55 protein-coding genes (2 of these 55 cut by a window edge) are annotated in these 57,671 nt (G+C 33.6%); 26 read left to right on the forward strand and 29 right to left on the reverse strand.

Annotation, left to right across the window (positions count from 1 at the left end):
- A protein-coding gene (gene alaS / locus EHC72_RS07975) for an alanine--tRNA ligase (protein WP_131537153.1) crosses the window boundary here: on the reverse strand, positions 1-1,014 show its 5' portion. Its footprint begins 1,602 nt before the window's first position; 1,014 of the gene's 2,616 nt are visible here — the first part of the coding sequence; it begins with the start codon at positions 1,012-1,014; its stop codon lies off the left edge, out of view.
- 116 nt (positions 1,015-1,130) lie between these two features.
- On the opposite strand from alaS, the gene EHC72_RS07980 reads away from it, so the two are divergent.
- From EHC72_RS07980 to EHC72_RS08010, 7 genes are all read left to right on the forward strand, one after another.
- Positions 1,131-1,466, forward strand: a complete 336-nt coding sequence (locus EHC72_RS07980; RefSeq protein WP_131537154.1) for a MerR family transcriptional regulator — start codon at positions 1,131-1,133, stop codon at positions 1,464-1,466.
- 95 nt (positions 1,467-1,561) lie between these two features.
- A complete protein-coding gene (locus tag EHC72_RS07985) occupies positions 1,562-2,362 on the forward strand; it encodes a PorV/PorQ family protein (RefSeq protein WP_131537155.1) in 801 nt (266 codons plus the stop codon).
- Positions 2,352-4,385: a helix-hairpin-helix domain-containing protein gene (locus EHC72_RS07990; protein WP_131537156.1), complete on the forward strand. Its 2,034-nt coding sequence runs from the start codon at positions 2,352-2,354 to the stop codon at positions 4,383-4,385. Before EHC72_RS07985 ends, EHC72_RS07990 begins: the two co-directional genes overlap by 11 nt.
- Positions 4,386-4,388: 3 nt before the next feature.
- Complete coding sequence (locus tag EHC72_RS07995; protein WP_131537157.1) at positions 4,389-6,476, forward strand: ComEC/Rec2 family competence protein; 2,088 nt, start codon at positions 4,389-4,391, stop codon at positions 6,474-6,476.
- Positions 6,477-6,514: 38 nt separating this feature from the next.
- Positions 6,515-7,291 carry an enoyl-CoA hydratase/isomerase family protein gene (locus EHC72_RS08000; RefSeq protein WP_131537158.1) on the forward strand — a complete coding sequence of 259 codons (777 nt, stop codon included), beginning with the start codon at positions 6,515-6,517 and terminating at the stop codon, positions 7,289-7,291.
- Positions 7,292-7,317: 26 nt separating this feature from the next.
- Complete coding sequence (locus tag EHC72_RS08005; protein WP_131537159.1) at positions 7,318-7,968, forward strand: hypothetical protein; 651 nt, start codon at positions 7,318-7,320, stop codon at positions 7,966-7,968.
- Between the two features lie 94 nt (positions 7,969-8,062).
- Positions 8,063-10,231: a S9 family peptidase gene (locus EHC72_RS08010; RefSeq protein ID WP_131537160.1), complete on the forward strand. Its 2,169-nt coding sequence runs from the start codon at positions 8,063-8,065 to the stop codon at positions 10,229-10,231.
- Positions 10,232-10,296: 65 nt separating this feature from the next.
- Here the strand turns inward: EHC72_RS08010 and EHC72_RS08015 are convergent, their stop codons facing one another.
- Together EHC72_RS08015 and EHC72_RS08020 are read right to left on the reverse strand one after the other, a co-directional pair.
- A complete protein-coding gene (locus EHC72_RS08015; protein ID WP_131537161.1) occupies positions 10,297-11,001 on the reverse strand; it encodes a DUF3307 domain-containing protein in 705 nt (234 codons plus the stop codon).
- The gene (locus EHC72_RS08020; protein WP_131537162.1) at positions 11,001-11,612 is read right to left on the reverse strand and encodes a SatD family protein; all 612 of its coding nucleotides are present in this window, start codon (positions 11,610-11,612) and stop codon (positions 11,001-11,003) included. Before EHC72_RS08020 ends, EHC72_RS08015 begins: the two co-directional genes overlap by 1 nt.
- A 153-nt stretch (positions 11,613-11,765) precedes the next feature.
- Between EHC72_RS08020 and EHC72_RS08025 the strand changes: the two genes are divergently transcribed.
- Both EHC72_RS08025 and EHC72_RS08030 read left to right on the forward strand, forming a co-directional pair.
- Entirely contained in the window at positions 11,766-12,794 is a 1,029-nt protein-coding gene (locus EHC72_RS08025) for a ligase-associated DNA damage response exonuclease (RefSeq protein ID WP_131537163.1), read from the forward strand.
- A gap of 3 nt (positions 12,795-12,797) precedes the next feature.
- Positions 12,798-14,393 (forward strand): ATP-dependent DNA ligase, encoded by a 1,596-nt coding sequence (locus tag EHC72_RS08030; RefSeq protein ID WP_131537164.1) that lies wholly within the window; start codon positions 12,798-12,800, stop codon positions 14,391-14,393.
- On the opposite strand, the gene EHC72_RS08035 is transcribed toward EHC72_RS08030, so the two are convergent.
- Positions 14,390-15,103 (reverse strand): outer membrane beta-barrel protein, encoded by a 714-nt coding sequence (locus tag EHC72_RS08035; RefSeq protein WP_131537165.1) that lies wholly within the window; start codon positions 15,101-15,103, stop codon positions 14,390-14,392. The genes EHC72_RS08030 and EHC72_RS08035 overlap by 4 nt on opposite strands.
- Before the next feature lie 142 nt (positions 15,104-15,245).
- Here EHC72_RS08035 and EHC72_RS08040 point away from each other — a divergent pair, with 142 nt between their 5' ends.
- Positions 15,246-17,723, forward strand: a complete 2,478-nt coding sequence (locus EHC72_RS08040) for a ligase-associated DNA damage response DEXH box helicase (RefSeq protein ID WP_131537166.1) — start codon at positions 15,246-15,248, stop codon at positions 17,721-17,723.
- A gap of 6 nt (positions 17,724-17,729) precedes the next feature.
- Positions 17,730-18,368, forward strand: coding sequence for a ligase-associated DNA damage response endonuclease PdeM (gene pdeM, locus EHC72_RS08045; protein WP_131537167.1), 639 nt, complete (start codon positions 17,730-17,732; stop codon positions 18,366-18,368).
- Between the two features lies 1 nt (position 18,369).
- On the opposite strand, the gene trxA is transcribed toward pdeM, so the two are convergent.
- The 5 genes from trxA to EHC72_RS08070 form a co-directional block, all read right to left on the reverse strand.
- Positions 18,370-18,666: a thioredoxin gene (gene trxA / locus EHC72_RS08050; RefSeq protein WP_131537168.1), complete on the reverse strand. Its 297-nt coding sequence runs from the start codon at positions 18,664-18,666 to the stop codon at positions 18,370-18,372.
- Between the two features lie 38 nt (positions 18,667-18,704).
- The gene (locus tag EHC72_RS08055) at positions 18,705-19,253 is read right to left on the reverse strand and encodes a hypothetical protein (protein ID WP_317126342.1); all 549 of its coding nucleotides are present in this window, start codon (positions 19,251-19,253) and stop codon (positions 18,705-18,707) included.
- 134 nt (positions 19,254-19,387) lie between these two features.
- Positions 19,388-20,737 (reverse strand): dihydrolipoamide acetyltransferase family protein, encoded by a 1,350-nt coding sequence (locus tag EHC72_RS08060; protein WP_131537170.1) that lies wholly within the window; start codon positions 20,735-20,737, stop codon positions 19,388-19,390.
- 61 nt (positions 20,738-20,798) lie between these two features.
- Positions 20,799-22,040: a competence/damage-inducible protein A gene (locus EHC72_RS08065; RefSeq protein WP_131537171.1), complete on the reverse strand. Its 1,242-nt coding sequence runs from the start codon at positions 22,038-22,040 to the stop codon at positions 20,799-20,801.
- Between the two features lie 4 nt (positions 22,041-22,044).
- Positions 22,045-24,699, reverse strand: a complete 2,655-nt coding sequence (locus EHC72_RS08070; protein ID WP_131537172.1) for a putative LPS assembly protein LptD — start codon at positions 24,697-24,699, stop codon at positions 22,045-22,047.
- 74 nt (positions 24,700-24,773) lie between these two features.
- On the opposite strand from EHC72_RS08070, the gene EHC72_RS08075 reads away from it, so the two are divergent.
- From EHC72_RS08075 to EHC72_RS08085, 3 genes are all read left to right on the forward strand, one after another.
- Positions 24,774-25,637: an N-acetylmuramoyl-L-alanine amidase family protein gene (locus EHC72_RS08075; protein ID WP_131537260.1), complete on the forward strand. Its 864-nt coding sequence runs from the start codon at positions 24,774-24,776 to the stop codon at positions 25,635-25,637.
- A gap of 26 nt (positions 25,638-25,663) precedes the next feature.
- Entirely contained in the window at positions 25,664-26,443 is a 780-nt protein-coding gene (locus tag EHC72_RS08080) for an N-acetylmuramoyl-L-alanine amidase family protein (RefSeq protein ID WP_131537173.1), read from the forward strand.
- 195 nt (positions 26,444-26,638) lie between these two features.
- Positions 26,639-27,592, forward strand: a complete 954-nt coding sequence (locus EHC72_RS08085) for an MlaD family protein (RefSeq protein WP_131537174.1) — start codon at positions 26,639-26,641, stop codon at positions 27,590-27,592.
- A 75-nt stretch (positions 27,593-27,667) separates the two neighbouring features.
- Here the strand turns inward: EHC72_RS08085 and EHC72_RS08090 are convergent, their stop codons facing one another.
- From EHC72_RS08090 to EHC72_RS08110, 5 genes are all read right to left on the reverse strand, one after another.
- On the reverse strand, positions 27,668-28,573 hold the full coding sequence (locus tag EHC72_RS08090; RefSeq protein ID WP_131537175.1) for a ribonuclease Z: 906 nt from the start codon (positions 28,571-28,573) through the stop codon (positions 27,668-27,670).
- A gap of 71 nt (positions 28,574-28,644) precedes the next feature.
- Positions 28,645-29,022, reverse strand: coding sequence for an STAS domain-containing protein (locus EHC72_RS08095; protein WP_131537176.1), 378 nt, complete (start codon positions 29,020-29,022; stop codon positions 28,645-28,647).
- A 43-nt stretch (positions 29,023-29,065) separates the two neighbouring features.
- A complete protein-coding gene (locus tag EHC72_RS08100; protein WP_131537177.1) occupies positions 29,066-30,010 on the reverse strand; it encodes a phosphoribosylaminoimidazolesuccinocarboxamide synthase in 945 nt (314 codons plus the stop codon).
- Between the two features lie 80 nt (positions 30,011-30,090).
- Positions 30,091-30,882: a hypothetical protein gene (locus EHC72_RS08105; protein WP_131537178.1), complete on the reverse strand. Its 792-nt coding sequence runs from the start codon at positions 30,880-30,882 to the stop codon at positions 30,091-30,093.
- Positions 30,883-31,842, reverse strand: coding sequence for a PhoH family protein (locus EHC72_RS08110; protein ID WP_131537179.1), 960 nt, complete (start codon positions 31,840-31,842; stop codon positions 30,883-30,885).
- Positions 31,843-31,945: 103 nt separating this feature from the next.
- On the opposite strand from EHC72_RS08110, the gene EHC72_RS08115 reads away from it, so the two are divergent.
- The 3 genes from EHC72_RS08115 (at position 31,946) to EHC72_RS22650 (ending at position 33,493) form a co-directional block, all read left to right on the forward strand.
- On the forward strand, positions 31,946-32,725 hold the full coding sequence (locus EHC72_RS08115) for an SAM hydrolase/SAM-dependent halogenase family protein (RefSeq protein ID WP_131537180.1): 780 nt from the start codon (positions 31,946-31,948) through the stop codon (positions 32,723-32,725).
- A gap of 119 nt (positions 32,726-32,844) precedes the next feature.
- Positions 32,845-33,366, forward strand: coding sequence for a hypothetical protein (locus EHC72_RS08120; protein ID WP_131537181.1), 522 nt, complete (start codon positions 32,845-32,847; stop codon positions 33,364-33,366).
- Positions 33,347-33,493, forward strand: coding sequence for a hypothetical protein (locus EHC72_RS22650; protein ID WP_165585788.1), 147 nt, complete (start codon positions 33,347-33,349; stop codon positions 33,491-33,493). Before EHC72_RS08120 ends, EHC72_RS22650 begins: the two co-directional genes overlap by 20 nt.
- A 50-nt stretch (positions 33,494-33,543) precedes the next feature.
- Here EHC72_RS22650 and EHC72_RS08125 read toward each other — a convergent pair whose 3' ends face one another.
- The 5 genes from EHC72_RS08125 to EHC72_RS08145 form a co-directional block, all read right to left on the reverse strand.
- Positions 33,544-34,494 carry a D-2-hydroxyacid dehydrogenase gene (locus EHC72_RS08125; RefSeq protein WP_170311719.1) on the reverse strand — a complete coding sequence of 317 codons (951 nt, stop codon included), beginning with the start codon at positions 34,492-34,494 and terminating at the stop codon, positions 33,544-33,546.
- 77 nt (positions 34,495-34,571) lie between these two features.
- Positions 34,572-35,645, reverse strand: coding sequence for a 3-phosphoserine/phosphohydroxythreonine transaminase (serC, locus tag EHC72_RS08130; protein WP_131537182.1), 1,074 nt, complete (start codon positions 35,643-35,645; stop codon positions 34,572-34,574).
- 153 nt (positions 35,646-35,798) lie between these two features.
- Positions 35,799-38,225: a TonB-dependent receptor gene (locus tag EHC72_RS08135; RefSeq protein ID WP_131537183.1), complete on the reverse strand. Its 2,427-nt coding sequence runs from the start codon at positions 38,223-38,225 to the stop codon at positions 35,799-35,801.
- 157 nt (positions 38,226-38,382) lie between these two features.
- Complete coding sequence (gene rpe, locus EHC72_RS08140) at positions 38,383-39,054, reverse strand: ribulose-phosphate 3-epimerase (RefSeq protein WP_131537184.1); 672 nt, start codon at positions 39,052-39,054, stop codon at positions 38,383-38,385.
- 64 nt (positions 39,055-39,118) lie between these two features.
- On the reverse strand, positions 39,119-39,709 hold the full coding sequence (locus EHC72_RS08145) for a hypothetical protein (protein WP_131537185.1): 591 nt from the start codon (positions 39,707-39,709) through the stop codon (positions 39,119-39,121).
- A gap of 73 nt (positions 39,710-39,782) precedes the next feature.
- Between EHC72_RS08145 and EHC72_RS08150 the strand changes: the two genes are divergently transcribed.
- Positions 39,783-40,478 (forward strand): toxin-antitoxin system YwqK family antitoxin, encoded by a 696-nt coding sequence (locus tag EHC72_RS08150; protein ID WP_165585789.1) that lies wholly within the window; start codon positions 39,783-39,785, stop codon positions 40,476-40,478.
- Between the two features lie 130 nt (positions 40,479-40,608).
- Here the strand turns inward: EHC72_RS08150 and pnp are convergent, their stop codons facing one another.
- The 4 genes from pnp to EHC72_RS08170 all read right to left on the reverse strand — a co-directional run bounded on the left by pnp (position 40,609) and on the right by EHC72_RS08170 (position 44,035).
- Positions 40,609-42,744: a polyribonucleotide nucleotidyltransferase gene (gene pnp / locus EHC72_RS08155; RefSeq protein ID WP_131537187.1), complete on the reverse strand. Its 2,136-nt coding sequence runs from the start codon at positions 42,742-42,744 to the stop codon at positions 40,609-40,611.
- A gap of 177 nt (positions 42,745-42,921) precedes the next feature.
- The gene (rpsO, locus tag EHC72_RS08160) at positions 42,922-43,206 is read right to left on the reverse strand and encodes a 30S ribosomal protein S15 (protein ID WP_131537188.1); all 285 of its coding nucleotides are present in this window, start codon (positions 43,204-43,206) and stop codon (positions 42,922-42,924) included.
- A gap of 143 nt (positions 43,207-43,349) precedes the next feature.
- Entirely contained in the window at positions 43,350-43,826 is a 477-nt protein-coding gene (locus EHC72_RS08165) for a hypothetical protein (protein ID WP_131537189.1), read from the reverse strand.
- 2 nt (positions 43,827-43,828) lie between these two features.
- A complete protein-coding gene (locus EHC72_RS08170) occupies positions 43,829-44,035 on the reverse strand; it encodes a hypothetical protein (RefSeq protein ID WP_131537190.1) in 207 nt (68 codons plus the stop codon).
- A gap of 107 nt (positions 44,036-44,142) precedes the next feature.
- Between EHC72_RS08170 and EHC72_RS08175 the strand changes: the two genes are divergently transcribed.
- Both EHC72_RS08175 and EHC72_RS08180 read left to right on the forward strand, forming a co-directional pair.
- A complete protein-coding gene (locus tag EHC72_RS08175; RefSeq protein WP_131537191.1) occupies positions 44,143-44,562 on the forward strand; it encodes an acyl-CoA thioesterase in 420 nt (139 codons plus the stop codon).
- Between the two features lie 233 nt (positions 44,563-44,795).
- Positions 44,796-46,220: an MATE family efflux transporter gene (locus EHC72_RS08180; protein WP_131537192.1), complete on the forward strand. Its 1,425-nt coding sequence runs from the start codon at positions 44,796-44,798 to the stop codon at positions 46,218-46,220.
- A gap of 92 nt (positions 46,221-46,312) precedes the next feature.
- On the opposite strand, the gene EHC72_RS08185 is transcribed toward EHC72_RS08180, so the two are convergent.
- Complete coding sequence (locus tag EHC72_RS08185; protein WP_131537193.1) at positions 46,313-46,516, reverse strand: hypothetical protein; 204 nt, start codon at positions 46,514-46,516, stop codon at positions 46,313-46,315.
- Positions 46,517-46,830: 314 nt separating this feature from the next.
- Between EHC72_RS08185 and lepA the strand changes: the two genes are divergently transcribed.
- From lepA to EHC72_RS08205, 4 genes are all read left to right on the forward strand, one after another.
- Positions 46,831-48,618, forward strand: a complete 1,788-nt coding sequence (gene lepA / locus EHC72_RS08190) for a translation elongation factor 4 (protein WP_131537194.1) — start codon at positions 46,831-46,833, stop codon at positions 48,616-48,618.
- A gap of 88 nt (positions 48,619-48,706) precedes the next feature.
- Positions 48,707-49,588, forward strand: coding sequence for a bifunctional 5,10-methylenetetrahydrofolate dehydrogenase/5,10-methenyltetrahydrofolate cyclohydrolase (locus tag EHC72_RS08195; protein ID WP_131537195.1), 882 nt, complete (start codon positions 48,707-48,709; stop codon positions 49,586-49,588).
- A 103-nt stretch (positions 49,589-49,691) separates the two neighbouring features.
- Positions 49,692-49,940, forward strand: coding sequence for a DUF6364 family protein (locus tag EHC72_RS08200; RefSeq protein ID WP_131537196.1), 249 nt, complete (start codon positions 49,692-49,694; stop codon positions 49,938-49,940).
- A gap of 3 nt (positions 49,941-49,943) precedes the next feature.
- Positions 49,944-50,366: a PIN domain-containing protein gene (locus tag EHC72_RS08205; RefSeq protein WP_131537197.1), complete on the forward strand. Its 423-nt coding sequence runs from the start codon at positions 49,944-49,946 to the stop codon at positions 50,364-50,366.
- Here EHC72_RS08205 and EHC72_RS08210 read toward each other — a convergent pair.
- Complete coding sequence (locus EHC72_RS08210) at positions 50,363-50,698, reverse strand: Rieske (2Fe-2S) protein (protein ID WP_131537198.1); 336 nt, start codon at positions 50,696-50,698, stop codon at positions 50,363-50,365. The genes EHC72_RS08205 and EHC72_RS08210 overlap by 4 nt on opposite strands.
- Before the next feature lie 107 nt (positions 50,699-50,805).
- On the opposite strand from EHC72_RS08210, the gene EHC72_RS08215 reads away from it, so the two are divergent.
- Both EHC72_RS08215 and EHC72_RS08220 read left to right on the forward strand, forming a co-directional pair.
- Positions 50,806-51,429, forward strand: a complete 624-nt coding sequence (locus EHC72_RS08215; protein ID WP_131537199.1) for a 7-carboxy-7-deazaguanine synthase QueE — start codon at positions 50,806-50,808, stop codon at positions 51,427-51,429.
- Between the two features lie 38 nt (positions 51,430-51,467).
- Entirely contained in the window at positions 51,468-53,348 is a 1,881-nt protein-coding gene (locus EHC72_RS08220) for an OmpA family protein (protein ID WP_131537200.1), read from the forward strand.
- A 3-nt stretch (positions 53,349-53,351) separates the two neighbouring features.
- Here the strand turns inward: EHC72_RS08220 and EHC72_RS08225 are convergent, their stop codons facing one another.
- The 4 genes from EHC72_RS08225 to recQ form a co-directional block, all read right to left on the reverse strand.
- Positions 53,352-54,017, reverse strand: coding sequence for a hypothetical protein (locus EHC72_RS08225; RefSeq protein ID WP_131537201.1), 666 nt, complete (start codon positions 54,015-54,017; stop codon positions 53,352-53,354).
- 16 nt (positions 54,018-54,033) lie between these two features.
- Positions 54,034-54,753, reverse strand: a complete 720-nt coding sequence (locus EHC72_RS08230) for a YqjF family protein (RefSeq protein WP_131537202.1) — start codon at positions 54,751-54,753, stop codon at positions 54,034-54,036.
- The gene (gene kdsA, locus EHC72_RS08235) at positions 54,753-55,565 is read right to left on the reverse strand and encodes a 3-deoxy-8-phosphooctulonate synthase (protein WP_131537203.1); all 813 of its coding nucleotides are present in this window, start codon (positions 55,563-55,565) and stop codon (positions 54,753-54,755) included. Before kdsA ends, EHC72_RS08230 begins: the two co-directional genes overlap by 1 nt.
- Positions 55,566-55,637: 72 nt before the next feature.
- Positions 55,638-57,671, reverse strand: the 3' portion of a protein-coding gene (gene recQ, locus EHC72_RS08240; RefSeq protein WP_131537262.1) for a DNA helicase RecQ. 156 nt of this gene lie beyond the right edge of the window; 2,034 of the gene's 2,190 nt are visible here — the last part of the coding sequence; its start codon lies off the right edge, out of view; it ends in the stop codon at positions 55,638-55,640.

The following is a 57,671-nucleotide window of genomic DNA, read 5'->3' on the forward strand; positions in this document are numbered from 1 at the left end:
CACCAATTGATTTAAAAACGGTTCTTTAAAGTTAAGGAAAGTATAAGCGTAACGTACCGCACGGCGTAAAATTCTGCGGATAACATAACCAGCTTTATTATTTGAAGGCAATTGTCCATCGGCAATCACGAAAGAAATTGCCCTAATATGATCAGCCATTACACGCATTGCGATGTCAGTTTTTTCTTCTACACCATATTTAATGCCCGATTTTTGAGAAATAAACTGAATTAATGGTTGAAAAACATCTGTATCATAATTGGAAGTTTTTTCTTGTAAAACACGTACCAAACGTTCAAAACCCATTCCAGTATCCACATGTTTTGCAGGCAAACTTTGCAACGAACCATCCTTTAAACGGTTAAACTGCATAAATACATTATTCCAAATTTCAATAACTTGAGGATGATCTGCATTTACTAATGTTGCACCATCCACAGCAGATTTTTCTTCATCTGTACGGCAATCAACATGAATTTCAGAACAAGGACCGCATGGACCAGTATCACCCATTTCCCAAAAATTATCTTTTTTATTTCCAGGTAAAATATGGCTTTCATCAACATATTGTTTCCAAAGATCGTATGCTTCCTGATCTTTTTCTAACCCTTCTTTTTCATCTCCTTCAAAATAAGTTACATATAATTTATCCTTCGGTATTTTGTAAACTTCGGTTAATAATTCCCAGCTCCATGCAATGGCTTCTTTTTTAAAGTAATCGCCAAAGCTCCAGTTGCCCAGCATTTCAAACATGGTGTGGTGGTAAGTATCAATTCCTACCTCTTCCAAATCGTTATGCTTGCCAGAAACACGTAAACAGCGTTGAGTATCCACAACACGTTTATATTTTATCGGAGCTTCTCCTAAGAAAAGATCCTTAAACTGGTTCATACCCGCATTGGTAAACATTAAAGTAGGGTCATTTTTAACCACAATTGGCGCGGATGAAACAATATGGTGTTGCTTTTGTTCAAAAAAACTAAGGAATGCTTGTCTGATCTCTTTTGCTGTCATTACATATAATATTGAGCCAACAAAATTAAAATTTTATTGCGTTAATCAGGAAAAATCAAGCTACATTTGAATACTTTAATTAATCGATATAAATCACTCATAATCAATCACAAGTTATGCCGTATAAAGAAAGAGACATTAATAAAATGTATTATACTATGGGCGAAGTGACTGAAATGTTTAATGTAAACGCGTCACAAATCCGTTTTTACGAAAAAGAATTTGATATTCTTCAGCCTAAAAAAAACAAAAAAGGTAACCGTCTGTTCACACCTGAAGACATTGAAAACCTTAAAATAATTTTTAATCTTGTTGATGAAAAAGGTTTTACTTTAAAAGGTGCAAAAGACTATCTAAAGAATAACAAGGGTGATGTTAAAGAGAATCAAAAAATTATTGATTCATTAGAAAAGCTTAAAGGATTTCTTGTAAATCTATCTCAAGAACTATAAAGTAATATTTATTATACAAAAACTAAATATTTTACTTACATTTAGAGTCTAAACAAATCACTCTATATTCTTCTCGTCCCGGTTAACGCCTGCTCATGAAAATATATAGTTTTTTGTTGATACTTTTATCAACTAGTTCTCTTTTTGCACAAAATAATCTAGGTCCTCGGCTAACAGCCATGGGCAATAATGGAGCTTCTACAACGGATATATGGTCTTTACAGGCTAATCCAGCCGGCATAACTGGTATAGTTTCCCCAACGATTTCATTAAATTACATTAAACATCTTTTTAGTAATGACGTTTCTACGCAAGCGTTAGCGGTTGTAATTCCTTTAAAGAAAAATTTTGTAGGCTTAAGTTTTCAACGCTATGGCTTTTCTGCGTACAGTGAAATGAAAATTGGCTTCGCATATGCAAAGAAATTTCATAATAACTTAGCCATAGCTTTAAACATCAATTACTTTCAATTAAAAATTATTAATTATGGGGCTTCCAATGGGTTCTCTGTAGATATTGGTTTACTTTATCATCTTAATGAGCAACTCACATTAGGCGCTTTTGTTAGCAACCCCTCTAGGCAAAAATACGGTAGTAAAGAAATTGAGGCAAAAATTCCTTCTAATTTAAATATAGGAGCTACTTATAAAACGTCTGATAAACTTTTAATTGCTTCTACCATCACTAAAATTTTAAAAGAGCCAATTGATGTAAAAGTTGGTCTAGATTATAAAATCCTAAATATTTTAAGCTTACGGGCAGGTTTAAGCATTAAACCATTTAAGCAATATGCTGGATTTGGAATTAGCTACAAAAAAATGTTAATAGATATGGCTACAGCTTACGATCCAAATCTTGGTTACGCACCTCAAATCGCTATTGGCTATGCATTTTAAAAAATTAATACTTGCTCCACTCCTGTTATGTTTCAGCTTTTCATATGCGCAAACAACGGAGCAATCTACTATAATTCATGATATTATAGAAAGTGTTGCTGAAAATTTACCAGATGATTATGATCTTTCAGAACTGACAGAAGTTTTATCTCGGCTGAGTAAGCACCCAATAAATCTGAATAAAACTAATCCTGAAGAGTTAAAAGCTTTCGTATTTCTATCTCCATTACAAATCAGTAATTTTTTCGTTTATTTTAAGGAAAATGGAAACCTTGTTGATGTTTTGGAACTGCAGGCGATAGATGGATTTGATATTAAAACTGTTCAAAATATACTTCCATTTGTAACACTAGTTGGAAATGGTGAATATGAAAAACTGAGTTTTAACAACATGGTTAAACTAGGTGAGAATGACTTAATAACAAGATTTGGCACGACATTAGAAAAACAAAAGGGCTTTACTGATTTACCTGGAAATAGGTATCTAGGATCCCCAGAAAAGCTCCAATTTCGTTATCGATATAATTATAGTACTATCGCTTCTGCAGCAATTACACTGGAAAAGGATGCCGGCGAAAAAACTATTGGTAAACCTGTTGATTTTTTATCTGGAGGCATTGCGTTATTTAAACTTGGAAGGATCAAAAAAGTTGTTTTAGGAGATTATGCGCTACAATTTGGGCAAGGATTAACTTTATGGTCTGGATTTGCTTTTGGAAAGGGACCTGATGTAACAAGTGTGGCGAAGAAGGATTTAGGTTTAAGACCTTACACATCAACCAATGAATATTCTTTTTTTAGAGGTATCTCTGCTACAATTAATGTTTATAAAAACATTGACATTACACCTTTTGTATCTTTTAGAAAATTAGATGCCAGTCAGGATTTTGACTTAGATGGAAACTTAGTTCAATCTACCATAAATCAAACAGGTTTGCATAGAACATCAACGGAAATTGCAAACAAAAATAGTTTGAGCCAGCAAATATATGGTGCAGTTGCTCAATACAATAAGAATGAGTTGAGCATTGGTTTAATTGCTTATCAAAGTAAATACAGCAATAACTTTACTACCCAAAATGCAGTTTATGATCGTTTCAGTTTTACAGGTAACTTGTTAACCAACTTGGGTTTACATTATAATTATACATATAAAAATTTTTACTTCTTTGGTGAGGCAGCTAAAAGTTTAAATAGTGGTTTAGCCTGTATTAATGGGGCTTTATTTAGCTTATCCGCTACAGTTTCTGCAGCTGTGGTGTATCGTAATTATTCTCCAAATTATCATAACTTTTTTAATCAACCTATGGCTGAAGCTGGCGAAACAAACAATGAAAAGGGAGTTTACGCAGGCCTTAATATTATACCAAACAAACGATGGTCTTTTTCATTTTATGGAGATTATTTTCAGTTTCCGTGGTTAAAATACAGAGTTGATGCACCATCAAAAGGATATGAAATATTAGCACAGGCAATTTATACACCAACTAAAACGCTGAAGGTACTTGCTAGATATAAAACGGAGAATAAACAGCAAAATACAGATTTAGATGCGCCAATTAACTTTTTGGATGATGTTAAAAAAGAAGGTTATCGCTTGGAGTTTAATTGGCGATTGAATAAAAAAATTAGTCTTCAGCATCATGTTGAGGTTTCACAATATAAAAAAGGTGATGCTCACAGTGAATTTGGTTACCTAATTTATCAGGATGTTAGTTATGCGCCTACATTCTCAAAACTATCTGGCAATGTTAGAATTGCCTATTTCAATACTATAAGTTATAACAGCAGAATTTATGCTTATGAAGATGATGTACTGTACAGTTTTGCATTTGGAATGTACAGTGGCAAAGGCTACCGAACCTATTTAAACGTTAAATATAACCTAGGTAAAAGAACTAATTTATGGTTTAGATATGCACTGTTTTATTATAAAGATGTAAAAACTATAGGTTCTTATTTAGATGAAATTGAAGGCAATAAGAAATCCGATATAAAAATTCAAATGCGTTATCAGTTTTAAGTTATGTTTAAAGCTGAATATATTTTTGTAAGAATTTTATTTCCATTTCTATTAGGTATTGCTTTGTTCTATTTTATTCCATCTATAGAATTATTAAATACACTTGAAATTCTCGGTATGTTATTTTTTAGCATTCTACTAATTAACAACCTCGCATATAAAAAATTAAATCTCTATAAACTTAAAGGCATTACTGGGCTTTTCTTCTTTGTTTTTTTCTTCATTTTCGGAGGAGCAATTTGCTTATTAAATAATAAAAGCATAAGAAAAAACTATTTTGCGATTAGAGAATATAAATCTTTAAAGGTTCGGGTAGATGATGAGCCTAATTTAACTAATGATATTTTACGTTTTAAAGCTGTTGTTTTATCTGGTTACCAAAACCGTGAACAAATAAAGCTTACAGGAGAATTGGTTGTTGCTTTAAAGTTAGATAGCCTTAATCCTATTAAATTGAAATATGGCGATGAATTTATAGTTGCAACAAAATATGTAGAAGTTGAGCCATCTTATAACCCTGGAGAATTTAATTACAAAGCATGGCTGGCAGCTCAAAATATTTATCATCAAACCTTCGTAAACCAAAACCAGTTAATTAAAACAGGTAAAAACTCAGGAAATACGATCATTAAAATTGCACTAGATTTAAGAGAAAAGCAAATATCAAAGTATAGGAAATTAATTAAAAACGATGAAGCATTTGCAGTTGCTTCAACATTGATTTTGGGTTACAGAGCCGATTTAAGTAAAGAAACTTTAGCCGCATATTCCAAAACAGGAACAATCCATGCACTATCTGTTTCTGGCGCTCATGTTGCTATTATTTATATTGTGTTGGAATTTCTGCTGGGATATTTGGATCGAAAGAAAACGCTGAAAAGCATTAAATTTATTTTAATCTGTACGCTAATTTGGGCTTATGCGCTGATTACTGGTTTATCACCATCAGTTGTTCGTTCAGCTATTATGATTACAATTTTCATAACGGCAAAAACGTATTCAAGAGATAAAAACAGCTATAATATTTTAGCCTTTGCTGCATTTTGCCAACTAATTTATAATCCATTCTTAGTTTGGGATGTAGGCTTTCAGCTTTCCTATTTAGCAGTTTTTGGATTAATATATCTCCAACCAAAAATTTATGGTTTATTTTTTATTAAAAATAAATGGGTAGATAAATTATGGAATTTCACCGCTTTGTCTTTGTCGGCACAACTGGTTACTTTTCCTTTAAGTATTTATTATTTCCACCAATTTCCTGTTTATTTTCTCCTTGGAAATTTATTTATTACGCTTCCACTCGTTTTAATGATGTATTTAGGCATCTTAATATTAATACCGGGTTTCAGCTTTCTTGCTATCATATTTGAATGGCTTATAAATTTTACCAATCAAACGCTAAAATGGATTTCGGGTTTGCCACTTTCAACGTTTTCATCTATCTGGTTAACTTTACCTGAATTTATTTTGCTCAGTTTGGTTCTTGCTTTATTCATTTATGGCATTTTTCATTTCAATAAAAAGATACTTTTTTCTGCATTTATGTTTTTTATAGCTTATCAAATTCTCGTTGTTTTTGATGATGTAAAAGCACTAAATCAGCGGCAAATAATTTTCTTTAGCTTACGCAAAAACTACGCAGTAGCATTTATTGAAGGTAGAAATGCCATTTTATTAACCGATTTAAGCAAAAAAGATAAAAACTATCAATTTTTTGTAGATCCAGCATTGCAACAATTGCAAATCGATAAGCTAAATTTCATTAATCTTAAATCCGATACTATTTTCAAAAATTTCATAATAAAGAACCAACAGATTGTTTTTTATAAGTACAAGATTTTGGTGGTAGATGAAACGTTAAATTATAAATTGATTAATGGTCAATTAAATTTTTCTAGTATTTGGTTACATCAAAATACAAAGTTTAAGTTAGAAAAGTTAAAGCCATCTATCAAGTTCCAAAATATTTTAGTTGATGCAAGCAATAAAGATTACAAGATTAACATGTTTAAAATTTTTGCAAAAAATAATAAGTTAGACATTCATATTTTAAAGAAAAATAAAGCATATTTGGTCGATTTAAGACCCTAAAGCGAATTAAATCATTTTAAAACCCTAACCAATACCATATGGATGATTTAGTTTTGTATCAGGTTTCAGATCGTATAGCAACGATTACGATTAATAGACCAGAAAAACGTAACGCACTAAACCCTGCGTTAATTTTGGCTTTAACTGAAGCTTTTATCCGTGCTTCAGAGGACGATTTGGTTAAGGTAATTGTTTTAAAAGCAAATGGAGATGCTTTTAGTGCTGGTGCAGATTTAGAATACTTGCAACAGTTGCAAAATAATTCATTCGAGGAAAATGTTGCAGATACCAACAACCTTAAAAAGCTTTTCACAACAATCTATTATCTCCCTAAAATTGTGATAGCTCAAGTTGAAGGCCATGCAATTGCTGGTGGTTGTGGTTTGGCTACAGTTTGCGATATTATTTTTGCAACCCCAGAGAGTAATTTTGGTTATACTGAGGTTAAAATTGGTTTTGTGCCAGCAATTGTATCTTGTTTTTTAATGCGTAAAGTGAATGAAACTATTGCTAAAGAAATTTTATTAACAGGAAAAACGTTTAAAGCGGAGCAAGCACTGCATTATAAATTGATAAATTTTGTAACATCTTCAACAGAAATTCATCTTAAAGTACAAGAATTTGCATTAAGTTTGTGTAAAGATAGCTCAGGCAATTCTTTAATGATTACGAAACAATTAATTACGCAAACCACAAATCCCCTATTTGAAAAAAGTCTCGAAACCGCGGTTCAAATTAATGCCCGTGTTAGAGAGAGTGATGATTTTAAAAAAGGAGTTGCCGCTTTTTTAAATAAAGAAAAAATTAACTGGTAAATTTAAATAAAACTAAAAATAAAAACATGTTCAAATCAATCAAAACAAGCGTTTTAGCTGTAATTCTAGTAAGCACTGCAGTTATTGCACATGCACAAAAGAAAATTACAGAAGGTACTATTGTATATGGAATACAGTATAAAGTTGAGGCTCCTGGAGCACCTGAAGAGCAAAAAGTTAAGTTCAGTGGCGATGTTTCTAAATTAGAAATTGAAGCTGGCCCTGCATCAATTGGTGTATTTTTAGATACTAAAAGTCAAACAGGATTAGTTTTAGTTGATGTACCTGTTGCTCAAAAACAAATTGCTGCAAAAATGACTAAAGCAGATTTAGAAGAAGCAAATGCTGCAAAGCCAAAATTTTCTGATTTCAAAGCAACTGGCGAAAAACAAGCTATTGCAGGTTATAATGCTGAAAAATATACTTTTAAGGATGAAAAAGGTGGCGCTTATGAATTGTGGGCTACTACAGAGTTAGAAACTCCTTTAAACATTATAACTTCTGAATTTAAAGATGTTAAAGGAACTGTTCTTAAATTTTCAGGTGAGAAAGCAACAATCACTATGAAATCTATTGCAGCAGATAAAGTTGGTGTACTTTCAGTTACAACTATTCCAGCAGGATATGATGAAGTTACTTATGCTGAATTAAAAGCAATGCAAGGTGGTGGTGAATAATTAACCATTTCAAATATTTTAAAGGCTTTTTAACTGCCGGCTTTTTATTTAAATTAGCCAAAAGTTAAAAAGCTTTTTTTATGACTAAAAATATATGATAAAAAAACTCCTTCTCAAATTATCAGTTATCTGCATTGCAATATGCCCGTTAATTGAATCCAAAGCACAGGGTATAAACTGGGCAAAGGATGGTAATTCTTACTACCAAATAGCTGGCGGCGAAATTATTTCGGTAACACTACCAAAAAGTGAGCGCAAAACTGTAATCTCCAGAGCTTTATTAACGCCTGCGGGGAAAGATAATTCCATTGCCGTAAAAAGTTTTAAGCTTTCTGATGATGGTACAAAAGCCTTAATTTATACCAATAGCAAAAAAGTTTGGCGTTATGAAACCCGTGGTGATTATTGGCTTGCAGATTTAACTACAAATAAAATTACCCAAATTGGAAAAGATAAGCCTGCATCTTCTCTAATGTTTGCAAAGCTTTCGCCTGATGGCAGCAAAGTAGCTTACGTGAGCAAGCATAATTTATATGTAGAAAATATTGATGGTTCTGACTCAAAAGCCTTAACAACCGATGGTACCGACAGAATGATTAACGGTACTTTTGATTGGGTTTATGAAGAAGAATTTGATTGTCGTGATGGTTTTAGATGGAGCCCTGATGGAAAATCAATTGCTTACTGGCAAATTGACGCAACTAAAATCAAAAATTTCTTGATGATTGATAACACCGATTCTATTTATTCTTTCACTGTTCCGGTAGAATATCCAAAAGTTGGCGAAAATCCTTCGGCTTGTAAAGTTGGTATAGTTGATATTGCTACAGCTAAAACAAACTGGGTTAATGTACCTGGCGATAATGTGCAGCATTATATTCCACGTATGGAATGGATTCCAAACAGCAATGAGATCATTTTACAGCAATTAAATCGTGAGCAAAATCAAAGTAAATTATTTGTTTGTAATGCGCAAACTGGAAACACCAATGTAGTTTATTCTGAAACGGATAAAGCATGGATAGATGCCAATGAAGATTGGAAATGGTTAAATGATAATAAGGAATTTACTGTTCTTACAGAAAAAGACGGATGGAAACATCTTTACAGAATTAGTAGAGATGGCAAAAAACAAACTTTGGTAACTAAAGGAAATTATGATGTAATTGATATTAAACTTATCGATGAAAAAAATAATCTAGTTTACTTTTTAGCGTCGCCAACAAATGCTACACAAAAATATCTGTATAAAACCAAGTTGGATGGAAAAGGCAAATTAGAAATGGTTACCCCTTCAATTCTTGCAGGTACACACAACTATGATATTTCTCCTAATGCAGCATTTGCCCGCCACACCTATAACAGTTCCGTAATTAGACCTGTAACCGAGTGGATGAACTTTACTACTGGCAATCCTTTTACTATGGACGGTAGCATTACTACACAATTGACAAAGCAAGGAGTTTCAAAAAACAAAGTTGAATTTTTTAAGGTTACAACCGAGGATGGTGTAGAATTAGATGGTTGGATGAAAAAACCAGATAACTTTAATCCTGATAAAAAATATCCTGTTGTATTTTATGTTTATGGAGAACCCGCTTCTCCAACAGCTTCTGATACTTATGGAGCAGGTTATAATTTCCTTTACCACGGAGATATGGCTAAAGATGGTTATATCTATATTTCAATGGATAACCGTGGTGCGCCTGTACCTAAAGGTGCAGCATGGCGCAAAAGCATCTACAAAAATATTGGTACTCTTAATATCCGCGACCAAGCAATGGCGGCTAAAAAGCTATTAGCAACCAACGCTTTTATGGATAAAGACCGTGTAGCTGTTTGGGGCTGGAGTGGTGGTGGTTCTTCTACCCTTAATTTAATGTTTCAATATCCCGAAATTTACAAAACAGGAATAGCTATTGCTGCTGTGGGAAACCAGTTAACTTACGATAATATTTATCAGGAACGTTATATGGGCACTCCTTTTCCTAGTAAAGAGGCTTATGTAAAAGGTTCTCCAATTACTTATGCAAAAAACCTAAAAGGTAATTTATTGTACATTCATGGTACTGGTGATGATAATGTACATTATCAAAATGCTGAAATGTTGATTAACGAATTGATTAAAAATAGAAAGGTTTTTCAATTAATGAGTTACCCTAATCGTACACACAGTATTAATGAAGGCGAAGGAACAAGCGAGCATTTATCATTAACTTATACCAAGTTTTTGAAAGAAAATTGCCCTCCTGGAGCAAAATAATTGTTAAATAAAAAAGCCCCTGATTCTTATAATCAGGGGCTTTTTTTATTGTCTATTTGCTTTACTTATAATTTTAAAGCTAACATAGAAACTGCTAAAGCTATTCCAAAGCTCAATAAAGTTCCGATTAGCACATATTCTGTAAGTTTAATATCGTGTGCATCTTTCAAATCACCAAAGCGGAAGATAGATTTCGCTGCTAATAAAAAACCTACAGCTTCAAAATGATTGGTGTAAATAAAAAGAAAAATTAATAAACGCTCTAAAACACCAATATACTTTCCCGCATCCTGCAGCGATTGCTGATCCTCTACCCGGTTTGATGGAATCCATTTATTGATAATTACCCGCATAATAATAGATGTAGGCATGGTTAGGAATAATAAGCAGGAGATAACCAACCAAGCTTTAGGATCGTTTAAAAAACTAATATTGATTATACCATAATAAAAAATATTCCAAACAAATAATATTGAGATGAAATGTAAAATCTGATCAACAAAAAATAATATCCTTGCATTTTTCTTTTTCTGTAAAAGGAGCTTCAAGGCATCAATAATCAAGTGAAGTACACCTATTGATAGGGCAAGTTTCCATACACTAAAACTCCAAAAAACAACAAATATTAAAACAACGTGAATGGCTATATGGAGATATAGTTTGCCTGATTTCAACTTTTTACTTTCCTTTTCCTTTACCCAGGAATTTGGTTGTAAAAAAAAGTCACCAATTAAATGTGCAAGAATAATTTTAATTAGAATAATATCCATTATTTAAATTCTGTTTGGTTTAATTTTTTACGGTATAACTTATCCATTTCTAAAATTTCATTATAATGAGCTCTTTTTAACGCCTCGCTAACGGATGATTGCGTTCTGCCGGAGATAGCAGCCAGTTCACTTTGCAAAATATTTTCATTCTCCAACGCATATTTAACCATTTCTGCAGCTACAATGCCCCAACTATCCATTGCAATTAATGAAAGTTTTAGAAGGACATTTATTTCTTCATCAAAATCGGTTGAACTAGTTTTTATTGCAAGATTTACTTTAGCTTGTTTTAAGCCATCAAAAGCAAATCCTGAGTAAATAAAGGCATCTCCGGTGGCTTCAGTGATCTTTTTGCTTTTACTTTTAATATCCCCTAAACCTATCCCCATCCTTACATCTGCAGGTTTATTAACTCTAATACAGGCTTTAATATAAGCCGAAGCTTTTATTGCATCTTCTGGTTTAACTTCTACCTGAAAACTATCTCCCCGATAAATTTCCCACTTGCTATTTTTTAAAGAAATCAATTTCAAAGCAGATTTAAGGCTAGTTAACCAACTATCTTTTATCTTTCTTGAGCCTACAATATCGCCTGTTATAATGCAAATCATACTACCAATATCCTATTTATTATTCATCTTTCCAAATTATCGGCTAATTAGCCGATATTTATGATTATCGGCTAATTAGCCGATATTTAAGATTATCGGCTAATTACCCGATATTAACCTAAAACTAAAATGTTAAATGTTTGTTTATACACCATGGCATTAATCACATTTACTAAAAGAGGTATTTATTGTAAACAGGGTAACTTTTATGTAGATCCCTGGTGGCCTGTAGATTACGCCGTTACTACGCATGGGCATAGCGATCATGTTCGATTTGGCAATAAGCATTACCTCTGTCATACCTTAACAGCGCCTATTATAAAACGTAGAATTAGTGAAGATTTAAGTGTAGAAACTTTAGCTTATGGAGAAAAAATTGTTAGAAACGGAGTTAGTATTTCTTTTTACCCTGCCGGTCATATAATTGGATCGGCGCAAGTCAAATTAGAATATAAAGGAGAAATATGTGTAATCTCTGGTGATTATAAAATAGAAGATGATGGGATAACTACACCTTTTGAACCAGTAAAATGCCATTCATTTGTATCTGAAAGCACTTTTGGATTACCTGTTTACAAATGGCAAAAGCAGGAAATTATTTTTGATGGAATCAGAAGCTGGGTTAATGATAATATCCACCAACAAAAAACCAGTGTATTAATTGCGTATAGTTTAGGTAAAGCACAGCGATTAATTAAAAATTTAAGTGGCAACGTTCCAATTTATGTACATAATAGCATTGCAAACTTAAATGAAGTAATCATCAATGCAGGGGTAAATCTACCTCAAACCATTAGAATAACACCTGAAATAACAAAGGATGATTTGCAAAAAGGAATCGTTATCGTACCACCAGTGATGAGAGACAGTCGATGGATTAAAAATTTAAGCCATCCAGTTACAGGAATTTGCTCGGGCTGGATGCAGGTTAGAGCGCATCGACGCTGGCAAAGTGCAGATGCAGGTTTTGCATTAAGCGACCATGCAGATTGGCCTGGATTAATGGAAGCTATAACAGCAACAGGAGCAGAACAGGTGTACGTTACACATGGTTTTACAGCAGCTTTTAGCCGTTTTCTAAACGATAATGGAATAGAAGCATCTGAGGTGACAACAAAATTTGGACAGGAAGATGATGAAGAAAACAAAGTGGATTTAGCCGAGCAACCAAAAAATAAATAAGCTATGAAACGTTTCTCCAAACTTATCCAGCAGCTCGAACTTAGCAATAAAACCAATGATAAAATTGCTGCCTTGGTTAATTATTTTAATTATGCTGATGATAAAGATAAGGTTTGGGTAATTGCATTATTCACTGGAAAAAAACCTAAACGACCAATAAAATCATCTTTATTAAAGTATTGGGCTATTGAAATAACTCAAACTCCAGAATGGTTGTTTACAGAAAGTTATTCAAATGTTGGAGATTTAAGCGAAACTATTGCTTTATTATTGCCCCCAGCCGAGTACACTTCTGATTTTCAACTACATAAATGGATAGAAGATCTTCATGATCTTGAAGGTAAGAACGACGAAACTAAAAAAGAATTTATATTATCTGCCTGGAATAATCTCGAAACGCAGGAACGTTTTATCTTCAATAAGTTAATTTCAGGAAACTTTAGAATTGGTGTATCTAATAAAATGCTGGTAAACGCTTTAGCTAAACAAAGCAATTTGGATAGCGCTCAAATTATGCATAGCATTATGGGCAAATGGGATCCATATGCCATTACTTTTAACGAACTTATTAACGGTGTTCATGTAAATACTGATAATTCATGGCCCTACCCTTTTTGCCTCGCGTATGCTTTGGAACAGGAACCTGAAAACCTTGGAGAAATAACCGATTGGCAGGCAGAATGGAAATGGGATGGAATTAGAGGGCAAATTGTAAAGCGGAACGGGGAATTGTTTATTTGGTCTAGAGGTGAAGAATTGGTAACAGAACAATTTCCTGAATTACATTTTTTACAAGATGTTTTACCCGATGGTATCGTATTAGATGGCGAAATACTTGCAGTACAAAATAAACAAGTTTTATCCTTTAGTACTTTACAGCAACGTTTAAATAGAAAAACAATAAATAAAAAGCAATTGGAAGATGCTCCAATAGGGTTCTTTGTTTACGACTTATTAGAGTTTGAAACTAAAGATTTTAGAGATACGCCTTTAAAAATAAGAAGAAAAAGATTAGAAGAAATTATACAAAAGTTAAATCCAGATTCACCTGTTTTACTTTCTGAAGTGATTCATTGTAAAAGCTGGGAAGAATTAGCAGAATTAAGGCAAACCTCACGATCAATTAATAGTGAAGGGATTATGCTTAAAAAATTAGATTCCAATTATCACAGTGGTCGTAAACGTGGTGATTGGTGGAAATGGAAAATTAATCCCTACACTGTTGATGCTGTTATGATTTATGCACAAAAAGGTAGTGGAAGAAGAGCTAATTTCTTTACTGATTATACCTTCGCTGTGCGGGATGGAGAAAACTTAGTAACTATTGCTAAAGCTTATTCTGGCTTAACAGATAAAGAAATTAAAGAAGTAAATTCCTTTGTAACTAAAAATGCAATTGAAAAATTTGGCCCAGTAAGAACAGTAAAACCTGAACTGGTTTTTGAAATTGCCTTTGAGGGTATTGCAGAAAGTAAAAGACATAAAGCTGGATTGGCTTTACGTTTCCCACGAATATTAAGGTGGCGAAAAGATAAAAAAGCTGATGAAATTAATACTCTAGAGGATTTACAACAGCTTTTAAAATCTACAATGCTTTAAAAACTTAGCGCCAAGCCTACACCAACATCTATAGTGCCGATATTTTGTTGAGAATTTGTTTTAGTATCAGACGATGGGTTTAGAACCACATCCTTAAAGTTTGGATTAGAACCACTATAATCGCCATGAAATTTCAATGTTAGATTGTTTCCCAATCCATAATTTAAACCAATACCTAATAAATAGGCAAAAGAAGTAGCTGAAATTGATTCTTGGTTTCCTTCAAAGCTGCCAAATCCTGGAATATTACCTCTTATTTTTAAGGATGGAGTTGAAGTACTTTGTACACCAATTGCTCCTTTTAGTTCAAAAACAAAGTTTTTACTATCATTAAGAGAAAATCCTTGAAAAAGTCCTACCAGTAATCCACCGCTTTTCCATGTGCCAGCCTCGTATGATAAACTTCCTCCAGAACCATCAGGAAGTGAATAACCATTCTTTAAACTTTGACTATCCACACCATGAATACTCCCCCTTAAAATGGCGATTGCTCCAAAATTATCCGAGAATTTATACCCATAATTGATATTTAGAAAACCTCCTATTGATGCTAATCCAGAATTTACATCATATGCATTTTTATTAGCAAAATCACCAACTGGAAAACTTGGTCCTACAGAAATACCAATAAAAGATTTTTGATTGCTTGTTTGCGCAGATAGATTAAGAACGCCAAATAAGGCGCATAGAAAAAATACTGTTTTTTTCATTACTGAGAGATTAATTAGTTCGGAACGATTACAGCACTAAAGTAATAACAGATTATCATTAAACAAAATCGTACAAAGTTTTTGTTTCTTTATTAGTAAGAATATTCACACAAAATTATTCTTACAATGTTATAAAAGGAATATGGATCAAACCAAAACCAAAGGTTATAAAAAAGTAAAGCAATGGCTGAAATCAAATCGCCGAAAGCCTTTTCAATTTCAGGAAGATGCCTGGCAATATTACCTTAATGGCTATAGCGGCTTGGTTAATGCACCTACTGGCTTTGGAAAAACTTTTTCATTATTTTTAGCAGTTGTAATTGAAGCTTTAAATGATTCTTCAGCAAAGAACAAAAAAGCAAAAGACCGTTTACAATTAATTTGGATTACCCCACTCCGCTCGCTTGCCAAAGATATAGCAAGAGCAATGCGTGAAACCTTACTTGAGCTTGAATTAGACTGGCATGTTGGCGTGAGAAATGGCGATACATCACAAGCTGAAAAATTACAACAGAAGAAATCCATGCCCGAAATTTTGCTGATAACACCAGAAAGTTTACACTTATTATTGGCACAAAAAGGTTCTTCAACTTTATTTAAAAATTTAAAATGTATTGTTGCCGATGAATGGCATGAGCTTTTAGGTAGTAAACGCGGTGTATTAGTAGAACTTGCAGTATCGAGAATAAAAGGACTGCAAAAGCTAGAAAAAAATCAATATTTGAGGGTTTGGGGAATTTCTGCTACCATTGGAAATATAGATGAAGCCTTGGATGTTTTGGAACCTAATCAAACATCAAAGCGAATTATTGTTAAAGCAGACCTTGAAAAAAAGATAATAATTAAATCGATTCTACCTGATGATATAGAAACTCTACCCTGGGCAGGACATTTGGGTTTAAAGCTAGCGTACAAACTTTTACCAATTATTGAGAAAAGTAAAACGACCTTAATTTTTATTAATACCCGTGGACAGTCAGAAATGTGGTATCAGCATCTGCTCAATCTGGAGCCAGAATTGGCTGGGAGAATAGCCATTCATCACGGATCTATTGATTTTGAACTTAGAAATTGGATTGAAGATGCCTTGCACACCGGACAGCTAAAAGCGGTGATAGCCACATCGTCTTTAGATTTAGGGGTAGATTTTAAACCAGTCGACACGGTTGTCCAAGTTGGATCTCCAAAAGGTGTAGCTCGCTTTTTACAGCGTGCAGGCCGTTCAGGGCATTCACCCAACGAAACCTCTAAAATTTATTTCCTCCCTACTCACGCTTTAGAGTTGGTTGAAGCAGCAGCGATTAAAGAAGCTGCAAAAAATAACAATATCGAAAGCCGGGAGCCTTTTATTATGGTTTTTGATACTCTAATTCAGTATTTGGTTACTTTGGCCATTGGCGATGGTTTTGATGATAAAACAATTTATGAGGAAGTTAAAAACACCCATGCTTTCAAATTAATCTTACCTGAAGAATGGAATTGGGTTATGCAATTTATTACCCATGGTGGCGATAGTTTAAGTGCTTATAATGAATTTAAAAAGGTTACCAAAGATGAAGATGGCCTTTGGAAGGTAAAAAGTAGAATGCTTGCTATGCGCCATCGCCTACATATTGGCACAATTGTAAGTGATGCCATGCTTAAAGTTAAATTTCTTTCGGGCGGCTATGTGGGGATGGTTGAAGAATATTTTGTAACTCGATTAAAAGCTGGGGATAATTTTAGGTTAGCTGGTCGTGTATTGGAATTTATCCACGTTAAAGATATGACTGTTATTGTTCGAAATAGCAAGCAAAAAAATGCCATTTCTCCCAGTTGGAACGGTGGTCGCTTACCTTTATCATCAAATTTAGGTTCCGTACTACGGAAAAAGTATAACGAAGCCCTTGATAAAAACCACGAAGATGAGGAGTTGGATGTTGTATATCCTTTATTTCTGTTGCAGGAAAAACGTTCGCACGTACCTAGAAACGATGAATTACTAATTGAATTGATAAATAATAAAGAAGGATTTCATCTTTTTGCATACCCATTTGAAGGCCGTTTAGTACATGAGGTTTTGGCTGCACTTGTAGCCTATCGTTTGAGTAAACTATTGCCAATCAGCTTTTCAATTGCCATGAATGATTATGGATTTGAATTACTAAGCGAAACAGAAATTCCTATGGATGAATCTATTGCTTATGAGGTTTTTTCGCCAAAAAATTTAACAGAAGATATAACCTTGAGCATAAATTCGACAGAAATGGCAAGAAGAAAATTTAGGGATATTGCTTGTATTTCAGGTTTGGTTTTTCAAGGTTACCCTGGCAAATATGTTGCTAATAAACATTTGCAGTCATCTGCGGGTTTGTTTTTCAATGTATTTAGTGATTATGACAAACATAATTTACTTTTGCGACAGGCTTACGACGAAGTATTTTATCAGCAATTGGAAGAGCCAAGATTAGCGGCAGCTTTACAAAGAATCCAGGAGGGAATTATTGTAATAACAAATCCTAAAAGCTTTACGCCACTCTCCTTTCCTATAAAAGTAGATAGCTTAAGAGAAAACATGAGCTCGGAAGAATTAGAACAAAGAATTGCCAGAATGAAAGCTGAATCTGAAAAAATTAAATAAATAAGAATGACGATAACGTGCCAGGGAGAAGAACTGATTTTAGATAAAGAGCGTGCTTTATATTTACCCAAATACCAACTTTTAGCTATTAGCGATTTGCATTTAGGCAAATCTGCACATTTCCGTCAGGCTGGATTACAAGTTCCTTCTACAATTTCTAACACTGATTTACAAAGATTAGGCACATTGATTGAGAAATATAAACCCACAACATTATTAACAAATGGAGATATGTTTCATCATGGCTTAAACACGGATATAGACAATTTTTATGATTGGAAAAAGCAATATCAAAATCTAAAATTTCTGCTTGTTAAAGGAAATCATGATAAACTATCCACAAATAATTACGCTGATTTAGGGATTGAAATTCATGAACCAAGTTTTTGTTTAGGCCCTTTTTGCTTTATTCATGATGTGCCAAAACACACAAGTGAAGAACTTTATTCTATTACAGGTCATGTTCATCCAGGAGTTTCTATTATTGGAAAGGCTAAACAGCGATTAAAATTCCCATGCTTTTACTTTGGAAATAAACATGCAATACTACCTGCTTTCAGCTTATTTACAGGGCTTTACAGCGTTAAACCTAAAGTAAATGAACGCATTTTTGCTGTAACTCCAGATAAAGTTATAGAAGTATAATTTATTGGTGTATATCTATAATTTGTTTTAGTTGGGAGGTTTGTACAACGCCACTTTGACGCCATACGGCTTTACCTTGTTTAAATAGAATTAAAGTTGGTACACTCTGAACGTTGTAAGCACTTGCAGCAGATTGATTTTTATCTATATCAACCTTAATAATGGATGCACTATCTCCAATCTGCGATTTCAATTGTTCCAATATTGGTTTCATCATTTTGCATGGCCCACACCATTCAGCAAAAAAATCAACCAGCACTGGCTTATCGCCATTTATTAAATCAGAAAATTTAGACATGATTTTAGTGTTTATCTTTAAACAAACAAATTTATCTTTTAGTTTGCTAAGGCAGTTACAGGCAGCTCTGCATTTAGTGCCTCAACCCAATTTTTAAAAAGCTTTTGTTCAATTTTAATAACTTCCGCTGCATGATGTTCCCAATCTGAAGAAAATTCAATTAATTGGTTCATCATTTCCTCTAAATGCCCCTCTTCTTCTAATATAATCGATTTTACGTTTACCTTGCTTTTGGTTTCGTCAAGAATCGCTTGATAAATTGGATATAATTCATCTGCTCGAACTTCAATAGCATAGGTTACAAAAAGATAAGCCGCAAACTTTAAATCATAACCTGAGAGATTAAATTCTAATTTTAAATATCTGCAAACTGCAATATCCAAAGCATGTAAATAGAATTTAGTGTGATTTGGAGAAAGTAATTCTGAATTTTTATAAGTTTTACAAATTGAATCATCAATTTTAGCAATTTGCTTCTTTAAATAGTAAGCGTGACGATGTTCTTCTGCAGCATGCTTTAAAATAATAAGATTTACATTTTCCTTATGCTCTGATGCTGAAATCTTTTTTGCACCTGCATTTTCCATATAGGATAAGGTATTTAACCATTTAGCATGCAATGTATTATCAGCAACTATTTTCTTTAAACTTAAATTAAGCATCTTCTTATAATTAGGCAAAAAAGAAGTCCATTAAAACATAATGGACTTCTTTTTTATTTTTAAATCTCTCTATTAAAATCCCAACCTTCCAGGTAATCTGCCACACGGCGAACAAACATGCCACCTAATGAACCATCCACTACCCTATGATCGTAAGATAACGACAGAAACATCATATGTCTGATGGCAATAACATCGCCATGCTCTGTTTCTAAAACTGCTGGTTTCTTTTTAATAGCCCCTACAGCTAAAATAGCTACCTGTGGTTGGTTAATAATTGGCGTACCCATTACATTACCAAATGTACCAACATTGGTTAGGGTAAATGTACCACCTTGAGTTTCGTCTGGTTTTAATTTGGAAATTCTTGCTCTAACTGCTAAATCATTAACCGCTTTAGTTAAGCCAACTAAATTAAGTTGATCGGCATTTTTAATTACCGGAACAATTAAGTTTCCACTTGGTAAAGCAGCCGCCATACCAATATTTATATCACGTTTTTTAATAATTTGAGTTCCGTTAACCGAAACATTAATCATTGGAAAATCTTTTATTGCTTTTGCAACTGCTTCAACAAAAATTGGTGTAAAGGTTATTTTCTCATTTTCACGTTTTTCGAAGCTATTCTTCACTTTATTGCGCCATAAAACCATGTTAGTTACATCAGCTTCAACAAATGAGGTTACGTGTGGTGAAGTTGTTTTACTCATTACCATATGATCGGCAATAAGTTTACGCATTCTATCCATCTCTATAATTTCATCACCGCCGCTTACGCTTGTTGTTGATGTTTTACTTGCAGCTGGTGCTGATGATTGAGGCTGAGTTGCTTGAACTTTATTTTCTGAAGTTACTGCAGTTTCTTGTTTTGGTGCCACTACAGCTGATTTTTCTCCAGTTTTACTATTAATATAATTTAGTAAATCATCTTTATTTAAACGACCATCGGCGCCCGAACCCTTTATACTATCTAATTCTTCAATAGAAATATTTTCCTGTGCGGCAATATTTTTAACCAAAGGAGAATAAAAACGTTCTGATGAATTAAAATCTACTGTGCTTTTTGCAGTGGTTAACTGATCTACGCCAGGAATTGATGCTTCTGGTTCTGTTTCTTTTATTGGAGCCGGTGCAGCTGCTGCTAGCTCAGTTGTAGAATCGTTTCCACCTTCAGTTTCTATAATTGCGATTACATCGCCCACTTGCGCAACTTCATCTTCCTTAAATAACTGCTTTACCAATTTACCAGCTACAGGAGAAGGTACTTCAGAATCAACTTTATCAGTTGCAATTTCTAAAACGGTATCGTCTAAATCAATCGTATCTCCAGGTTGTTTCACCCATTTAATCACTGTTGCTTCAGCAACGCTTTCACCCATTTTTGGTAACAATAGTTCGTATTGAGCCATATTAATTACAGTAAGTTTTTATTTGGTAACGCGACAAAAATACAGATTTTTATTGTTTACATTACGATTCTTTAAGAAGATTTAATAACATAGTTAGTGCGGATGCAGCTGATCGCTCTATGTTTTGCAAGCGTTTATTACTGAAATTAAACACTTTAGCTACTGTTTTTTGTTTGTTAGAAACTGCTATCCAAACCGTACCAACTGGCTTATCTTCTGTACCTCCATCTGGTCCGGCGATACCACTAACAGCGATAGAATAATCTGTTTTAAAATTATTTAATGCACCTTCAGCCATTTCTATAACCGTTTCTTCACTTACGGCACCATATTTTGTTAGTGTTGCTTCCTTTACACCCAAAACTGATTCCTTAAGTTCGTAAGCATAAGCTACTGCTCCACCCCAATATACGGATGAACAGCCAGGATGTTGCGTAATTAAATGTGCAATATAGCCTCCAGTGCAGCTTTCAGCGGTAGATAAGGTTAGTTTTCTCTCTTTCATTATATTCAGTATCGCTTTTTCCAAAGCAATATCTTCATCAATAACAACATAACTTTTAACCTTGGCTATTATTCGCTGTGCATAAACTTCAATTTCTGCCTTTAGCGAATCTTCATTTTCACCTTTGGCTGATAAACGTAATCGTACCTGACCTAATTTTGGTAAGTAGGCTAACTTTATATGTTTAGGTAAACTATCTTCTATTTCTTCAATTTCCTTTGCTAAAAAAGACTCGCCAATATTAGAAGTGAGAATGGTTTTATGTACAATTGATGGGAGTTTAAATCGCCCTTTAATTCTTGGCAAAATTTCATCATCCATTAAATACATCATTTCGTAAGGAACGCCAGGCATAGACACAAAAATCTTTCCGCGTTCTTCAAACCACATACAAGGCGCTGTTCCGTTTTTATTTAAGATAACTTCGCAGCCATCAGGTACATCAGCCTGCTTAATGTTTACATCAAGCATTGGGCGATTAAATTTCTTGAAGATGGATTTTATGATCTCTAATGATTCAGAATCATTCCTAAAGCCCATATTAAAATACTTTGCCAAGGTTAGCTTGGTTATATCATCCTTAGTTGGACCTAAACCACCTGTAATTAGAATAATATCTGCTCTAGTTTCCGCTTGCGCCAAAGCATCTAAAATATGCTGCTCATCATCAGAAATTGAGGTAATTTGTTTTACAGAAACGCCAATTAAATTTAATTGCTTTGCCATCCAGGCAGAGTTTGTATCAACGATCTGTCCAATCAGAATTTCATCGCCTATGGTAATAATTTCAGCTAACATATTTTTATTGGTAGGTACTGTAGAAACCTTGTCTCTTGCTTAATTTTAAATCTTGTAAAATAGATGCTTTTACTTTAATAGTTACCGAATAACTTTTGTAAGCACCATAAGGCACCCAGTTAACGCTCATATCCCAACAATGTAAATCTCTATAAATTGCGATATTCATTGGCGTTAAGCCGTTATTTTTGAAATCGTAACCAGAGTTAAAAGTAAATTTCCATTTAGGTGTTAAGTTAAAATCACCATTAAAGTTTAAAGTGTTACTGGTAGAACTAACGCCTAAATCATTAGAATATTGAAAGCTATAAGAAAAAGAAAAGTTCCACGGAATATTAAAATCAACAAAGGCATTTGGATCACGACTTATAGCCGCCAATTGCTCTGATTGAATATCAGACAGGCCTTTTTTCTTTGCCGCATCTGCTAGTTTATCATTGGCTTCGTTTTTACTTTTTAAGGCCTCAGGATTTAGGCTGTAATCGAAAGAGAAACCAAAATTAGTTAATCTTGGTAATTTAGCTCCTCTTGTCCAGGTAAAATCATTACTTCTTGTAAAGGTTCTAACACCAGAAACCGTAGTTTCATCTAGTGCATATGGATCGAATGTACCGTTGTAGTTAATACCTAATTTATCGGTAAATTGAGAACGACCAGCCAAACTTAATGTTGATAATTTATGGATTGGCGCCAAAAAGTTGTACGATCCATTAATGGTTAAGTTTTGTATAATTGGAATTTTCTTCTCTCCTGTGCCCGTCGTATCCTTACTAGATTTTACCTTTAACTCCACTATGTTTCCTAAACCAAAACCAATTGAGGCCGCTTTACCTGAAAAAGATCCTGGAAAGGCACTCGTTTGAAAAATGGAGTATTTAATTTGTTGTCCGTAACTGTCATAAATGAAACGACCGTTTTGATCAATTGCATTTTTATATGGACCGTTGCCTTCTTTTGTAAAATCAGGTGAATAATTGAACGAGATACTAGGCGTCATTACATGCCTTAATGCTTTTATATTTCCAAGATTATTAAAAGTTTTTTTGCCATAAATATTAGTCGTTAAACTAGTAGATAAATTATAGCTACCTGCACGCTTAAAGCCACTAATGGTATCCATTCTGCTTGTATAAGTTCCATCAGCAAAAGTTGTGTATCGACTCCTTGTAGTTTGAAAGTTCCAAACTTCATTATAAGTACCACCCATAGAGAAGTTTAAATACTTGAGTAAAGTAAATGACATACTAACTGGAATTGTGTGTTGAAAACCAGATTGTAGTCTTTTTAAACCATCATTTTGAAACAACAAACTATCTTTTGTGGTAACGGTATTTGTTCCTTGCAAACCATAACCAATAGTAATTTTTTGATACCATTTTTGCTCGCCAACTCTATTTTTAGAATCAAAAGGACTAAAAGTAGGCACATTGAAAGTTCCAGTTGGAAATCTTATTGAAATGTCTTTTGTACTTAATGTTTGATCACTACCCAACGATAATGAATAGTTCATCCCGTTTGGAAAAGCCTTAGCATAACTAATACTACTACTCATGGTATTTGTTGCAATTGCTCTTTGATCGTAAGTGGCATTTGCACCTGTGGCCTTAAAATAACTGCTCGATCCTAAATTTACACTTGCACTAAATGTTGTTCCTGGTCTTGCGTTTGCATTCTGACTATGTGTCCAAGCCAAGTGGAATACCTTTGCGGGATTATTAAATGCCTCGGTTCCTTCCAATCCATTCTTAGAGCTGCTATAGTTAAAGTTAATATTACCGTTAAATTTATATCTCTTGGTGTAATTACTTAATAAACTAGTTTCATAGGAACCATTGGTATAAATAGTTCCTAAAAATTTAGCATCCCAATAATCATTTAAACCTAAATAATAGCCTATGTTTTGTAAGAAAAAGCCTTTTGTGGCATCTTCACCTGGTGTTGGCAATATAAAACCTGAAGATCGCTTATTTGGCTTGGGAAAAAAGGCAAAAGGCAAAGCTAGCGGTGTTGGTATGTCCTCTATCTTCATATAAACTGGTCCAGTAATAATCTGCTTTTCAGTTACAACACCTTTTGAAATCATTAAACCGAAGTGAGGATGCGGCAAATTACACGTGCTATACATTACATTTTTGATGTGTATTTCATCGTCAATCTGTTTTTTACTTTGTCCACCAGAGAAAAATCCACCCTCTTGTTCAGAAAAAACTCCATAAATTTTTCCTCGTGTTGTTTCTGTATTGTAAAAAATTGAATCTGCAATTGCAGATGCTTCTGTACCTGATTTTGAAATAGGACGACCAACATAACGTCCAGTTTTTGGATCTTTTGTTCCTTTAGCAAAAATAGTGTGGTTTTTTTGGTCTACTCTTATATAGTTAGCATCCAGCTCAAAATCGCCATATTTTATCCTCGCATTGCCATATAAATAGATAATATTTTTATCCTTACTCATTTTTACTGAGTCATCAGCTTTGTACTCTACTTTTTGTTCGAGATCGCTATTACTTTTAGGTTTTACTTTGGCTGTATCTTTCTTCGCCGTGTCTTGCTTAATGATTTGTTGCAATGAAAAACCAGAAAATGCGTTAGCTTTACCAACACTAAGTGTTAATAAAATGACAGAAATTAGTAAAATAGAGTTGTTCAGAAGTTTCAAATTCGTATTTGAATGTTATTTTTGCAAAAGTGTTTAATCAAAAACGTCCAAAATTAGTGAAAAATATACCATTGATGTATCTTAAAACCATTTTAGCCTTTATTATTTGTACAATATCATTAAATTCATTTGATAATCAAGCATTTGCGCAACAATATAAAATTAAAACAATTGTTATTGACGCCGGTCACGGTGGTAAAGATGGCGCTACCCATGGGGTATATTCTAAAGAGAAAGATGTAGCGTTAAAAACGGCCTTAAACCTCGGTAAAGCACTTCAGGATAGTATCAAAGATCTTAAAATAATTTACACCCGCGAAACCGATGTTTTTATTCCGCTTTATGAGCGTATTAATATTGCAAATAATGCAAAAGCTGATCTTTTTATCTCCATCCATTTAAATGATATGCCAGTTAGGGTATCCAAAGTGGTTGATTATTATAAGAAAGTTAGAGGAAAAAAAGTTCCTGTTTATCGTACTGTAGCAACAAAAAGTACATCAACACATGGTACAGAAACGTTTGTATCGGGTACAGGAAGATTGAGTGAGCAAGATGAAGTAATAAAAAGGGAAAACGCTTCTATGTTTTTAGAGGATAATTATCAAAAAAACTACGAAGGTTTTATTGCCAATACGCCAGAAAGCGATATTATGATTTCATTAATGAAACAAACAAATCGCGAAAGAAGTTTGAAATTTGCTTCTATGCTTCAACAAGAATATGTAAACGCAGGACGAGTTAATCGTGGTGTGCAAGAAAAAAGTTTAGCAGTATTAGCTCGTGCAGCTATGCCTGCGGTTTTAACAGAAATTGGTTTCGTAAGTAATCCAGAGGAAGAAGATTATATGAACTCGCCCGAAGGACAAAATGAAATTGTTAGTGGTATTATAAAGGCTATTAAAAACTATAAGCGACTGGCCGAAACTTCTTTTTAATCAACAATCAAAATCTCCCTGCATAAATGAAGCTAAAACTTCTAGTTATTTTTTCAATTTTAATATCAAGTGCTGCCTTTCAAAGTGCTTTTGCTCAGGGCTATAAAATTAAAACTATTGTAATAGATCCTGGTCATGGTGGTAGAAAACCTGGAGCATCAGGAAGTTTTTCTAAGGAAAAAGATGTTGCATTAAAAATTGGATTAAAGTTAGGTGAGAAATTAAAAGATGAATTGCCGGGTATAAAAATTATTTACACAAGAACAAAAGATGTAGATGTTGATTTATATCGCCGTGCTGAGATTGCCAATGATGCAAATGCCGATCTTTTTATATCTGTGCATTGTAATTCCATGCCTGCAGGTAATAAAAGTACCAAAGGTGTAGAAACTTTAGTGGCAGGTTCTCACAGATTGAAGGAACAAGATGCCGCAATAAGAGAAAATGCCGATATAAAATTAGAAAAGAACTATAAAACAAAATATCAAGGCTACGATCCAAATGATCCTGCTACATTTATTATTTTATCGCTATTAAAAAACGCGTTTAGAGATAAAAGCATTAAATTTGCCAAACTTATTCAAAATAGTTACATCAAAAGAGATGATAGAGTAAGTCGTGGTGTTAAAGAACAAGGAGTTTTAGTATTACAACGTTGTGGTATGCCCGCAGTTCTTACTGAGGTAGGTTTTATATCAAATACACAGGAAGAAAAGTATATAAACTCATCAAAAGGACAAAATGAAATTGCTGACTCTATTGTGGAGGCAATTAAAGAATATAAGAAAAATATTGAGGTAAGATAATTGGCATTATAAATGATAGTTAGTTTACCTTTGAATATTAATAACACAATTTAAACATAAACAAAACAAAAGTGCTGATGCTTTTATTATCTACTATCAGATAATTAATAAAGTATCATAAAATAAGAAAGCGCTCTTATAGGAACTGAAGATTTAATAAACTTTGGAACTTGTAGCCATTAAATAGAAACACTCATGAAAATTAAGAACGAAACCAAAGTAGGTATTTTAGCTGCATTTGCCATTGCTTTATTAATAATTGGATATAACTTTTTAAAAGGAAACTCAATCTTTTCAAGCGAAACAAGTTTGTTTGCAAGATATTCAAGAGTTGATGGTTTAACAGTGTCAAAACCTGTATTAATTAACGGTTATCAAATTGGACGCGTAGCTAAACTGCAATTAGAGCCAGGTGGTACTATTTTAGCAACTTTAAGCATTAACAGTAAATACGATATTCCTGATAATAGTACTGCACGTTTAGAAGGTACAGACCTTTTAGGCAGCAAAGCGATTGTGATGGAATTAGGTAACTCTAAAAAAATGGCTGAAGATGGTGCAACCTTAAATGCAAATGTAGAAAAAGGTTTGATGGAACAAGTTCAGCCAATTCAGAAAAAAGCAGAGTTGATTATAGGTAAAATGGATTCTATATTAAGTAGCGTAAACACTATTTTAAGTCCAAACTTCCAAAAAAATGTTGACAAAAGCTTTAACAGTATTGCTGGAACATTGGCATCATTAGAAACAACATCTAAAAAGGTTGATGGTTTAGTTGGATCAGAAAGTCAGCGTATTTCGGCAATTTTCAAAAATGTTGAAGGCATTACAGCTAATTTAAATAACAACAATAAAAAAATCAGTGATATTTTATCTAATATTAATACAGTTACCGATAAATTTGCTGCCGCTAACTTTAAGCAAACACTTGATAATGCGAATAATGCAATTGCAGATTTACAAAGTGTAATCACAGGAATCAAAAATGGCAAGGGTAGTTTAGGCTTATTATTAAATGATACTAAAATGTATGATAACTTAAGTAGCGCATCTAAAAACCTGGATGAATTAATGATCGATTTAAAAGCTAATCCTAAACGTTACGTACACTTCTCTGTATTTGGTGGTGGAAATAAGAAAGACAAATAACAAACCTACATAAATAAAAAAGCGTACAATTATCAAATTGTACGCTTTTTTTATGCCTAATAATTATTAGCTGGCTTATAACTGAAAAGTTCTACCCTCTATCGCAAGTTCCGTATTTTCAAAAACGGATTGAGCTTCTTCTAAAAGCATTTGTAGGGTTTTATATCTTGATGAAAAATGACCAATTAATAATTTCTTCGCATGGATTATATTAGCGATTTCTGCGGCTTGCAATGCAGTTGTATGATGCGTTTCTTTTGCTCTATCTAATAACTCATGAAGAAATGTAGCTTCATGGTATAATGTATCGCAATTCATTATTGTTGGAAAGTAACGTTCGTCATATAAAGTATCAGAGCAATAAGCATAAGCTCTTGGCGCTTCAGCAGGCGTTGTGTAATCCTCACTGTGTAAAACATCACCATTTGGTAAGGTAACATCAATTCCCTTTTTTAAAGCCGTATAATAAGCCATCGGTACATCATCAGTTTTCTCCTTAATTAATTTCCGCTGCCTTTTCTTCTGCTCAAAAACAAATCCGGTACAAGGAATCCGGTGGTTTAAAATAATTGTTCTTACACTTAAATCACTATTTTCAAAAATTTGAGTGGATGCTGTCGGGTCAATGGCAAAAAATTCAATTGGATATCTCAATGTTGTATCCGAGTATTTAAATTGAATTTCCAGAATTTCAAGCAAAGCGGCCGGACCAAAAATTTGCATTGGTTTTGTTCTACCATTTAAATGCAAACTGGATAATAGCCCAACAAGGCCCAAATAATGGTCGCCATGTAAGTGTGTTATAAAAATGTAATCGATTCTTGCAGCTTTAATATTAAACCGAATCAGTTGGTGTTGCGTACCTTCACCACAATCAATTAAATAGTACTTTTCATTACAATTTAAAAGTTGTGCCGATGGATTACGGTTAAAAACCGGGGTTGCAGAACTACTTCCTAAAATTGTAACTTCAAACTTCATATTTCTAAAGATATATAAAAGCCCCGTAGGTTTAAATACTACGAGGCTTTTTTAAATAGGTTAATGCGTTTTTATTTTGCGCCTCTGAATTCTTTTTCCAACTCTTCCATAAAAATGAAATCTGTTGCTTCAGCTAGTGTATTAACAAACGTTACAGATTGAAATATGTTTGATAATTCTATAATATGAGCAATTGCATCATTAATACCTGTAACGATAAATAAGCCACCTGCATTTTTACACAGCCTATCTCCTACCAATAAACAACTTAAATCTTGAGCATCCGTACACTCTTTAACGTGCGATAAGTCAATTATTATATTTTTAAAGCCTTCGGCATTTAGTAAATAAAATTCTGATTTTAAGCCAGGCGCATTATCATTTGTAAACTTAGGTTCTTTTAACTTTAAGGTTACGTATTTCTCATGTTTATCTACTGAAAATTTCATCTCTCTATTCTTTATTTTACTAATGTATATATTTTGTTTCGAATTAAAGCTTTTCTATTGCCTTTAACACATTAGCTTCAATTCTTGCGGAAATAGCATCAGCATCAGCTTTTACAAATTTCTCGCCCACAATTTGTTCATATAATTCTATATAACGCTCTGAAATTGAATTAACAATCTCAGGTGTCATTTCTGGCACAACCTGTCCATCCTTACCCTGAAAACCATTTTCGATTAACCATTTACGTACAAATTCTTTTGAAAGCTGTTTTTGAGCTTCATCACTATTTTGGCGTTCTTGATAACCTTCTGCGTAAAAATAACGAGATGAATCTGGTGTATGAATTTCGTCAATTAAGTAGATTACTCCATCTGCCTTGCCAAATTCATATTTTGTATCGACCAAAATTAATCCGCTTTTTGCTGCTATTTCAGTTCCACGTTGATATAAAGCACGTGTATATTCTTCAAGTTTTTCATAATCAGCTAAAGAAACAATTCCTTTTGCTAAGATATCTTCTCTAGAAATATCTTCATCATGCCCTACCGATGCCTTAGTTGTTGGCGTAATAATAGGGTTAGGCAATTTATCGTTTTCCTTTAAACCCTCTGGCAAAGCCACACCGCAAACACTTCTTTTACCCACGCTATACTCTCTCCAAGAATGACCTGATAAATAACCACGGATAACCATTTCAACCTTAAATGGTTCACAAATTCTTCCGATAGTAACCATTGGATCAGGAACATCCAATACCCAATTAGGGACAATATCTTGCGTAGCAGCTAAAAATTTTGCAGCAATTTGATTTAAAACCTGCCCTTTAAATGGAATGGCTTCAGGTAAAACAACATCAAAAGCAGAAATTCTGTCGGTAACAACCATGGCCATAAATTTATCGGCTATGGTGTAAACATCACGAACTTTTCCTTTGTAATAGTTACTCTGTTCAGGGAAATTGAAATGGGTTTCTTTAAGTGCTTTCATGGGCGATAAAAATACGACTTTTAAACAAAAAACCCCATAGTTTGTACCATGAGGTTTTAATTATTTTGAATTAATTCTCGTTATTTCATTAAGGCAAAATATCTACCATTGAACTTGTAAGTTTGCATTTTATTAATCACGGTATAATACCCATTTTCATTATGCTTATCTTCTGATAATGGAATGGTTATAGTTTTAGAAATATCATTGTAAGCTATTAAATCCTTGTTTTTTTGCTGCATAATTGGCCAATAAGCAATTCTAATATCTGAATTTATTTTGTTGCTAGATTTTATTAATGGAGCATCTGTAATTAATTCATCTTTAGTAAAACAGAAAAATTGAACTGTTTGCCCGTAGTAAGAAGACATATATGTTGAACGATAAAAAGCTAAATAATAGATTTTATTATTCAATACAGCATTTTCTATCTTAGTGAAATAACCAGCAACATCCTCATTATATTTACGAACTCGATGAGATGATTTAATTGAATTTGTAGTTTTATACTGATAGATTACTTCCCAAAATCTTTCCGTCCCTCCTTGCCCATCGTCCCAAGAATAAATCTTGAATTTTTTGTCGCTGGATGACACTATACTCATTCCATGTTTCTTTAATTGCGGAAAATTATAATTAAAAGTCCTTAAGTTTTTGCTCGTATAGTCTAATAATGATTTAGCAAGCACTTGGTTTGCTTTTGTAAGTTCTTTATCTCTATCTACTTGTTTTGTATAAATATAATTTTCGGCCCAATGGTTTACATTTTTAATCTTTGTCACTAAGTCCTTTTCTATAGTTTTTATACTTTGACCTAAAGCATTAATAGTAGCAAATAAAATAAAAAGAAACGAGATAGAGGTTAATTTCATTTACTGAATATCGCCGTAGGCTTTAAGAATATCTTTTACCAATTTATGTCTTACTACATCTTCCCCGCTCAAATAAATAATATCGATCCCTTTAATGCCTTCCAAAATTCTTAAACCATTAAACAATCCTGACATTTGCTTTTTGGGCAAATCTATTTGTGTTACATCTCCAGTAACAATAAATTTAGCAGTTGGGCCCATACGTGTTAAAAACATTTTCAACTGCATATCGGTCGCGTTCTGCGCTTCATCTAAAATTACAAAGCAATTATCCAATGTACGACCACGCATAAATGCTAGTGGCGCGATTTCTATGGTACGATTTTCTATATAAAACTTAAGTTTCTCTGCCGGAATCATATCATCCAAAGCATCATACAGCGGTCTTAAATATGGATCGATTTTTTCCTTTAAGTCTCCTGGTAAAAAACCAAGGTTTTCACCTGCTTCAACGGCTGGCCTAGTTAAAATAATTCTTTTAATTTCTTTATTCTTTAAAGCTCTAACAGCTAATGCTACGGCTGTATAAGTTTTTCCAGTTCCGGCGGGGCCAATGGCAAAAAGTATATCATTTTTGCCAATACTAGTAACCATTTTACGCTGATTTGCTGTTCTGGCCTTTACCAAAAGACCGTTTGTACCGAAAACAATCACCTCTCCACCACCTCCGGTAGGCTCCGATACATCTTTTTTTACAACGCCATTTGCCTTTTGACCTAAAATAGATTCAACATCATTATTGCTTAAAGAGCTGTACTTTTCGAGCTGCCCAACCAGTTGGTTAAACTTCTCTTCAAATGCCTTAAGTTCCTGTTCATCACCAAGAACCTTAACATCACTACCTCTCGCTACAATTTTTAACTTAGCGAAAGCGCCCTTAATCATTTCGTAATTTTCGTTGTTCGGTCCCCAGAATTGCGCAGGATTTACGGTATCCAATGTTAATTTTAATTCGTTCAAGCTGTAGTATTTTTTAAGTTTGCAGGCTTATATTTAATTTAAATTTGAATATTTGTAGGCGCTTAGCCTCTACACAAGAATAAGCATAATTAATGAATTTTTAATGGGTATAATTACTTTAACAACAGATTTAGGTTCAAAAGATTTTTATCAGTCCGCCTTAAAAGGTAGCCTGCTAAGGCTTATGCCGACTGTTAATTTGGTAGATATTACTCATGAAGTTCCTTCATTCAACATTTCATATGCTGCATTTGTTCTAAAAAATGCATATCCATATTTTCCGAAAAATACGGTACACTTAATCGGGATTGATTCTGTATATAGTGAAAACACAAAGTACATTGCGGTAAAGCATAAAGATCATTATTTTGTAGGTGCAGATAATGGAATTTTTTCGCTTCTTTTTGATGATACGCCAGAGGATGTAGTTGAACTTAACATTATGCAGGATTTAAAATATCTACATTTTCCTTTGGTAGATATTTTTGTTAAAGCGGCTACTCATCTTGCCAAAGGTGGCAAACTTAAGGATATTGGATTACCTGTAGCAGAAATTGAGCAAAAGATGCTTTTACACCCTGTTATAGAGAAAGATATAATCCGTGGAAGTGTTGTTTATATTGATACTTTCTGCAATGTAATCACGAATATTACCAAGGATCTTTTTACAAAAATTCAAAAAAATCGTGATTTTACTTTATACTTCAGAAAAAGTGAAACCATTACCCAACTTAGCTGGCATTATAATGAAGTACAAGAAGGCGAAAAATTGTGCTTATTCGGTATAAGTAATCACCTAGAAATAGCGATAAACAAAGGTAAAGCAAGTGGCTTGTTAGGTTTACACCTTGGCGATATTGTAAGGGTTGAATTCCATAACTAAAGCTAAATAAATACCTCATATAAAGAATGTAAGTATATTGTTGATAATACTTTATGCTTATAAATATTAGTATAAAAAAGATTGCAAAAACATCTTTCCTGATCTCTTGTTTCTATTGTATGAAAAAATACATCTTAATATTCTGCTTTTCTATTTTTGGTGTGATCGCTTTTGCTCAACAAGATACTTCTGCTTACCAAATGCAAAGGGCTAAAATAAATGGCTTATTAAATGAGCGAAGTGTAAAATTTGGACAATATGACCAAAGTCTTAATGAAAAAACTGGAATTTTTGGCTGGCAAACCAAAAGAGATATTAAAAATTCAAATGAAATTTTAAGGCAAATAGTGCTTAACGACAATAATATTTTTAAGGAGTTAAAGGTATTAATGGACTATAAAGATGTTCAGAACCAAAAAATAGTGGTAAATGCTAATAATTCAGAAGAAAGGATAGAGAATTATATGCGTACAATAAAAAAGCTTCAGGATCAAAATACACAGTTAAAGAATGAAGCAAAAAAAGATATTGGCGCTAAAAGTATTTCAGTTTATATTATTGTTTTCTTGCTTCTAATTATGATGGGTGGAAGTTATTTTTTCTTCAAAAAATTAAAAAGATATGAAAAAAGCACTATTTAAGGCTTTGGTTAAAATTAACAAAATCATTTTACCAAGTTTATACAAAAAAGATCCATCCAAGCTAAGCACTCTTCAAAAAGCAATATTAGGATACCGTTACTGGGTATTAACAAATGCATTAGACTAAAAAGGCCAATCTTTCGATTAGCCTTTTATTTTTTCTTGATTGATTTATTATTATTTCTTAAAATGTTCAATAATTAAGGTTGCTAATTCAGTACCTATACGCTCCTGAGCTTCATTTGTTGAGGCACCAATATGTGGTGTTAATGAAATTTTAGGATGAGTTAAAATATCTGCTAAAGGCGTAGGTTCGTTGTCAAAAACATCTAAGCCTGCAAAAGATACTTTTCCAGAATTTAATGCAGTAATTAGTGCTGGTTCATCAATAGTTCCACCTCTTGAGCAGTTTACAATTCCAATACCATTTTTCATTTTAGCAAACTCTGCTTCACCCAAAATCGGTTTATCAGCAAACGGAGTATGCAAACTAATAAAATCACTTCCTGCAATCACTTCATCAAGTGACACAGTTTTAATGGGAATATTTACAGAGATTCCACCTTGAAAATCTAAAGTAATTTCAGTTTCTAACGGATATAAATCGTAAGCTAAAACATTCATTCCTAATCCTAAAGCCACTTTTGCAGTAGCACGACCTATACGTCCAAAACCAATTATACCAATTGTTTTACCGCTTAATTCCGTTCCTTTTGCGTATGCTTTTTTAAGATTATTAAACTGTGTAGCACCTTCTACCGGCATTTTGCGATTTGCATCTTGCAAAAATCTTATTCCAGTAAATAAGTGAGAAAATACTAATTCGGCAACTGATAATGATGAAGCCGCTGGTGTATTAACAACTGCAACACCTTGACTGCGTGCATATTCTACGTCAATATTATCCATACCAACCCCGCCTCTACCGATTAATTTAATGTTTGGAACAGCATCAATTAATTCCTTTCTAACTTTTGTTGCACTACGTACCGTAATGGCATCGTAGTTTTTTAAAGCTTCGGCTAATTGGTCTTGAGGAATTGTATCTGTATCGACTACAAATCCAGCTTTTTCTAATAATTCTTTTCCGATTGGATCTATTCCATCGTTTGCTAATATCTTAATCATTCGGTTATTATGATGTCATAAGTAATAAACGTAGCACAGATACGAAAGCTATGCGTAGTTTTCCCTATGGATAAAATTTAATTTGATTTTGCTTGTTTTTCTTCGAATAGTTGCATTGCATCCACCAAGGCGTGTACACTTGTAATTGGTAAAGCGTTATACATTGATGCTCTGAAACCACCAACACTTCTATGGCCTTTAATGCCAACGATACCTAATTCTTCAGTATATTTTAAAAATGGTTTTTCCAATTCAGGGTTTTCCATAACAAAACAAACGTTCATTCTAGAGCGATCTTCAACAGTGCAAGTGCCTTTAAATAAAGGATTACGATCTATTTCTCTATAAAGTGCTTCAGCTTTTTGCTTATTTTCCTTTTCTATCTCCGCAACACCACCTTTAGATTTTAACCAACGAAGGTTTAATAGTGCAACATAAATAGAGAAAACCGGCGGTGTATTATACATTGAGCCGTTATCAATATGAGATTGATAATTAAGCATTGAAGGAATTTTACGTCCTGATTTACCTAAAACTTCATCTTTAACAATAACAATTGTTAAGCCTGCTGGGCCAACATTTTTTTGTGCACCTGCGTAAATTAAGTCAAACTTAGAAACATCAATTACACGGCTCATAATATCCGAAGACATATCACAAACCATTGGTACACTTGTTTTGGGAACTTCGAAAAGCTCTGTACCATAAATTGTATTGTTAGAGGTATAGTGGAAATATGCGCTATCGGTAGGGATTTCGTAATCCTTTGGAATAAAAGTATAGTTTGCATCTTTAGAAGAGGCAACAACATTTACATCGCCAACAAACTTAGCTTCTTTTAGTGCCTTACTGGCCCAAACACCAGTATCAAGGTAACTTGCCTTTTGTCCATCTCCCAACAAATTCATTGGTACCATAGCAAATTGTAAACTTGCACCACCTTGTAAAAATAAAACGGAATAACCGGAAGGCACATTTAATAATTCTTTAACCAATTTATCAGCTTCAGCAACAACTGCCTCAAATTCGGTTGTTCTATGCGAAATTTCTAAAATTGATAATCCATCGTTAAAATCTAAAACTGCCTGTGCGGCTTGTTTAAACACTTCTTGAGGTAAAATACAAGGGCCTGCGCCAAAATTATGCTTCATCTTATTATATAATGTTTTACGCCGTAAATGTAAAATTTTTAAAGCAGTTATAGCTATAAAATCGTATCATAAAAAATTAAATTTTGTTAAAAATTCACCAAAAATGTGTTGTTTTATTGCTGTTTTTATAATGGTTGGTTTTCTTTTTAATCTCTACTTAGTATTTTTCAATTTTACTATTAGTTTTAGATTAAACTGCCTTCCTGTTAAATAATTTGGAACTGCATATTGCACATTATCTACATCCTTTAGCCACAAATAAGAAACCGTATTATTGATATTCAACATATTAAAGATTTCAAAAAATAAAATAACTGAACTAAAATTTTTATCTAAAAATCTAGGTTTATGGGCGGCTGCGTCATCCAGAAAGTCCTTAGAAAAACCAATATCAATTCTTTTATATGATGGAATGTAAAATTTATCTAAATATCGATCTGTAGAAGATGGACCAATTGGCAATCTTGAGCCATACATCGCATTTAGGTGCACTTTATATGTTGGACTATTAAGTAAACGATCCTGAAAAAATATTGAAAAATTAACACGTTGATCGGTAGGACGTTTCAAATAACCAGGATAAACAGTTTTCCCGTTCTCTAGGTAACTATCCCCTATTATATCCTCATTGGCATGCATTAAGGAAAGCCTAAAATAAGAAACCAAATCTTTTACAAACTCCCCACCAATACTAAAATCGGCACCGTAGGCAAAACCTTCAGAAACTTGATTGGCTAAATACTTTATCCTCAGGTTGTCAATTTTATAAGGAATTAAACGATCAGAATATTTAAAATAAGCTTCGGAAGTAAATTTTAATCGTGTTCCGAAAGCATCAAAAGCATAATCGTAACCAAAAGACGTATTATAAGAGCGTTGTGCTCGTTGATTAACATTTAAAAGGCCATTATAATCCCTTATAGTCCTGTAAGATGGAGGCTGCTGATATATACCAGCCGTAAACCTAAAAATTTTATTATTTGAGTTTGGGCGATAAGCTAATAACATCCTCGGGCTAACCAAAATTTGTTTACTTAAGGAATTATAATTTACCCTTGCTCCTAACTGCAGCTCAGCATGTTCAGAAAGCGAATAGCTATCCTGAATATAAGCGCTATAATTTTTAATGCTAATATTATTTTCTGCATTGATGACATTTTGCAAAACAATATTTTTAGAATTATTAGGTGTTATAAATCCAGCTGAATCTGTATAATTATATTCATTTAAGCGATCATTATATTTTGATTGATCGAATTTTAGTCCCCAAGAGAAAACATGATTATTAAAATTCTGATCTATTTTAATTTCAGAAGTAAAAACTTTTGTGTCTAAACTATTTCTACCATAATTATAGTAAGAACCTACTCCTCTATTTTTTTTAACAGGGCCAAAGTTATCTACTGGGAAGGAATCATCCAGCTCATCAAAAATATAACTTCCGTCAATATCAAACCTTTCGCGTTCGATGGTATTAAAATAGCTATTAATAAATTTAATAACCAAGTTTGGTTTAGGTGTAAATGTTGCGGTTACGGCGCTTCCTGCAGTACGATAATCGTCTATTTCCTGCCCTGTGTAATCTACATTTAACCTCAACGTAGTATTTAATGTGCCAAATTTCGTTTCTCTGTTTTCTGGAACTAGTTTAAATTGCCCGCCATTAAGAAAACCTAAAAAACTGACATTAAATTTTGGAGAAAAATCATATTGATATAAAAGTTGACCATCGGCAAAATTGGGATTATAACTTCCCTTTTCGTCACTTTTTATGAGTACACTTGAGTTATTTTTATAACGTAGGCCTACAAGTAGAAAACTATTTTTAAATGTTCTTTTAGTTGAGATAGATGTATTTAAAAAGCTGGTACTTAATATCGTTTGATTACTATCTGGCTTATCATATTTAATGTCTAAAACGGAAGAAAGCTTATCTCCATACTTAGCTTCAAAACCTCCTGCAGAAAATTTCGCCTTACTAATCAAGTCTGTATTTATAAAGCTTAAACCTTCCTGTTGACCATTTCTGATTAGTATTGGCCTATTAATTTCGACATCATTAATATAAATTAGATTTTCATCAAAATTGCCTCCTCTGACACTATATTGTGCACTCAATTCATTATTTGTAGATACGCCAGGCAATGTTTTTAACATAGTTTCGAAATTACCAGACACTAATGGCATAAATGTAATATCGCTTACATTTAAAGTTGTTGCATTACTAAGTTGATTTTGCTTATCAGTAATATTAACCTGATCTAACTCGTTAGCATTTGCCTTTAAAACTATGGATTGATTTATACGGGCACCAGAACGTTCATTAAATTTTAATGTTTGGTGCTGATAGCCTAAAAGTGAATATTTTATATTGAAATTCCGAGATTTTGAATAGATTGTATAAACTCCAAATTCATCCGTTACAGTAGATTGACCTTGCCCTAAAACTATAATTGTTACCTGCGAAAGTGGCAACTTATCTTCATTATAAACAATTCCGGAGATTCTTACCAGAGGTTGCGCAAGTGCAAATGTGCAGCCCGTTAAAAGAAAAAAGAATAAGAGCCGAAATTTGAGCATTTATATTTCTAATCGATATCATTAAAATAATCCAATTCCTAAATTAATTATTCTTTATTCAGAACAACCACAGGTAACTCTATTGTGCTAGATTTCTTTATCCTATATAATTTTTATGTTCCTTGATAATTAATCAGAGATTTTAAATTACAAAAGATTAAATAAATTTCTCCAAGCTATTTACAGCTTTCATTTTGGAAATCGTTTCTGTTGGATTATCAGTTACAAAAATTGCACTTCCCGCAACAAAAGCATTCGCACCCGCTTCTATTAACATTCCGAGATTTTGCAAACCAACTCCTCCATCTACTTCAATAATCAAGTTTTCATTTACGCCCTGAATTAAAGCTTTTAAGTCTCTAATTTTTTTGTAAGTATTAGAAATAAATTTTTGTCCGCCAAAACCTGGGTTAACCGACATAATTAGAACCAAATCTAAATCGGCAATAATATCTTGGAGCAAAACAACAGGTGTATGCGGATTTAAAGCCACTCCAGCTTTACAGCCAGCTGCTTTTATCGCCTGAATAGTTCTATGTAAATGCGTGCAAGCCTCGTAATGAACGGTAATTCGATCGGCTCCGGCTTTAGCGAAATCTTCAATATACTTATCTGGCTCAACAATCATTAAATGAACATCCAAAGGCTTTGTAGCATATTTTTTCACAGCAGCCATTATTGGAAAACCGAAAGAAATATTTGGAACAAAAACGCCGTCCATTACATCTACATGAAACCAATCAGCCTCACTTTGATTAATCATTTCTACATCTCTTTGTAAATTCCCGAAATCAGCAGATAAAATAGATGGTGCAATTAAATGTTTCATTTTATAAAGATAAAGAAATAGCCATAAACAAAAAACCTTTTGCTTTTCACAAAAGGTTTATCGATTATTTAAGTTTCATTTCAATTGCTTGCCCATCTCTCGTTATTTCAACAAACTCTTCAATCCGATCGGTATAATTATTGGTATAGCTTTGGTAATCATAGTAATCCGTTCTGCCTCCATAATTGTTGTATCCGCTACCGCGATATACAGGTGTTGAGCCAGACCGACTGTAGCTGGCAAAAGACTGAAGAAAATATTTCCCTGGCTTCATTTTATCGAATTTAAATCGCCCATAAGAATCTGTATTTACAGTAATTCGGTATCGAAAAGCTTGCTCAGACATATATACACTTGTTTTTTTATTTTCCATTTTGCCACGCAATTTGTACCATTCCTCAAAGTAAGGAGTTACAGGAAATAACGTTACAACTACATTTTGAGCTAAAATTTTTGAGCCTACTTTCATACCATATCCATTTTTTGGTCTGGTAAACGCAACGCCTTCAATTGATGATTTTCCTAATGCCAACATGTTTTTGGCTTGTATAGAATCGAATGGAACTTGGGGGTAGTAAGCTGCCTTTTGTGCTTTAAGGGTTACAGCAGAAAAAAGTAGAATTAGCGTAGTTAAAACCAAATGTGTTTTTTTCATATTCAGATTTTTTTTAGTTTTTGATGTTTTCCAGATGCATAATTATATTATTTTAGCCAAAAAAACAACTCATATGAAAAAATATATCTTTAGCTTATGCTTGCTTTTCACAGCTAATCTTGCATTTTCTCAAAAAGAAAAACCTTGTGGAATTAAAGATGGATTACAGGAAGGTACTTGTAAACAATTTTATGATAATGGTAAAATAAACTCTTCAGAAAACTGGAAAAAAGGAAAAAGAGAAGGTTTAGCCAGCTATTATTTTGAAAACGGAAACCTTAAAGCAACCGGAAACTTCATGAAAGATAAGAAAACTGGCGTGTGGAAATTTTATTATGAAAGCGGTACCATAAAAGCGGAAGAAGTTTTTGTTTATAAAGATTTTATGGAACTTAAAGAAGGCTTTTTTAAATATTATTATCCAAATGGAAAGCTGCAGGTAACCAGGTATTATAAAGATGATGTTCGTGATGGCATTGAAACAACTTATTATGAAAGTGGTGTTTTAAAGAGTGCAGGAAATTTTGCTAAAAATCTGCAGGATGGAGAATGGAAATTTTATTACGAGAATGGCAAACCTCAGGATATTTCTGAATGGAAAAATGATCTTCCTGATGGAAAACAAGCTTCTTATCACAAAAACGGACAAGTAAAGTGTGCTGTATTATCAGTAAAAGGCAAAAAGGAAGGCGAAATGATCTGCTATGATGAAAATGGTAAGGTTACTCGTAAAGAGTTTTACAAAAATGACGTAAAAGTAAAACCATAAATTAAAGCTTATAAAAGAAAAGCCCTTTTAGTGACAACTAAAAGGGCTTTATAATTTATGCATAAATCTGAATTTATTTTCAGAATTTATCAATAGCTACTGAATCAAATCCAGTAAAGCATATTTATTATTATGCTTGTGGAGCTGCTGGTTTTTCAGGTTTTGGTAATAAAACTTTGCGAGAAAGTTTCATTTTACCCTGCTTATCGATGTCTAATAATTTAACTTCGATTTTATCACCTTCTTTTAATACACCATCCATAGTTTCTAAACGTTCCCATGAAATTTCAGAGATGTGTAATAAACCATCTTTACCAGGCATAACCTCAACAAATGCACCAAATGGCATAATTGATTTTACTTTACCTTGGTAAACTTCACCAATTTCTGGTTTAGCAACGATGTTACGGATACGTGTTACCGCTGCATCAATTGAAGCTTTATTATCTGCAAAAATCTCAACTATACCTTTACCATCAACTTCTTCGATAGAGATTGAAGCACCAGTTTCGCGTTGCATTTCTTGGATAATTTTACCTCCAGGACCTATAATTGCGCCAATAAATTCTTTCTCAATAGTTAAAGAAACAATACGTGGAGCATGTGGTTTGTAATCTTCATTAGGCTGACTGATCGTCTTTTTCATCTCATTTAAGATGTGTAAACGACCTTCTTTAGCTTGCAACAAAGCTTTTGTTAAAACTTCGTAAGATAAACCATTGATTTTTAAGTCCATTTGACAAGCAACAATACCATGTTCTGTACCAGTTACTTTAAAGTCCATATCTCCTAAATGATCTTCATCACCTAAAATATCAGAAAGGATTGCGTATTTACCAGTTTTTTCATCAGTAATTAAACCCATTGCAATACCTGAAACTGGAGATTTAATTTTAATACCTGCATCCATTAATGCTAATGTACCAGCACAAACAGTTGCCATTGATGATGAACCGTTAGATTCTAAAATATCAGAAACAACACGAATTGTATATGGATTTGCTTCACCTTGTGGTAAAACCTTTTTTAATGAGCGTTGCGCTAAAGCACCGTGACCAATTTCTCTACGGCCTGCACCTCTATTTGGTCTAACCTCTCCAGTTGAAAAACCTGGGAAATTATAGTGTAATAGAAATTTTTGGTAACCATTGAAGAACGCACCGTCTATCATTTGTTCATCATCTTTGCTACCTAAAGTAACGGATGTTAACGATTGAGTTTCTCCACGAGTAAATACAGCAGACCCGTGAGCTGCAGGTAAATAACCAACTTCACTCCAAATTGGACGAATTTCAGTTGTTTTACGGCCGTCTAAACGAATGCCTTCATCTAATAATAGATTTCTAATTGCATCGTATTGAACATCATGGTAATAATGTTTAGCCATTGCTTTAGTTAAATCCTCAGTATCCTCAGGCATTGCCTCGAAAAACTCATTTATAATCGCTGTAAAAGCAACTTTACGTTCATCTTTATTTGAACCAGATTTCGCTACTGCATAAACTTTATCATAAGTATCTGCGTAAACCTTAGCTTTTAAATCAGCATCGTGATCTTCGTGGTTATATTCACGTTTTACAGTTTTACCTGTTGCTTCAGTTAACTCAACTTGAACGGCACATTGAACTTTAATTGCATCGTGTGCAAATTTTAAAGCTTCAACCATTTCGTCTTCTTGAATTTCATCACACTCGCCTTCAACCATTCCTATATCGTTAGCCGAACCAGCAACCATAAATTCTAAAGTTGCACGTTCTAAATCACTAGCTAATGGATTGATTACCAATTTGCCATCAATTTTAGCAACACGTACTTCAGAAATAGGACCATTAAAAGGAATATCTGAAACAGATAATGCAGCAGATGCAGCTAAACCAGCTAAACAATCAGGCATTATATTTTTATCAGCAGAAATTAATGAAATCATCACCTGAGTATCAGAGTGATAATCTGATGGGAACATTGGGCGTAAAGCTCTATCTACCAAACGAGAGATTAAAACCTCATAATCAGATAATCTAGCCTCACGACGTAAAAATCCACCTGGGATACGACCTGTAGCAGCGTATTTTTCCTGATAATCTACCGATAATGGTAAAAAATCTGTACCAGGTTTAGCTCCAACAGTTGATACAACCGTTGCTAACAACATGGTATCGCCCATTTTTACTACAACTGAACCATCGGCTTGTTTAGCCAATTTACCAGTTTCAATTTCTACAATTCTGCCATCGCCCAAATCGAACGATTTTTTTATTACATTCATTTAAAAAGAATTATGGTGTGTTTTCCTCTTTCTACACACCGGGTTATATATGTTTTTTGTTTTGCAATTTAGATAAACTTACAACAGCTTATCGTATTTTGTTAGCATTTAAAATGTAAAGCTAACAAAATTAAAAAGCCATTCCCTAAAGAATGGCTCTTGTTGATAAAATTACGCTTATTTTTGTTTAATGATATCACGAAGCGATAAAGCTTTGATGATAGCACGATAGCGCTCAATATCTTTTTTGTAAAGGTAAGCCAAGATACCACGGCGTTTACCTACAAGTTTTTGAAGTGACAACTGAGTAGAGAAATCTTTACGATTTTTCTTTAAGTGTTCTGTTAAGTGCGCAATACGGTATGTAAATAACGCTACTTGACCTTCTGCAGAACCCGTATTGGTTTCTACTTCGCCGTGTGTTTTAAAAATTTCGGCTTTCTTTTCTGTACTTAAATACATTCTTGAATAATATTAAAGTGATTAAAAATTAATTAATTTGAGTGCAAAGATAAGCTAACTTTTGTATATAAGCAAGTGGAAATTAATTGATAAAAACAGTTGTAATGCATTGAGCATTAAAGATTCAAATCTTCCAAAAAGTGCTATTTATTACTATTAATACGCTCAAGCTCTAAAACATCCAATTGATCTTTTGGCCTATTTGTAGCTCTTTTATTTTCAAGTAGATGATTATAATGCAAAAACCTGGCCTTAATCCCATTTATTTCATCAACGGTAGCCCTTTTAAAATATTCATCAAACTTCTGTTTATCTAATCCAGGAATATCTGTCATTAAATCCGCATACATTCCATCGTCCATTAAAACTTCGCAATAACCAGCTATAATAGGAACTTCAAGTAACATATCGTACCGCCCATACCCCATCTTATCTATAGCGTTAATCAAGTTTTGTCTATTTTCTTTGGTATCCTTTAGGTAAATATCTAAATCTCCGGTTGTTCGATTGTAACCATATCTATTTACCGCAAAACCGCCTACAATAAGATATTGTACATCAAATTGCTCAAATGTTTGTAAAAGCAAGAGCATTTCAGGATTTTCTTTATCAAAAGACATTGCTATAAGGAATTGGAGCGACGAATAATAATGCCTTTACCTTGTGGGATTTTTAAAGGCTTACCGCCGTTCATTGTTATAGAAATGTGATTAAGATGTAATAAACTATAGAAGCGCTCCTCAGCCGAACGGCTGAGGTAAACACTTTCGCGTTCACTAGCTATTGTTTCGCGTGGAATAGTTGTATCGTATAATCTTAACCTACTCATTACCCAAAAATACGAAAAAGGCAGCAATAATTTACATTATGTAATAAAAATGCAAGTAATTGATTGCATCAAACCTATTATTAATACTTTTGTAAAAATATTTTACCTTGGAAAAAAATCAGTATAGCATTTTCGAAAGTGAGTTACGTGTACGCCCAGATGATATAGACATGTTTAACCACGTACATAATAGCAAGTACTTGGATTATGTATTGGCGGCCCGTTATGAGCAAATGGAAAAGTTTTATGGCATGCCTTGGGAACATTTTACCAAACAAGGTTTAGGTTGGGTAGTTAGCAGGGTTGATATCAGTTTTAAACGCCCATTATTAATGAATGATTTAATGCTTATCCGTACCGGAATATTAATAATGCACGAAAAAGGTTGTTCTGTTCAATTCGAAATCATTAATAAGAAAACAAATAAAGTGGCTTCAGATGGTATATTCGATTATGTACTGATTGATTTAAATACCAGTAGAGGAACTAAAGTTTCTGAAGAGATGATTAAAGCATATAGTATATAGTTACCGCCTTACGTTTCTAATATAAGTTAATCATCAAGCTGAAAAACTGTCATAAAAATTTGACGGTTTAAAAAAATGTCTATATTTGCCTTACCAATAAAACCAAAGCAATGATAGTATTTGCAATCCGTTTGAGGTTCTAAATAACCGAGGATTCCTCCTTTACCACTTTTTAAATTATGCGTTTTAATAACGCGTAATTGTCTATTTTACAAATTTTCACATTATTATATATGTCACAGTCAATAAAGACACAGGGCAAACTATCTTCATTTTATACGGTTTTAAAGCAATCATTAAAAGGCGAAGAAGTAGATTTAACATCAATAAGCATTAACAGAGCCATTATTTTATTAGCCATTCCAATGATGCTGGAAATGGCGATGGAGTCGGTTTTTGCCTTAGTCGATCTATATTTTGTAGGTCATTTGGAAAACAGTAGTCATGCCATACAAACAGTTGGATTAACCGAGTCTGTTTTAACAATAATTTATTCTTTAGCCATTGGTTTAAGCATGGCAGCAACAGCAGTTGTTGCAAGAAGAATAGGCGAGAAAAATCCTGATGCCGCTGGTAAGGCTGGGATGCAAACTATTGTTATTGCTGTAATTATAAATCTTGCAATAAGTATTTTAGGTCTATTTTACGCAAGGGAGATTTTAATGCTTATGGGCGCTTCGCCCGAAACTGCAGACCATGGAACTGCATTCATTAGAATTATGATGGGCGGAAGCATTATCATTGTTTTGCTGTTTCTAATTAATGGGATTTTTAGAGGGGCTGGAAACGCTGCAATAGCTATGAGAAGCTTATGGATCGCTAATATTGCAAACATTATCTTATGTCCTATTTTTATTAATGGCCTCGGTCCTATACCTGCGTTTGGATTAACAGGAGCTGCTATTGCAACTACTATTGGTCGTGGTTTAGGCGTTTGTTACCAAATTTATCATTTATTTAACGGGAAAAACGCTTTAAAAATAAAATTTGGCTTTTTAGTTCCAGAGTGGCAACAGATAAAAGCTATTATTAAAATTGCAGCACCCGGCGTTCTTCAGTTTGTTATAGCTAGCTGCAGCTGGGTATTTTTAGCACAATTGGTAGCCACAACTGGTGGAGATCATGGTTCTGCTGGTTACCAAACAGCACTAAGATTAATGATGTTTTTTTTACTTCCTGCTTGGGGTTTAAGCAATGCCGCCGCCACACTAGTTGGACAAAATTTGGGGGCAGGACGTATAGACAGGGCAGAAAAATCAGTATTTCAAACCATGAAGTATACAATCATTTTTATGGCTGTGGTAAGTGTTACCTTTTTAACTTGCGGACATTTATTTGCTGCATTTTTCACTAAAGATCAACTCGTTATCAGTGTCGCATCTAAAGCATTAAAAATTTTAAGCTGTGGTTTTATAATCTATGGAATGGGAATGGTTTTAACAAGCGCATTTAATGGTGCTGGTGATACCTGGACACCAACAAAAATTAATGTTTTCGCCTTTTGGGTCTTTCAGATTCCTTTTGCCTATTTTTTGGCTAAATATATGGGAATGGGACCAACAGGTGTTTTTATTGCCATACCAACAGCAGAAGTTGGAATTGCAATAGCCGCTTATATCTTGTTTAAAAAGGGTAAATGGAAAAAAATTAAAGTCTAATTTATCTTTATTTCAAACCACGTTATTTTAAAAATAATGTGGTTTGATTTTTTATGAGCAGTTTATTGTATTGTATTCAAATCAATCTACATTTATTTAGAAGATTGAAAAACATTAAAGGTAATGGCTTCTCCAATAATTTTCAGAACAACAACACCGTGTTTTGGCACTTCAAATGTTTGTGTTTTAACATTTAGCGGGCCAAAATCTTTTGTTTTCCATAAATCCTGCATGGTGTACCCCTTATTAGATTCATTAATATTCACCCGAAAATTGTTCCAGCTAGACCATCCCATAATTGGCGTTGTTTGGGTTGATGATTTCTGTTGTGCTGATGCTGTAGTTAAAATAGATCAAAAGAAAAAGCTCCAAATAATATTTTTCAGGTTCATGTATTTAAACTTAGGTTAAGTTATTCGAATATACTTTTTTATATAATTAGAATTTAAATATCATTCATTTTCTTCTGTGCAATAAGATTAAAAAACAGGTAAGAAGCATAGAAAAAAAGAGTCGCTTAAAGTCATAAATAAAATGAATATAGAATTATAAAATACCACAATATTTTCTCCCTTAAAATTTACCTTAAAAAAGCTATCTTTGCGCAAAGATGAAGCATATACGTAATTTTTGCATTATTGCACATATTGACCACGGTAAAAGCACCTTGGCCGATAGGTTATTAGAATATACCGAGACAATTTCGAAGCGTGAGGCGCAAGCACAATTGCTCGATAATATGGATTTGGAGCGTGAGAGAGGCATAACAATTAAAAGTCATGCCATACAAATGAATTATAAAGTTGGTGGAATTGAATACAATTTCAACCTAATTGATACACCCGGTCACGTAGATTTTTCTTATGAAGTTTCTCGTTCAATCGCAGCTTGCGAAGGTGCTTTATTGATTGTGGATGCTTCACAAGGTATTCAGGCTCAAACAATTTCTAACTTATACCTTGCCTTAGAGCATGACCTTGAAATTATTCCTATTTTAAATAAAATGGATCTACCAGGCGCTATGCCTGAAGAGGTTAAGGATCAAATTATTGATTTAATTGGCTGTAAACGTGAAGATATTATTCCTGCATCTGGTAAAACAGGTATGGGTATCCCTGATATTATTCAAGCAATTGTAGACCGTGTACCTGCTCCTGTCGGTAATCCTGATGGTGAGTTGCAAGCGTTAATTTTCGACTCTGTTTTTAACTCATTCAGAGGGATTATTGCTTATTATAAAGTAGTTAACGGAGAAATTAAAAAAGGAGACAAAGTTAAATTCATCAACACTGGTAAACAATATTTAGCAGATGAAGTTGGTGTTTTAAAACTTGACATGTCTCCGCGAAGCGTAGTTAAAACCGGTGATGTAGGCTATATTATTTCCGGTATTAAAGAAGCTCGTGAAGTAAAAGTTGGTGATACAATAACAACTGTTGATAGGCCAGCTGCTGAAGCAATTCAAGGTTTTGAAGAGGTTAAGCCAATGGTTTTTGCTGGTATTTACCCAGTTGATACCGACGAATTTGAAGAGTTGCGTGAAGCCATGCACAAATTGCAACTTAATGATGCATCAATTGTTTTCGAACCAGAAAGTTCTGCCGCATTAGGTTTCGGTTTCCGTTGTGGTTTCCTTGGTATGCTTCACATGGAAATTATCCAGGAGCGTTTAGAGCGTGAGTTCGATATGACGGTAATTACCACCGTACCGAACGTATCTTATATTGCCCACACTACAAAGGGTGATGAAATTATTGTAAATAATCCTTCAGATTTACCTGATCCAAGTAAGCTTGATTCTGTAGAAGAACCTTATATTAAAGCTAATATTATCACTAAAGCTGAGTTTGTTGGTCCAGTAATGTCTCTTTGTATTCAAAAAAGAGGTATCATCGTTAATCAATCTTATTTAACTTCAGATCGTGTTGAATTGATTTTTGAAATGCCGATGGGTGAAATTGTATTTGATTTTTATGATAAGTTAAAAACGATTTCAAAAGGCTACGCTTCATTCGATTATCATCAAGTTGGTTATCGTAAATCTGATCTAGTAAGATTGGATATGTTGCTAAATGATGAACCTGTTGATGCTTTATCATCATTAATTCACAGAAGTAATGCTTACGATTTTGGAAAGAAAATCTGCGAAAAATTAAGGGAGTTAATCCCACGCCAGCAATTTGAAATTAAAATTCAAGCATCTATCGGTGCTAAGGTTATTGCTCGTGAAACACTCAGTGCTTTGCGTAAGGATGTTACTGCAAAATGTTATGGCGGTGATATTTCTCGTAAACGTAAATTACTTGAAAAACAGAAAAAGGGTAAAAAACGCATGCGCCAGGTTGGAAACGTAGAAATTCCACAAACGGCATTTATGGCAGTTTTGAAATTAGATTAAAAAGTTAGATTTAGAGCGTTGATATGAGATTTAAATTTCTGTTTTAAACCTCATATCTTAGCTTTAGTTTCTTATATATTATAGTAGAATGCAGTTACTCGACGGAAAATACGTATCAGAAAAAGTTAAGCTTCAAATTGCTCAAGAAGCTGCAGATTTTTTAAAAACCAGCGGTCGTAAACCACACTTAGTTGCCATTTTAGTTGGCAATGATGGAGGTAGTGAAACTTACGTAGCCAGTAAAATGAAAAACTGCGAGAAAGTTGGTTTTAAATCTTCTTTATACAGATATGATAATTCCGTAACTGAGGAAGAATTATTGCAAAAGATTGAAGAGATAAATCAAGATGCTGATGTAGATGGTTTAATTGTTCAATTACCTCTTCCTAAACATATTGATCCAGAAAAAGTAACAGAAAAAATCGACCATCGTAAAGATGTTGATGGCTTTCATCCAGTAAATTTAGGTAGAATGATACGTAATTTGCCTTGCTTTATTCCTGCCACTCCCTACGGGATTTTATTAATGTTACAAGCATACAATATCGATACAACTGGCAAACATTGTGTTGTTGTAGGTAGAAGTAATATTGTTGGCAGTCCGATGAGTATTTTAATGGCTCGTAATGCAAACCCAGGCAATTGTACAGTTACACTTACCCATTCTAAAACTAAAGACCTTACGGCGCAAATTTTACAGGCAGATATTATTATTGCCGCAATTGGTAAAAAGAACTTTGTAACAGCAGACATGGTTAAGCCAGGCGCTATAATTATTGATGTTGGTATAAACCGTGAAACTTCTACTGAAACAAAATCTGGCTACAAATTATTTGGTGATGTAGATTTTGAAAATGTAGCGCCGAAGTCATCTTATATTACGCCTGTTCCTGGCGGTGTAGGTTTAATGACTATAGTTGGTTTATTAAAAAACACTTTAGCATCTTCTAGAAAAGAGATTTATCCATAAAGATTACTGCCTGATAACAAGGATCTTATATAGTTATTTTTATACGTATTAAATATTTTTTAATCACGTAATTAAAATGTATATTTGTGTAAATCATAAAAAGATGGATACCAAATTAACATTAAGCTTAGATCAGGAAGTTGTAACTAAGGCTAAAAAATATGCTGCTGATCACAACATCAGTTTATCTCGCCTTATTGAGTATCTTTTAACTCAGGTTACTTCCAACGAATATAAATCATTAGAAGAGTACCCTATTTCTGATTGGGTAAGCATGGTTGCCGAAGGTGAAGTTGAGTATAAAAAAACATCTAAATCTTCAAAAGATGAATTCTTTTCTTCCAGAAAGTAATTAATGCTAAAGATTTTTTTAGATGCCAATGTGTTGGTTTCTGTTCTCAATAAGGAATATCCATTATTTACTTATTCTTCCAGAATTTTAAGCCTTGCCTCGAATCCAAAGTTTGAAGTTTACACCTCTCCTCTTTGCCTTGCAATAGCCTTTTACTTTGCAGAAAAAAAACAAAATGCTCAAATGGCTAAAGAAAAGATAGATTTGCTCTGTAAGCATATCAAAATAGCTGAAAACTCAATGCATGGCGTTCATCATACCTTAATAAATAAGGCGATTCATGATTTTGAAGACGGTTTAGAATATCACGCAGCCAAGGAAAAAGGCTGTAAATGTATAATAACAGAAGATATTGAAGATTTCTACTTTTCGGAGATTGAAGTATTAAATTGTAAAGCATTTTTTAAACAATACTTATCGGTTTAAGACCAAAGTTTTGTCCACCAGCTTTCTTCAAAACCAATATATAAACCATCATCTCTTATTTCCGTTGGGTAAATATTTATATAATCACCTTGACCTTCTGCCCCTCTTCCAGTTTTTAAGTTATATTCATATCTATGAATTGGGCAAACCAGATTTCCATTTTTGCACCAACCGCCATTAAAATGGCCACCAGCATGTGGACAATAAGCTTGTGTAGCAAAAATTTGTTCGCCATCCTTAATAATACAAATTTGCTTTCCTTCAATTTTTACTAAATGGATGGCATCGGTTTTAGGAATTTGAAAATTATTTAAAGCTTTAAACCAACGCATTTGCATAAAATTTTAGACGAGTATTTATTTGTTTCTTCATCTAAGGGTTATTTTTTACTAAGATAAAGTTTTACACCGATTTTTTTAGGATATTTGCATCCTCAAAAATGAAACAAGACATACCAGAAGACGGCACTTTACTTCCTTTAATGGAAGAGTTTTACACGATACAGGGCGAAGGATTTAACACGGGAAAAGCGGCTTATTTTATTCGCTTAGGTGGTTGCGATGTTGGTTGCCACTGGTGTGATGTTAAAGAAAGTTGGGACGCAGAGATGCATCCGCTTACTCCTGCGGATGTTATTGTGGAGAATGCAAAAAAATATCCAGGTAAGGCAGTTGTAATTACTGGTGGCGAACCTTTAATTTATAATTTAGATTATCTTACTTCTAAGCTACAAGCGGAAGGGATTTTAACTTTTATTGAAACTTCTGGTGCTTATCCATTATCAGGTAACTGGGATTGGATTTGCTTATCTCCTAAAAAATTCAAGGCACCAAGGCCAGATATTACACCTTTTGCAAATGAGCTAAAAGTAATTGTATTTAATAAAAGTGATTTTAAATGGGCTGAAGAATATGCACAGTCTGTATCTCCAGGATGTAAACTATACTTGCAGCCAGAGTGGTCTAAATCAAAGGAAATGACGCCTTTAATTATAGATTACGTAATGGCAAATCCAAAATGGGAAATTTCCTTACAAACGCACAAATTTTTAAATATTCCTTAAATAGTTTACATTAGCTTTGATAACCAAATGTTAATGTAATGAAAAATAGCTTAATCATTTTATTTAGCATACTGAGCATTTATTGTTTTGGGCAAAATCCGAATAAGAAAGCACAGAACTTATTTGAGAAAGCTAATCCTTTTATTCAGAAACAAGATTATAATGCAGCAGCACAACTGTTGGAAAGCGCTATACAAACTGATCCACAGTTTCAAAATGCGATAATAGTTTTGGCTGATCTTTACCGAATACAAAAAAAATATACTGAGGCGAAGCTTAATTATCAGAAAGCCATTAACATTAATAAAAATGTTTTGCCAGAAGTTATTTTCAATCTGGCACAAATGGAATTCGCCACTTCGGAATATTCAAAAGCCAGGCAACATTTTGAAGAGTTTATCACATTAGATAAATCGTCTGAAAGAAATAAAAAAGCAAAAAAGTACCTTTTAGATTGTGATTTTGCTATTGAAGGAATTAAAAAGCCAGTTAAATATACACCCAAAAATCTTGGCGAAGGTGTAAATACTTCAAATGCCGAATATTTTCCTGCCCTAACGGCTGATGGAGAGACCTTAATTTTTACTAGACAAATTAATGGCAATGAAGATTTTTGGACATCCCAGTTTAAAAATAATAAGTGGAATACTGCTACCCCACTTTCGAGTAAAATAAATACGGCAAAATACAATGAAGGTGCTCAAACGATATCTCCTGATGGTAAGTACTTATTCTTTACTGGTTGTAATCGTCCTGATGGTTTAGGCAGATGCGATATTTACGTTTCCCACAGAGAAGGTGCAGATTGGGGAGAGCCTTACAATATCGGTAGCCCCGTAAATTCAGAATACTGGGAATCACAGCCGTCTATTAGTCCTGATGGAAGTACGCTCTATTTTGTAAGTAACCGTCCTGGCGGTTTAGGTGGTTATGATATTTGGAAAAGTACAATTACAGATTCAAAATGGGGACCTGCAGTAAACCTTGGTCCTGATATTAATACACCATATGATGAAAATACTCCATTTATTCATGCAGATGGTAAAACATTATACTTTTCATCAGATGGGTGGCCAGGGTTTGGAAACAAAGATATTTTTTACAGTCGCTTGGATGATTCCGGTAAATGGCAAAAACCAGTTAATTTAGGTTATCCTGTAAATTCTTTCGATGATGAAAGTGGCTTAATAGTTAGTGCTGATGGTAATTATGGCTTCTTCTCTTCTAATTTTAAAGATGGATATGGCTTGCAGGATATTTATAGTTTCGGGATACCTGAACAAGCAAAACCCTTAAAAATAAGCTACGTAAAAGGTATTGTAAAGGATAAAGACAGTCAGAAAACAATAGAAAGCAATGTACAGGTTGTTGATTTAAAAACAAATAAAACAGTTTTTGATGATTATACAGATCCAACAACGGGAAGCTTTTTAGCCGTAATGCCCGTTGGCAGTAATTACATGTTTAATGTAAATGCTGAAGGTTATATGTTTTATTCAGAAAACTTTGAATTAAAGCCTGGTGACATTAATAGTCCTTATCAAATTGAGGTTTTTATTGAAAAAATTAAGGCTGGTGGCAATGTAACTTTAAAAAACATTTTCTTTGATACCAATAAATACAATCTTCTGCCAGCCTCTATTAAAGAATTAGAAATTCTAATTGGTTTTTTAAACGATAATTCAACGGTAGAGATTGAAATACAAGGCCATACCGATAATGTTGGTGATGATAAATTGAACGAAAAGCTATCTTTAAACAGAGCTAATGCAGTTTATGAATATCTGATAAGGAATAAGATTAGTGCTAAAAGACTTACTTTTAAAGGATTTGGTGCCAATAAACCAATTGCAGATAACAAAACTGAATTAGGTAGAAAAAATAATCGAAGAACTTCTTTTGTAATTACGAAAGTATAATCCTTATTTTTTCAAGCTAAAAGGATATAAATTTTTATCAATTTCTACTACTAAGCTATCGGCTTTTTTTTTTTCAAGAATATACACATTCGATTCCCATTTTTGCATTAATGAGGCCATTCCACTTGCTACATCTCCTAAACGTTTAGATTGTAATTTAATAAAGCGTTTATTTTTTTGGGTTCCGTCATCTAAAACTTTATCTACATAAATGGCATGCCCGGTGTTATTAACTTCTCCCATAACCATTATTGGAGCTTTTGGGTGAGAAACAATAAATACAAGGTTTTTATTAAAATCTATTGAGTTTACTTGTACCGAATAATCTTCTTTATTTACTCTGAATCTTTTTTCGGTATAATCTCCAATAATATTATTTAATTGCTCAGCACTAACAACAGGTAGAAAGGCTACATCATCATAAAGCGGTAGATCTTGTTCCTCCTCTGATTGAATTTGTAAAGTGCTATCAGCTCCGGATTCTTTTGCGCTGTTCATTAGCACATTATTCATGTTATTAGCAAAATCCTTCATTCTGCCGCTGCCTGGTCTTAACGAAGTTTCAAAACTAAAATTATGCTTTACTTCTACCGTATTATTACAAGAAGTTAAAAGGCAGAATACCGATAAAATGGCAATGCCGGATTTTTTTAAGAGATTGTAATTCATGCTTAAAGATAATAATTTATATTTTTTTCCCTTTAAGCACTCTAATTTCCGAACCTTCAGCAAGCATTACAGAATCTGGTTTAGTACTTGCCAAATAACCAAATTCTTCTCCATAGTTAGTACCAAAATCAACATTTATAGTATATTCTTTAACGGGGTAAACTTCCCATCGTGGATGTTCTACACCATATTCTGATGTTTTATTTGTACCAACTTTGGTGTAACCCCAATAATGTTCAGTTATAAATTCTTCTTCGCTATCGATTGCAATTGTTTCTTTTGTTGAAGATGTTATTACAGAAAACTTATTCCAGTCTTTATTTTTCCACTGATATTCTACCTCCAGCTGGTCTTTTTGCTCAATCCACATATGTTTCATTGGCAAAGTTTGATAATTTTCTTTATAAATGGTATTGGCAATGAATGTAATTGCAGGTTTGGGAACAATTTCTTTAATGAATACCACTCCACGTTTCCAAATACCATTTTCATTGTATTTTACATAAAAACGAAGATTAACTTCTTCAAAGGTAGTGTGAAATGGAATAGTCAATCCTTTAAGTCTAACGTCTACAAACATAAAACCTACGAGGCTCACATAATATTTTCCTTGCCAGCTATCCAGTTCTACATGTGGTGGCAAATATTTTAAAAGGATATTCTTATCTACAGCATAATTTGCCAAAGCAAGTTTTCGCCATTCAGCAGTTAAGAATACTCCCTTATTTATATTCATTAAATAATTGCTTGTCTAATGCGAACCAATTTTACTAATGTATCTTCTAACAAATCCAGATGTAACATATTAGCCCCATCAGATTTTGCATTTGCAGGATCTGGATGCGTTTCAATAAATAAGCCATCCGCACCAACTGCAATAGCAGCTTTAGCGATTGTTAAAATCAACTCTGGTTTACCTCCAGTAACACCGCTACTTTGATTTGGCTGTTGTAAAGAATGTGTACAATCCATAACTACAGGTACACCAAAACTTTGCATTTCAGGTAAACCACGGTAATCAACAATTAAATCCTGATAACCAAAAGTATTTCCTCTATCAGTTAAAATTACCTTGTTGTTACCTGCTTCAACGATTTTCTCAACAGCAAATTTCATCGAACCAGCAGAAAGAAACTGTCCTTTTTTTACATTAACAACTTTGCCAGTTTCTGCTGCTGCAATTAATAAATCAGTTTGGCGACATAAAAATGCAGGAATTTGAAGTACATCTACATAAGCAGCAGCCATTGCAGCCTCGCCACTTTCGTGAATATCTGTTACCGTTGGCACATTAAATTCGCGACCAACTTTCTCCAAAATCTTTAATGCTTTTTCATCACCAATCCCTGTAAAAGAGCTGCCTTTGCTTCTATTCGCTTTGCGGTAAGAACCTTTAAATATGTAAGGAATTTTAAGTTTATCTGTTATAGAAATAATTTTTTCAGCAATGCGTAAAGCCATATCCTCACCTTCTATTGCGCATGGACCTGCCATTAAAAAAAAGTTTCCTGAATCTGTATTTTTTATATTATCTAAATAGTTAAGCATGTATTGGGTATATGTAAAATGGAAGAGGGAAAATGAAAATTTTAATTAGCATTTTCCCTCTTTAAATATGATCTAGTTTCCTAATTCCGACATGAATTTAATGCGCATTAGCTGGATTTCTTCTCGAGTATAATCTGTTTCGCCTAATTCATTCAAGGCTACATCAATCGAGTCATTTTCAGCAGCTCTGAAATAATCAAAAACTTCATCCTGCCTGTCATCATCAATTACTTCATCAATAAAATAATTAAGGTTTAATTTTGTTCCAGAATTAACGATGGATTCCACCTCTTTCAAAATCTCCTCGTAAGTAATGCCTTTTGAATCCGCAATATCCTCCAAACCAATTTGCCTATCGATATTTTGAATGATTGACACTTTCATTTGAGATTTATTAGCCTGTGTTTTGATAATTAGATCAATAGGGCGCTCAATGTCATTGTCTTCTACGTATTTCTTAATCAGCTCAATAAATGGAGAACCAAACTTCATGGCTTTACCAGAACCTACGCCAGATATTTGGCGTAACTCTTCCATAGTTATTGGGTAATGCGTACACATTTCCTCCAGTGAAGGATCTTGAAATACCACAAACGGAGGTACATTTTTTAATTTGGCTATTTTTTTACGCTGATCTTTAAGTAACTGTAAAAGTTGAGTATCTAGCGTACCAGTGCCCTGTTTTACATCATCATCGTCATCATCAATGCCAGATTCAATCGGCTCATTTAAGATAAATTTAAGACTGTAAGGATTATTTATAAACTCCCTACCTTGTTTGGTTAGCTTTAATAAACCGTAGTTGTCAATATCCTTAAAAAGGAAATTATTTAACACCGCTTGGCGAACAATTGACTTCCACATCAGTTCTCCGTCTTCTTTACCTAAGCCAAATTCAGGTACTTTACTATGTTCGTAAGCAATTGTTTGGGCGGTTTCTAAGCCAAGAAAAACGTTCAGTAAGTGAGCATCATCAAACTTTTCTCCGGTTTTTTCAATAAACTTTAATAAGGTAGATAAGCTTTCTTCGGCATCGAACTGTTTTTTAGGCTTTTTACAGTTATCGCACATACAATTACAGCCTGTTTCATTAAAGTTTTCGCCAAAGTAATGCAAAATCTGTTTACGACGGCAAACGCCTGACTCTGCATAATCAATTACTTCTTTTAATATTTGTGTACCAATTTCACGTTCAGCAACAGGTTTATCCTTCATAAACTTAGCTAGTTTATCTACATCTTTTTGCGCATAAAATGCAATGCAAACACCCTCGCCACCATCACGACCAGCTCTACCAGTTTCCTGGTAATAACCCTCCATGCTCTTAGGCACATCATGATGGATCACAAAACGTACGTCAGGTTTATCTATTCCCATACCAAAAGCAATTGTAGCCACAATTACCTCAGCATCTTCCATCAAAAACTTATCTTGTGTTTCTGCCCTAACTTTAGGATCCAAGCCTGCATGATATGGTAAAGCACTAATTCCGTTAAGGTTTAAAGCTTCGGCTACTTCCTCTACTTTTTTACGACTTAAGCAATAAATAATACCAGACTTACCTGTATTTGACTTAATATATTTTATAATTTCCTTAGTAATATCACGCTTGGGGCGGATTTCATAAAATAAGTTTGGACGGTTAAATGATGATTTAAACAACGTAGCCTCGGTCATTCCAAGGTTTTTAACAATATCTTGCTGAACTTTTGGAGTTGCAGTAGCAGTTAAAGCAATTATTGGGATGTTATTACCCAAACCACTGATTACTTGCCTAATTTTACGATACTCAGGTCTGAAATCATGGCCCCACTCCGAAATACAATGTGCCTCATCAACGGCAACAAAAGAAATTTTAATCAAATTTAAAAAATCAATGTTGTCTTGTTTAGCCAGCGATTCTGGTGCTACATATAACAATTTTGTTTGACCGCTCAATAGATCGGTTTTTACCTGAGTAATTTCAGATTTGTTTAGGGATGAATTTAGAAAATGAGCAATGCTGTCATTACCCCCAAATGCCCTTAATTGGTCCACCTGGTTTTTCATTAATGCAATAAGTGGCGAAATAACAATTGCTGTTCCTTCGCTCATTAAAGCAGGTAA

It is taken from the genome of Pedobacter nototheniae (genome assembly GCF_004335085.1).
GTDB classification, from domain to species: domain Bacteria; phylum Bacteroidota; class Bacteroidia; order Sphingobacteriales; family Sphingobacteriaceae; genus Pedobacter; species Pedobacter nototheniae.

Excerpts from the sequence above, each read along its gene's own strand:
- EHC72_RS07980 (WP_131537154.1), top strand. The coding sequence starts at position 1,131 with ATGCCGTATAAAGAAAGAGACATTAATAAAATGTATTATACTATGGGC.
- EHC72_RS07985 (WP_131537155.1), top strand. The coding sequence starts at position 1,562 with ATGAAAATATATAGTTTTTTGTTGATACTTTTATCAACTAGTTCTCTT.
- EHC72_RS07990 (WP_131537156.1), top strand. The coding sequence starts at position 2,352 with ATGCATTTTAAAAAATTAATACTTGCTCCACTCCTGTTATGTTTCAGC.
- EHC72_RS07995 (WP_131537157.1), top strand. The coding sequence starts at position 4,389 with ATGTTTAAAGCTGAATATATTTTTGTAAGAATTTTATTTCCATTTCTA.
- EHC72_RS08000 (WP_131537158.1), top strand. The coding sequence starts at position 6,515 with ATGGATGATTTAGTTTTGTATCAGGTTTCAGATCGTATAGCAACGATT.
- EHC72_RS08005 (WP_131537159.1), top strand. The coding sequence starts at position 7,318 with ATGTTCAAATCAATCAAAACAAGCGTTTTAGCTGTAATTCTAGTAAGC.
- EHC72_RS08010 (WP_131537160.1), top strand. The coding sequence starts at position 8,063 with ATGATAAAAAAACTCCTTCTCAAATTATCAGTTATCTGCATTGCAATA.
- EHC72_RS08015 (WP_131537161.1), bottom strand. The coding sequence starts at position 11,001 with ATGGATATTATTCTAATTAAAATTATTCTTGCACATTTAATTGGTGAC.
- EHC72_RS08020 (WP_131537162.1), bottom strand. The coding sequence starts at position 11,612 with ATGATTTGCATTATAACAGGCGATATTGTAGGCTCAAGAAAGATAAAA.
- EHC72_RS08025 (WP_131537163.1), top strand. The coding sequence starts at position 11,766 with ATGGCATTAATCACATTTACTAAAAGAGGTATTTATTGTAAACAGGGT.
- EHC72_RS08030 (WP_131537164.1), top strand. The coding sequence starts at position 12,798 with ATGAAACGTTTCTCCAAACTTATCCAGCAGCTCGAACTTAGCAATAAA.
- EHC72_RS08035 (WP_131537165.1), bottom strand. The coding sequence starts at position 15,103 with ATGAAAAAAACAGTATTTTTTCTATGCGCCTTATTTGGCGTTCTTAAT.
- EHC72_RS08040 (WP_131537166.1), top strand. The coding sequence starts at position 15,246 with ATGGATCAAACCAAAACCAAAGGTTATAAAAAAGTAAAGCAATGGCTG.
- pdeM (WP_131537167.1), top strand. The coding sequence starts at position 17,730 with ATGACGATAACGTGCCAGGGAGAAGAACTGATTTTAGATAAAGAGCGT.
- trxA (WP_131537168.1), bottom strand. The coding sequence starts at position 18,666 with ATGTCTAAATTTTCTGATTTAATAAATGGCGATAAGCCAGTGCTGGTT.
- EHC72_RS08055 (WP_317126342.1), bottom strand. The coding sequence starts at position 19,253 with ATGGAAAATGCAGGTGCAAAAAAGATTTCAGCATCAGAGCATAAGGAA.
- EHC72_RS08060 (WP_131537170.1), bottom strand. The coding sequence starts at position 20,737 with ATGGCTCAATACGAACTATTGTTACCAAAAATGGGTGAAAGCGTTGCT.
- EHC72_RS08065 (WP_131537171.1), bottom strand. The coding sequence starts at position 22,040 with ATGTTAGCTGAAATTATTACCATAGGCGATGAAATTCTGATTGGACAG.
- EHC72_RS08075 (WP_131537260.1), top strand. The coding sequence starts at position 24,774 with ATGTATCTTAAAACCATTTTAGCCTTTATTATTTGTACAATATCATTA.
- EHC72_RS08080 (WP_131537173.1), top strand. The coding sequence starts at position 25,664 with ATGAAGCTAAAACTTCTAGTTATTTTTTCAATTTTAATATCAAGTGCT.
- EHC72_RS08085 (WP_131537174.1), top strand. The coding sequence starts at position 26,639 with ATGAAAATTAAGAACGAAACCAAAGTAGGTATTTTAGCTGCATTTGCC.
- EHC72_RS08090 (WP_131537175.1), bottom strand. The coding sequence starts at position 28,573 with ATGAAGTTTGAAGTTACAATTTTAGGAAGTAGTTCTGCAACCCCGGTT.
- EHC72_RS08095 (WP_131537176.1), bottom strand. The coding sequence starts at position 29,022 with ATGAAATTTTCAGTAGATAAACATGAGAAATACGTAACCTTAAAGTTA.
- EHC72_RS08100 (WP_131537177.1), bottom strand. The coding sequence starts at position 30,010 with ATGAAAGCACTTAAAGAAACCCATTTCAATTTCCCTGAACAGAGTAAC.
- EHC72_RS08105 (WP_131537178.1), bottom strand. The coding sequence starts at position 30,882 with ATGAAATTAACCTCTATCTCGTTTCTTTTTATTTTATTTGCTACTATT.
- EHC72_RS08115 (WP_131537180.1), top strand. The coding sequence starts at position 31,946 with ATGGGTATAATTACTTTAACAACAGATTTAGGTTCAAAAGATTTTTAT.
- EHC72_RS08120 (WP_131537181.1), top strand. The coding sequence starts at position 32,845 with ATGAAAAAATACATCTTAATATTCTGCTTTTCTATTTTTGGTGTGATC.
- EHC72_RS22650 (WP_165585788.1), top strand. The coding sequence starts at position 33,347 with ATGAAAAAAGCACTATTTAAGGCTTTGGTTAAAATTAACAAAATCATT.
- EHC72_RS08125 (WP_170311719.1), bottom strand. The coding sequence starts at position 34,494 with ATGATTAAGATATTAGCAAACGATGGAATAGATCCAATCGGAAAAGAA.
- serC (WP_131537182.1), bottom strand. The coding sequence starts at position 35,645 with ATGAAGCATAATTTTGGCGCAGGCCCTTGTATTTTACCTCAAGAAGTG.
- EHC72_RS08135 (WP_131537183.1), bottom strand. The coding sequence starts at position 38,225 with ATGCTCAAATTTCGGCTCTTATTCTTTTTTCTTTTAACGGGCTGCACA.
- rpe (WP_131537184.1), bottom strand. The coding sequence starts at position 39,054 with ATGAAACATTTAATTGCACCATCTATTTTATCTGCTGATTTCGGGAAT.
- EHC72_RS08145 (WP_131537185.1), bottom strand. The coding sequence starts at position 39,709 with ATGAAAAAAACACATTTGGTTTTAACTACGCTAATTCTACTTTTTTCT.
- EHC72_RS08150 (WP_165585789.1), top strand. The coding sequence starts at position 39,783 with ATGAAAAAATATATCTTTAGCTTATGCTTGCTTTTCACAGCTAATCTT.
- pnp (WP_131537187.1), bottom strand. The coding sequence starts at position 42,744 with ATGAATGTAATAAAAAAATCGTTCGATTTGGGCGATGGCAGAATTGTA.
- rpsO (WP_131537188.1), bottom strand. The coding sequence starts at position 43,206 with ATGTATTTAAGTACAGAAAAGAAAGCCGAAATTTTTAAAACACACGGC.
- EHC72_RS08165 (WP_131537189.1), bottom strand. The coding sequence starts at position 43,826 with ATGTCTTTTGATAAAGAAAATCCTGAAATGCTCTTGCTTTTACAAACA.
- EHC72_RS08170 (WP_131537190.1), bottom strand. The coding sequence starts at position 44,035 with ATGAGTAGGTTAAGATTATACGATACAACTATTCCACGCGAAACAATA.
- EHC72_RS08180 (WP_131537192.1), top strand. The coding sequence starts at position 44,796 with ATGTCACAGTCAATAAAGACACAGGGCAAACTATCTTCATTTTATACG.
- EHC72_RS08185 (WP_131537193.1), bottom strand. The coding sequence starts at position 46,516 with ATGGGATGGTCTAGCTGGAACAATTTTCGGGTGAATATTAATGAATCT.
- lepA (WP_131537194.1), top strand. The coding sequence starts at position 46,831 with ATGAAGCATATACGTAATTTTTGCATTATTGCACATATTGACCACGGT.
- EHC72_RS08195 (WP_131537195.1), top strand. The coding sequence starts at position 48,707 with ATGCAGTTACTCGACGGAAAATACGTATCAGAAAAAGTTAAGCTTCAA.
- EHC72_RS08200 (WP_131537196.1), top strand. The coding sequence starts at position 49,692 with ATGGATACCAAATTAACATTAAGCTTAGATCAGGAAGTTGTAACTAAG.
- EHC72_RS08205 (WP_131537197.1), top strand. The coding sequence starts at position 49,944 with ATGCTAAAGATTTTTTTAGATGCCAATGTGTTGGTTTCTGTTCTCAAT.
- EHC72_RS08210 (WP_131537198.1), bottom strand. The coding sequence starts at position 50,698 with ATGCGTTGGTTTAAAGCTTTAAATAATTTTCAAATTCCTAAAACCGAT.
- EHC72_RS08215 (WP_131537199.1), top strand. The coding sequence starts at position 50,806 with ATGAAACAAGACATACCAGAAGACGGCACTTTACTTCCTTTAATGGAA.
- EHC72_RS08220 (WP_131537200.1), top strand. The coding sequence starts at position 51,468 with ATGAAAAATAGCTTAATCATTTTATTTAGCATACTGAGCATTTATTGT.
- EHC72_RS08225 (WP_131537201.1), bottom strand. The coding sequence starts at position 54,017 with ATGAATTACAATCTCTTAAAAAAATCCGGCATTGCCATTTTATCGGTA.
- EHC72_RS08230 (WP_131537202.1), bottom strand. The coding sequence starts at position 54,753 with ATGAATATAAATAAGGGAGTATTCTTAACTGCTGAATGGCGAAAACTT.
- kdsA (WP_131537203.1), bottom strand. The coding sequence starts at position 55,565 with ATGCTTAACTATTTAGATAATATAAAAAATACAGATTCAGGAAACTTT.